The organism is Leptolyngbya sp. CCNP1308, assembly GCF_034932455.1.
Lineage (GTDB): Bacteria > Cyanobacteriota > Cyanobacteriia > Phormidesmidales > Phormidesmidaceae > Nodosilinea.
The window spans coordinates 115,344-165,519 of sequence record NZ_JAYGIH010000076.1 but is presented as its reverse complement, the minus strand read 5'-3'; the positions used below and the strand labels follow the sequence as shown (position 1 = coordinate 165,519).

Below are 50,176 nucleotides of genomic sequence, written 5' to 3'. Positions count from 1 at the left end.
TGAAAAGTGCTGGGGGTGGTTGAAAAGCCGGATTCGAAAAGCCCTTCCTCATGATGATGGTCTGCGGGCTGCCATTGAGGCCGTCCTCAAGCAAGCCGCGTCCTAACCTAAGTGGCTATAGCTATAAGGAGGTGACGCGTAGCACTAAGACCACGAGAAACCGGGGGATCCCCTTACCTAGGTGAGTAGTCTCTAAATCTAGCTGAGTAGTCTCTGAACCTAGTGCAAGCGCTCTGCGAGTCTAGTCGAGTAGTTTCTAAACCTAGCTGAGTAGTCTCCGAGCTTAGTCGAGCAAGTTCTGAGCTTGGTGCAAGCACCCTTTGGGCTTAGTCGAGCAGTCTCTGAACCTAGCTGAGTAGTCTCAGAGCTTAGTCGAGTAATTCCTAAGCCCAGTCGAGTAGCCTCTGGGCCTAGTCAAGTAATATTTGAGCCTACTGACCAACCACTAGCCGCTACTGCACCACCTGGCGCATGTAGTTGCCCCACACCGCCGCCGCCTGGCCGCTGCTGCCCGCCGTTGAGGTGTTGTCATCGTTGCCCAGCCAAACGCCCGTAGTCAGATCGCGACCAGGCACAAAGCCCACAAACCAGAGGTCGCGGTTGTCGTCAGTGGTGCCGGTCTTACCCGCTTCCCCCAGGCCCAAAAAGGCGCTGCGACCCGTGCCCCCCTGCACCACACCCTGCATCAGCCCCGTCAGGGTGCTGGCAATGCTAGGGTCAATAGCTTGGCGATCGGCGTCTCCGGCCTGGCCAAACTCGTAGATGACGCGGCAGGTGTTGATGTCGTTAGGGTCGGTACAGTCGCTGCTGTCGAGCACCCGCAAAATGCCGTGGGGCCGGTTCCACACGCCGTCGTTGCCCACGGCGGCAAAGGAGCCGGTGAGTTCTAGCGGGGTGACTACACTTTCGCCCAGGGTGAGGCCCGGCGAGGCCACCAGCTCAGACTCAATGCCCAAGCGCTGGGCGACGTTAATAACGTTGCGCAGCCCCGCCTCCTGGGCAATGCGTAGCGCCACCACATTCTCAGAGCGGGCCATACCGGCATACATATCCAGCGGGCCTGAGCCCGAGCGGCAGCCCGCAAACCGCTGGCCATTCCAGTTCATCGGTTCACAGGAGAACGATCGCCCCGGAGAAATGCCCTGCTCTAGGGCCGCCCCGTAGGCAAACAGCTTAAAGGTCGAACCCGGCTGGCGCAGCGCCTGGGAAGCCCGGTTAAACTGGCTCTGGGCATAGTCTACGCCCCCCACTAGAGCGCGAATCGCCCCAGTGCTGGTTTCAAGGGTAACCACCGCCCCTTGAGAATAGGCCAGGGCGGCTCCCTGGGTGGCGACATCCTGGCTGAGGGCCTCTTCTGCCGCCGTCTGGAGATCTAGGTCAACGCTGGTTTCCACATAAAAGTTGCCCTCCCGCGCCAGGGAGGTGCCCAGCACGTTGTCGAGTTCTTCAAAGACGTAGCTGTAGAAGTAGGGGGCGCGGGTGCTCTGGAGCTGGCGGGTGGCATCGGGGCTGATCTCAATGCGCGATCGCCGCGCCCGCCGTGCCTCTTCTTGGCTAACCATGCCCAGAGCCACCATGCGATCGAGGACGCGATCGCGGTAAGACACCGCCGCATCGTAGTTTTGCACCGGGTTAAAAGCGTTGGGGCCAGGCAAAATACCCACCAGCGTCGCCGCCTCCGACAGGGTGAGATCGCTGGCGGGCTTGTCAAAGTAAAACTGAGCCGCATCCTCAAAGCCGTAGAGGTTTTCGCCCAGATAAACCCGGTTGAGGTAGGTGAGCAGCAGATAGTTTTTGCTGTAAAACGTCTCCAGCTTGAGAGCCGTGATCGCCTCGCGAATCTTGCGCCCCGCCGAATCGTCGGTGCCGGTGTACTCGCGGTAGACGCTGCGGGCCAGCTGCTGGGTAATCGTGCTGCCCCCCTGGCGAATCGACCCATCCTGCACGTTGATCAGCACAGCCCGCGCAATGCCGAGGGGGTCTACCCCCAGGTGCCAGTAGTAGCGCGTGTCCTCAGACGCGATCAGTGCCTGGGGCAGGTAGGGCGAAAAGTCGCCCATGCGGCGCAGTTCTTGGTGGGTCTGGGTGTGCTGCTCGCGCAGGGGGACTGCGGTGCCATTTTCTTCGCCAAACACAACTACAGGCCCCTGCACTGAGTCGGGCAAAGGCCGCATGGGTATTTTGGGCCACTCTACACCGACAATCCAGGCACCCACGGCCAGCGAGAGGCCGGTGAAGCCATAGAGGGTGTAGCGGGCGGTTTTGACATACCAGGGGGGCGGCTCGCTAAACCGCAGCTTGACGGCATCCTCCAGCTCCGGCGGGCCGAGGGTGTAGACATCGCCGTGGTTCATCACCACCTGGGTGAGCCGCTTTTTGCCCCGGTAAATGCCGTTGGTGGAATTGCGATCCTTCATCACGAAGGGCTGGCTGGGGCGGTTGGTGTCGCGGGTGAGGGTGGCGTGCACCTGGCTGACGATGGGGCTGGGGGCCACAATGTCGCACTGGGAAGTGCTGCGCCCCATGATGTAGTGCTCACCCAGTAGGGGATAAGTGGTGGGTTTGCCGTTGACCGTGACCTCTAGCTCGGCAGCGCGAGCCCCCGGCTTGACCGCCAGCTTGCCAAAGTCAACCTTGGCTTGCACGGCCTGAAAGGCCTGGGTAACGGTTTTGAGCAGGGTGCGAGGGGGGGATGGAGGTGAGGGCGACATGGCAAGCGGCAATAAGCCCAACCGAAATACTGCCCTATTGTAGTCATAAGCTTCGCGATCGCTCTGGTAAGTAGACCACTTTTAGCAATGGCTACTCAAGTTCGACAGGAATCCACCAGCATTAAATGCCTCTGTCTTCCATGGAACGGCCTGTACGAGCTAAAGTCACCTAGCAACAACCCAATCACCTTTCTGGGAGAAGCTGAGCCTTCTAATCTCTTTTAAGTTTTTGCTGAAGTAATGATTCAAGACTTCAGTCATTCATGATTGAAATTGAACAGAACCCCAACACAGGATAAATGTAAATCATTGACAGCCAATCTTGATGTTGCCAGCATATCCTACAAATTTGCCTGCTGAAGAATTATTATGTTGCACACAGGCATTTCTGGCAATTGCAGATCGAACTTAAAGTCTATATAGAAGTCAAAACCTGGTGAATTACTGAAGCGGATAATCGTGCGCCTTCAACTGACGGATGGGAATATTCATCCCTGTAAAGCAAATCTCCGTTTGCAGCGTTATACGTGCAAATCTTCTTAGGACAGAAGGTATCAAATAAATCCACAACGTATATTTTGCTTTGTCTCTCTAAAGACATGAGAACATTATCCAGCGCCTGCCTGCGCAAAAGCGACTCGGCTTTGTTGGGCATGTCGCAGAGTCCGCCAAAAGGCTGAAACCATTGTTTTGTGGCTGTTGCTGGCTTACATTTAGCTTCGCGGGCGAAAGGATTCCCGTGCAGGACAGCTAAGTGTATTCCTTTTACTGAAAGCTGATTTGAAAATGTCTCAAGCCCTATTCCCAATAGCTCTAGATTTTTTTGTGAGTCAGGAGTCTCTTCTGGGGGAGAAAGCCATGCTAAATCATTAACTAAGAATACTATGTCATTGGGTTGCAATTGTTCAACGAGATCAGGCATGATGTTGTCCCAGTAGTAACTGCTCGCTTCACTTCGCGAGCCGTTGTTAGGCATTCCTCTTATCGGTGATGCATCCCAAGCAGATGTGATAGTGACTGAGTAGTTATCAAGTGCTACTAAGCTGTCAAAACCCTGTACAAATGCTGCAGAGAACGAATTTCCAAAAATCACCACCCTTCTCTTAGCTTCTGAGAAAGTACCAAGCGTACATTTTTCAATGATTATTTGTTTTCCTGCCTGGGCCTGAGAGTTATCGGATATGATGCAGTTCTCACCCTCCCATAAAGAGTCAGTATCTTGCAAGTGATACGTGTTAGCAAGAGAAGCAGCGCCTTTTTCAACAAGCGATGGGCGTTGGCCTGTGTAAAGAGAAAAATCAGGCATTCTGAGCAGACTGATAAACAAACTAGCAACACTTGCAGAAATGATTACACTGCATGCTATGAATTGCCATCTATTCAAAGGCCATTCTGCCCGACGAAAGGGTACTTCGATGTAGGTATAAGATAAAACTGATAATAATAATATTAAAATGATTTGAATTGGCAACGACCACCAATGCAAACCTATTGTCCAACGACTCAAAGAGAGAACGCCCCAATGCCAAAGGTAAAGAGAATAAGAAATTAGGCCAAGATAAACAATTCTATGATTTGAGAATAATCTGTAGGCCAATGTCCCTGGTCGCAGGCAGGCAAGTAGAATCAATGTGAGTTCGACTACGGCAATTTTAGCTTGAACGGCAAATTTGAGAGGAATCCATAGGGTAGCTATCATCGTCATAATAATCGCCATTGGCGGAATTTTATTCAATTCACAAATGAGCTGATTTCCATGTTTTATACCTAAAAATAAAAGGCACCCTGCCCCTAACTCCCACAGGCGAGTAATTGGCAGAAAATAGCTGGCAGCTTGGTTCGTAGGATATAGAGATATAAAAGCTATCAGAGATGCGACGGAAAGTGCGCTCAGCACCCAGAAAAAACTTCCCAGCTTTTTGCCCGCTAAATTATTAATCCCCGTAAAGCATGCTATGAGAGGGAGCAAAACATAAAATTGTGTTTCTATTCCTAAAGACCATGTATGCGTAAATACATTTAGTTCTGTAGAAGCGGCAAAGTAATCGGTTGACTGATTAACAAGAGAGAGATTCGAGACACCAAAGAGTGATGCTATTCCAGTACTTAGAGATGAGTCAGGATTAGGATCGAATAAGCAGATTGCAATACCAGCAATGAAAACAAAAACCATCAGAGCAGGGATCAGGCGCTTAATTCGCCTAACGTAAAACCCTAGCAAAAAATCACCTGCACTCTCGTTGGAATGTTTTGTTAAAGACGCGGTGGTGACAAATCCGGAAATCACAAAAAATATGTCCACTCCCAAATATCCACTGGGAAGTATATCTTTGTTGATATGGTTAATAATGACCGCAATTACCGCTAGCGCTCTCAGTCCATCGACTTCCGGTCTGTAGGACGGTTTGAAATGTTCATTGGCTACGCAGCTAGTCTTTCCCAGAGCCTTGGTCATCAAGTTATCCTTCCGCCAGTCAACTTTTTGAGATGCTGAGATATGCAGGCAAAGCATCCTTTCCGTTAAGACTACCCAAAATCTCAAACCAACTTTTGTTTGCCAATCGAATACTTGTTTCTGGCTTGAACTTTTAAGCTGATTTAGGCGACCCATGTAAAAATCTTGCCATGAGAAAATTGCGGAAGGTTTGATCCCGAAGAGAAAGGTGCTATTGGCCACCGCTCTTGTGCAGAACAACGCTTAAAGTTCCCTAATCTTTAAAGGATGCCTATTTTGCCGCCAAACGCCGAGTACAGCAGTACTTCACCAGGGCAATGAAGATCGCTGTTCCGGCAACATATTTAAACTCGTTAGGAATCCAGGTCTGGGGCGAGAAAAACCCTTCGATTAACCCCGCAACAACCAGCATGGGGATGATGCCGTAGAGCAGCTGAGCCGCCTGTAGACCATACAATTTCAGCGCATCGATGCGGCGGTAGGGGCCAGGCAGCAAAATGCCTCGGGCCAGCAGCAGCCCGCCCCCCCCGGCCATAAAAATAGCCGGTAGCTCCAGCGCCCCGTGGGGAAACACAAAGGCCCAGAGGTCGTAGGCCAGATTGGCCTGGGCCACCAGCACGCCGACGCAGCCAATCATCACCCCGTTAAACACCAGCAGAAACACCGTAAACGCCCCTGGTGGCGTAATCAGCGGCACCCCAGGCATAAACATCGTGACGCCCCCCACCAGCGCCCGCAGGGAAACGCCAATGTTGTTGATCATGATGCCGCTGGAGGCCACAGGCTCAATGCCCATGATGGAAACCGTCCACAGCTCCTGGCTGGTTTTCACCTCTTCGACAAACTCCTGGCCCAGTACCAGCGTCAAAAAAGCCGGATCTTGCCAGGCAAACCACCAGCCCACCAGCCCACCGATCGCAAACAGCCCCGTAGCCACCGCAATATAGGCCCAGCTCCGCTGCACCACCGCCGGAAACCCGTAGCGGCAAAAGTCCCACAGCGCCTGCCACTCTTGGCGGCGAGAGCCCTGGTAAATTTGGCTGTAGCTGCGGCTGGTGAGCCGCTGCAAATCTTTAATCACGGCTTGCCCCACGCCCTGACCCTTGGCCCGCGCCAAATCCGCCGATACCGACCGATAGAGGCTGGCCATCTGCCGCACCTGAATAGCCGAGAGCGACCTGAGCCCACTTTTCTCGGCCTGGGTGAGCAGGGTTTCGAGCTGTCGCCAACTGGCTTCTCTCCGGGCCATCCAACGCTGAATATTCATGAAGCAAAGCCAGAAAAACGGGCATTCTACAGAGAAGTGTAGGCTAACCTCGAAATGAACGCACACCGCTTTAGAACCTCTAGGAGACGGAGCCGATGACCCCATCTGCACAGCAGGGCAGCCAGCTCGGCCCCCTCAATCCCGGTGACGTAGTGAGCGCGGCGCTGCGGCTCTACAAAGACCGGTTCAAGACCTTCTTTCAGCTGGCGGCGCTGGCGACCCTATGGATCGTGGGTGGTCTAGTGGGCATGGGTCTGGCGATCGCCATTCTGGCCGGCATCGGCGCTGGCGTCGGCAATGAGGTGGGCGCTGTGATTGGTGGCCTGGTGGGGGCGCTAGTGGGGTTTGCGCCGCTGCTCTACGGCTCTGCCAAGTACTATGCCCTCTCTAGCGTGATCGGCAGGCTGTCGTTTCGAGAGTTGATTAGCCAGCCCGAAACCGCGTTGGATGCCCGCCGCCAGGTGGCCCCTCGCCTGGGGCAGTTCTTACTTTTGGGCTTTTTGCTGCTGCTGGCCTACATAGCCGCTTACCTGGCGGGGGCGCTGCTAGCGATGATTGCCGGAGGCAGCATTGGCTTCTTGACGGCGGGTATTTTATCGGCGCTGATCAACGAAGCGGTCGGCGGCGTCATGGGCATTTTGCTGGGGGTGCTGATTGGCCTCGGGATTTTGCTGATCGCGCTGATTTGGATCGCCTCCCGGCTGTTTATCTCTGAGGTGGTACTCGCTATCGAGCCCCAATCCGATGCGGGCGGCAGCATGAGCCGCAGCTGGGAGCTTACTAAGGATTCAATTCTGCGTATTCAGGTCGTGTTTCTGGCCACGTTTTTAATTCAGCTGCCCATTCTTTCGGTGACCAACTACCTCCCCAGCATTTTGCTAGAGCTGCTGCCCGCCGATGGCGTGGTCTACGGCATTACCGCTGTGCTCAGCCTGGTGCTGAGTCTGGTGGGCAGCATATTTGTGCTACCTCTATGGCAGGCGGTAAAAGGCGTGCTCTACTACGACCTGCGCAGCCGCCGCGAAGGCCTAGATCTCGCCCTGCGCCACGATGACGGGCCAAGTCTTGATGGGGGGATGTAAACGTGCATCGGCCTCCCGTAGGGTGGAGGTGGGGAATGGATGAATGCAAAATGTAAAATTGAGAATTCAAAATTTTGAACCTTGCATTTTGAACTTTACACTCCCCCCTCCGTCCTCCCCCATTCACCCCCAACCCCCTCACCCTTTCCCCAATGCCCCTCTTCAACACCGTCACCATTCGCACCCCCGAGAGCGTTGAACTGGAGTTTGTGCTGGCCGGGGTGGGCAGTCGTGCGGTGGCGCTCTCCCTCGACTACCTATGTTTAGGCACCGGGCTAGTGGGGTTGGCGGTGGTCTACAGCTTTTTGCTGGTGCGGCTGCTGGCGATGGATACGCTGCTGACGATTCCGAGCGAGACGGTGCAGCTGTGGATAACGGCGATCGCCGCCGTCCTCGCCTTCTTTATCTACATCGGCTACTTTGCCCTGTTTGAAACCTGGTGGTACGGCCAGACCCCCGGCAAGCGCTACGCCAAAATTCGCGTCATTCGCGACGATGGCCAGCCCGAGCGGCTGCCCCAGGCGACGCTGCGATCGCTGCTGCGCCCCATCGACGATATTCTTTTCATCGGCTTTTTTTGCGTGCTGCTGAGCAAAACCGAGAAGCGGGTGGGCGACTGGCTGGCGGGTACGCTGGTAGTGCAGACCGACCCGGTCACCCACGGCGAGATTCAGGTACCGGAGCGATCGCAGGCGATCGGCAAAGACCTGCTAGCCCTAGTGGATATCACCCGCCTCTCCCCCGACGACTTTGCTACCGTACGCGAGTTTTTGCAGCGGCGGCAGGCCATGAGCCCTAAAGCCAAAGCCCTAGTCAGCGACCAACTCGCCCGCCGCTTCAAAGATCAGCTCGCTTTGGAAGCACTGCCAACCGAGATGACCGCTGATACATTCCTAGAAGCGTTGTACTGGGCCTACCAGCAGAAGGGGTAGGCGAATTCAGAGGAGCACCCGATTGATAGCTATCCATACTAAGAGCGGGGCAATGTTTGGGTGGTAAGGCAGCATGGTTCAGGCTCTCTCCAATCCAGTCAGCTTCGATGATTTTTTGGAGTGGTACCCAGACCCAACCGACCGCCGGTATGAGCTGCATCGCGGGGCCATTGTTGAGACGCCAAAACCCAGGGGCAAACATTCAGAAGTTGCAGGGTTTGCCAACGGGCAATTGTTTCTAGAAATTACGCGCCTTGCTCTGCCCTACCTGGTTCCAAAGGAATGCATCATCAAAGCTCCGGATGGCTTGTCCGGCTACGAACCCGATGGAGTTGTGCTCGATCGAGCCTCTTTAGCAACGAGCCACTGTGGGAAAAATCTTCTGCAATTACCTTGGGCGCTTCGGCACGGTTAGTCATTGAGGTAGTGTCTACCAACTGGCAAGATGATTATTTGCTCAAGCTAGGCGACTATAAACGGCTCGGCATTCAAGAATATTGGGTGATTGACTATTTGGGCTTGGGGGGACGGCTCTATATTGGTTACCCCAAACGCCCCACTCTGTCGATTTATCGTCTGGTGGATGGGGAATACGATGTGGCGCGCTTTACAGATAACGAGCCCATCGTGTCTCCTGCCTTTCCAGAGCTGACGATGACCGCTGCCCAGGTGTTTAAGGCCAACTTAGCAGGTTAATGCCTGGGCGGCTCTGACCTCAAGAGTCTGCGATCATCTGGGTGTCCGGCTTTCACTTTTTTCCCTTCATCTCCTTCGTCGATCTCTCCCCACCTCGCCTTGTGGGAAGCCACTGCACGTCTACATCTTCCCAATCCTTAGGAGCACCTTAAAGCTTAGAGAATCCTTACAGCCCGGCTGCTATCATTCGCAAACTACGGTTTGTCAGTCACCCTTACCCCTGGGCCAGGCCATGTTCTTCGACCCCATTTATATTCTGCTGGTTGCTATCCCTACGGCCATCCTCACCTTTTGGGCGCAGAGCAAGGTCAAAGGCACCTATCGCAAGTACTCCAAAGTGCAGTCCACCATGGGGATGACGGGAGCCCAGGTGGCCCAGACCATTTTGGTCAAAAAGGGCGTGCGCGACGTCAAGGTTGAGCCTGTGACGGGTGAACTCACCGACCACTACGACCCCCGAGCCAAAGCTGTGCGCCTTTCTGAGGGAATCTACGGGTCGGGTTCGCTTTCGGCGGCAGCGGTGGCGGCCCACGAGTGCGGTCATGTGCTGCAAGATGTCGAGGGCTACAAGTTTATGAACCTGCGGGCAGCCCTGGTACCCGTGGTCAATCTGGGCTCTCGCATGGGGCCAATGCTGATCATGGCGGGCCTGATTTTCAACATTCTTAACCTGGCCTGGTTGGGGGTTATTTTCTTTGCCACGGTGCTGCTGTTTCACGTGGTCACGCTACCGGTGGAGTTCGATGCCTCTCGCCGGGCGCTGCGTTTGGTCGATGAATTGGGTATTCTCCAGGGAGAAGAGCACAAAGGGGCGAGAGCCGTGCTCGGTGCCGCTGCTCTGACCTATGTGGCCACAGCGTTTACCGCGTTTCTCAACCTGCTGTACTACATCATTTTGATTAACCGTCGCCGCTAGACCCGTGCTGCCATGACCCATCAGCATCCCACCGTTGAATTTTACGAGGGCATTGTCGAAACCATTAACAACATCAGCCTGAGGCGAGACCCAGCGACAGGCGATCGCATGATGCTGTTGACCTTTGATCAGCTGCGGGCGATCGAGAAGTTTCAGAGCTTCCGCAGCCGCTTTGCCAAGGCCCTCAAACTGGTGGATGAGGAAGGGGCGATCGCCATCGAGCCAGAAGGGATTCGATTTATTTTTGATGGCCCCGAGGGCGACGACTTACAGCGGGTAGAATGCACCCTGGTGATCGATCGCGACGATCACTGGGATCGCCTGATGCGCTTTATGGAGCGTTACGCTGAGGCCAACAGCATGGCCTATGGTGAATCGCCCCAGGCAGATGGTTTATCCTAGACCAAGCCCGCTTCTAGGGCAGGGGCATACAGTGACTGACCAGATGTTGCTGTCAGGCGCAGGCAATGGCAAGCCTGCTAGCTGTTCCAGTTTTGGGCGGCGATCGCCCGCTTTCGCCCCCAGCTAGCGAGCCAGACCTATCCTTACCCAGAATCAGGAGCCCATGAAAATTGCAATTACTGGAGCCACGGGTTTTGTTGGCAGCCGCCTAGTAGAACGGCTCCAGGCCGATGGCCACACCGTGGTGGTGCTCACCCGCAGCGTTGACCATGGCCGCCGGGTATTCCCTGAAACCGCTTTTCCTAAGGTGGCGGTAGTGGGCTACAGCCCCTTAGAGTCAGGCAATTGGCAAACAGGTGTGCTCTCTGGCTGCGATGGGGTGGTCAACCTGGCCGGGGCACCTATTTCAGAACGTTGGAGCGATGAGCACAAGCAGGCCATTATGGACAGCCGCAAGATCGGCACCGAAAAGCTAGTGGAAGCCCTGGCTAAAGCCGACCCTAAGCCTGCGGTGTGGGTCAACGCCTCGGCCATTGGCTACTACGGCACCAGCGAAAGCGCCACCTTTGACGAAACCAGCGCCCCCATCGAAGACGATTTTCTCTCCCAGGTGTGCCAGGCGTGGGAAGGGGCAGCCCAGTCGGTCAAAGACTACGGTACCCGCCTGGTAATTTTGCGCTTTGGCATTGTGCTGGGCATGGGGGGCGCAGTGGCCAAAATGCTGACCCCCTTTCGCATGTTCGCCGGGGGGCCAATCGGCAGCGGCCGTCAGTGGTTCTCGTGGATTCACCGCGACGACCTGGTGAGTCTGATTGTGCAGGCCCTCAACGATTCACAAATGGAAGGCGTTTACAACGCAACCGCCCCCAACCCGGTGCGCATGGAGGAATTTTGCAAAACCCTGGGGAAGGTACTCAACCGGCCCTCCTGGCTGCCGGTACCTGACTTTGTGCTAGAAACCATTTTGGGCGACGGGGCTCAGGTGGTGCTCGAAGGGCAGCAGGTCTTGCCCAAGCGCACTGAGGCCAGCGGGTTTACCTATCACTACGCCAAGGTCAAAGACGCCCTGGACGAAATTGTTTAAGTCTGAACCCTGGAATCTAAACGATTAAGCCCAACCACGCCATGGATATTGGTGAACTGCGCCGCGACTACACTCAGCGGGGATTAGACCTGGCTGATCTCGACCCCGACCCCTTTGCCCAGTTTGAGCTGTGGTTTCAGCAGGCCCGCGAGGCCGAGCTGCTAGAGCCCAACGCGCTCGTGCTGTCTACGGTATCTTCGGCGGGGGCACCCTACCAGCGCACGGTGCTGCTCAAGTACTTTGATCGCGACGGGTTTGTCTTCTTTACCAATTACGGCAGCCGCAAGGCCCAGCACATGGCCGAGAATGCTCAGGTTTCGATGCTGTTTCCGTGGTATCCCCTGGAGCGGCAGCTGGCGATCGCAGGTACCGCCAGCAAAATCTCGACGGCAGAGTCGTTGCGGTATTTTTCGTCGCGCCCCCGGGGCAGCCAGATCGGGGCCTGGGTGTCGCAGCAGAGCAGCGTTGTCTCCTCGCGGCAGCTGCTAGAGATGCAGTTTGAGAAAATGAAGGAAAAATTTCTCCACCAAGAAGTGCCCCTGCCCGACTTTTGGGGGGGCTACCGGGTTAGACCCACCAGCTTTGAGTTTTGGCAGGGGCGACCCAGCCGCCTCCACGATCGCTTTTTGTACAGCTGGCAGGAGGATGGGTGGGCGATCGCCCGCCTTTCTCCCTGAAGCAACAGGCCTCCTAGACCAGCAGGCTAAAATCCACCCGCTCGTAGATATCCATCATGGGCAGGCGGACATCGGTAATCGCCAGTTCTACCACCGAGTCGAGCCCGCTCTGGGCCGTCATACCCCACAGGTGTTCCTCCTCCGCCCGGTAAAACTGCTCTACCCGGGCTTCGGTTTGGTGCACAAACACGTAGGCCTGTAGGTACGGAATCGCCCGACAGTGGCGAAACATTCCGCCGCGTTGGCCTTTGGCCAGTCTTTGACTATCGTCCAGAGTAGCGGCCTCCGGTTTGTAGCTGGCGGTGGGGTCTGACAAAATTTCGAAGATGACGCAGGGGTTGAGCAATTTGTCTTCCTGACCGTCGTGGAGCAGGGGTTCACCAGCCACCACCACCAGGTCAGGGGAAATCCCCACACTCTGCTCTGGCAGCCAGACCTGCACCCGAGGCAACACTTCATAGAGGCTTTGACCGCAGGTAACATCCATCAGGCGCATCAGATTGCGTAGGATGCGCCCCTGGTTCACGGAACTATTACTCATAGCCGGTTTCGGCCTCACCTCCCACCACCACATTGCGAATCCGCAGGCTGGGGCCACCACAGCCTACGGGCAGCCCATTCTGCCCGCCCTTGCCGCAGCCCCCCGACTCATCCCAATAGAAGTCATCGCCGATCGCCTCAATATCGGCCAGGGTGCGAAACACATTGCCCGACAGAGTGACATCGCGCACGGGCTCCGCCAGCTTACCGTTGCGAATCATCCAGGCTTCCCCAGCGGTAAAGGTAAACATTTCGCCGTTGGTCATGCCCTCTAGCCAGTTGCGGGCATAGACCCCTTCTTTGATGTCAGCGAACATATCATCAACTGGGGTAGTACCGCGCTCAATCCAGGTGTTAGTCATGCGCACCAGGGGCGAGTAGTGATAGTTGAGGCAGCGGGCGTTGCCCGTGGGTTGCTCACTCAGCTTGCCCGCCGTTTCGCGAGAGTGCAGCCGCCCCACCAAGACGCCATTCTCAATCAGCTGAGTGGTCGTGGCCGGGGTGCCCTCGTCATCGTAGAAATAGCTGCCTCGGTGGCCCTGGGGAGCCGCCCCATCAAAGATCTGTAAGTTGTCGGGGCCGAACCGGCGGCCCAAGCTCATTGACTCTAGCAGGTCGGGGTTTTCGTAGGCCATATCGGCCTCCGACAGGTGGCCAAAGGCCTCATGCACAAACAGCCCGGTCAGAATCGGATCGATCACCACATCGTAGGATCCCCCCCGCACCGGGGACAAATCTAGCGCCGCCACGGCCCGCTGGGCTGCCCCCATCACCTGGTCATCCAGATTCTCTAGATCCTCGTAGGCTTTACGCGAGCCGGTGGTTTCGCGCCCGGTCTGCACGGTGTCGCCGTTGCGGGCGGTGGCGGCAAACCGCATTTCCATGTCCGACCAGGCCTGATCAATCAGAGTGCCTTCGGAGGTAGCCAGGAGCACCCGCTGAGCCACATCGTTGTAGCGCACCGAAGTGGTAGCAATCCGGTTATCTATACTCTGGAGCAGGTCAGCGTAGTGGCTGCACAGAGCCTTTTTGCGCGCCAGAGAAATTTGGCGGGGGTCGGTGCCCGTCAGGGGCAAGTGGCGGGTCATTTGCACCGGCTCCACGGGGGCCAGCAGGGTTTCGTCGTGGCCAACCAGACGAGCGGCGGCGACGGCAGCTTCCACAGAGGGCACCAGGCTCTCCAGGTCATTGAAGCTGGCAAAGCCCCAGCCGCCCCGATAGCAGGCCCGGATATGCCCCCCGATCGCGATCGCCTCACTGAGCGTCTCTGCCTGGCCGCCCCGCAAGAAAATATCGGTGCCTTCTGACTGCTCTAGGCGAATGGCCAGGTAGTCTACCTGCGGCCCCCAGCGATCGCATAGCTCCTGTACGCGGGCCCTTGATTGATCAATCACTGCTTGGTCAATCGCCTCTGCCATACCCATACCCCCAACCCTTTCCCCAAATGTATCATTCAGAAGACCTTGCCCTCAGGTTGAAATCACAGGCTAAAATCACAGGTATGACTACAGACTTTGACTACACCCTACCTCCCGCCGTACGGCGCATCTCAGGCTCCTTCCGCGTGGTGGGCTGGATCAGCTTTTGGGTACAGATCGTGCTAGCGGCTATCTCCAGCCTGGTGCTGATGTTTGCCCTGGTCAATCTAGGCGCGCGATCGGGTACAGGAAACGCAAATCCTGGCACGGGCGTGGGGCTGCTGTTTGCGGCCCTGGGGTTGGTGGCGGTCTACTTCAGCGCCTTTTGGGCCTTTCGCTACACTCGCTTGGGGCGACGGCTGCGCAGCCGCGACATCGCCAAGCGCCCGAGCCCCAAGGATGCGCTCCAGGCTTTGCGACTGGGCACCGTGGTCAGCATGGTCGGAATGTTGGTTACCCTGTTCGGCAGCCAGGCGCTAATTGGTTCGCTGTTGGGCAAGGCCCTGGCTCAGCCCCAGGGAGGCACAGTGTTTGTGCCCGGCAACGTGAGCCAGTACGTCGAAGCCTTCGATATTTTTGTGGTGCAGGCCAACACCAATACCTTGCTGGCCCACTTTGTCTCGCTGTCTGCCACCCTTTGGCTGCTCCGCACGGTCAACCGCGCCTAGGGAATCGGCTTTGAGGATTGAGTTTTGAATTGGCCACTCAGCTCAAAATTAAGCAATCCAGACGAAGTCTAACCTAGGCCATCACCATGCCGCCATCTACATTGAATACCTGGCCTGTAATATAGGATGCTGCCGGGTCTGCCGCTAAGAACCGCACCATGCCCGCGATATCTTCGGGCTGGCCGAACCGCCCCAGGGGAATGAATTTGCGGATATCGTCGGTGTTGGACAACTCGTCGGTCATGTCGGTTTCAATAAAGCCTGGGGCCACGGCGTTGACGGTAATGCCTCGGCTGGCCAGCTCTTTCGCCACGGTTTTGGTAAACCCGATTACGCCGGCCTTGGCAGCGCTGTAGTTGGCCTGTCCAGGGTTGCCCATCTGGCCCGCCACCGAAGCAATATTAATAATTCGCCCCGATCGCTGCTTCAGCATAATCTTCGCCACGGCCCGAGTGCACAAAAATACCCCGGTCAAATTGAGGTCGATAACGGCCTGCCAGTCTTCCAGCTTCATGCGTAGCAACAGGGTGTCGCGGGTAATGCCAGCGTTGTTGACCAAAATATCGACGCGGCCAAATTTCTCTAGAGTGCCGCTGATCAAAGCATCTACCTGATCTGGCTGGGAAACATCGGCTTGCATCGCGATCGCGCTCCCCCCGCCAGCAATGATCTCAGCCACCACCTCGTTGGCCGCCGCGCTAGAGCGGGCGTAATTGACGACAACTTGGGCCTTTGCTGCCCCTAGAGCGATCGCCACGGCCTTACCAATACCCCGTGATGCCCCCGTAACTACAGCAACCTGGCCTTCCAGAGATGGGGATGATGCACTCATGGGGTCACCTCGTTCAGGAAAATATGCTCAATGTTTGTATCACGAAATGGGGACGAGGTGAGGAGTGAAAATTTTGGATAGCACAGATACAGCCTGGCAGCACTACTAGAAGCCCCAGGTCACAGGATATAATGACGATTTGCAGACAGCACCACGGAGCTATTTATAAGGAGCAAGAGGTTAGTCAGTCGCTACGTTAGGATCTTCGCACTCAGCATTATTGGCGGTTTTAAGACTGCCCAATAGGTTAGCGACAATAACGCACTGCTGGGCACCACTATTGCCAGCACGAATACTTATAACAAAGGGCAGATCCTCGCTAGACGCATCTTCTGGATCAATCATCGTGCCATCTGATGGACTTGTACCGATCGCAGGCATGCCGCGATAGTCAAACACTATCGTGTCAAAGTCATCGTCTTGATCGCCGTCTGCTACAACGTAAGACCTAAGCTGAATATTACCGGGGTTATCAGCGCTATCTCCCAAATTTTGTTCGCGGCCATTAACAATTACAGTGGGAGAAGCGGCCCCATCATTGATTTGTACAGGAAAAGTTATGCGACGTTGAATAGCATCTTGCTGTGCGTTTTTTAATGTCTGAATCAAGTCGCTCTCAACGGCACTTACCCGCTGGCGGGTGAGAAAAGCTAACCAGCCCGGCGCAGCGATGGCGGCTAAAACACTGGCGATAATTACTACCACCAGCACCTCGATTAGAGTAAACCCAGCGGTTTGGTTAGTTCTGCGAAAGGTAAAGAGTTTCATGGCGAGCAACGCTGGTGAAAACTGCTGATAAACGATTCAGAGGCCAAAGGTCAGCTAAAAAGAGCACTGGCCTAACGGCTAGAGCTGCCTCTCGATTCTGCCACGCACCAAAACTTCGGTGCTGATGGTAGGTAGACTGCTGTTCCGGCTAGTGGGGCCAAAAATGACAGCGGTGCCTGTGCCAGGTTCAACGGTGCTGCCCCGCAAAAACACAGACATGCTCTGGTTGAGAGGGTTGGCTCCGGCACCCGTATCCCTCACGCAGACGAAAAAGCTGTTAGATTCTGCTGTTGTAGTCGGCAAAAAAGCTGTAGGACACACAACATCCCCTAGCGTGTCGTCATGGACATCAATAAAGTCGGCCAAGACGGGTTTGCTGCCTGTGGTGGTATCGCCCTCGCGCGTCCAGCTGGCAAATCCATCTCTGGTCAGAGACGGGTCGCGATACCCGTCGGTTGGAGTCTGGGCGGCGAAGTTGGAGTAGTTAGTCAACTCATAGCGAATAATGCGTCCTGGGCCAGACCAAAGGTCGCCAGGGTTGTTGGGTCGGTGGAAGTAAACCACCAGGTCGTAGACGTTTTGTCGCACCCTGAGAGTTGCACATGCATCGGTATTGCAACCAGCAATAGCGCCAATGTCAATGGGCTTCAACCGCCAAAAGGCCAGCACGGGGATGCTGTCTGCTGGAGCATCTGTTAGCTGATCAGCTACTGTTGCTGGGTCTGCATAGACGAAGACTGCTTCTCGGGCATCTCGGCTGATGTAGTCTAAGGCTCGCCTGGTATCTTGCTGGGCTTGGGTGAGGCGCTCTTCTCGCACGTTAGTACCCAATAGCTCAACGACTAGGTACAGCATGCTAGTTACAATGACGGAGCCAACGGCAATGGCCACCAAGAGCTCGGCAAGGGTAAACCCACGACGGTTGGTTTTGGCTCTCTGCAAGAGCCAGCGGGCTAAAGCTACTGAGGGGAGAGGAGATGACATGGGACTAAGCACCCATAAAAGAACAGAAATGCCAAAGATTTTTCATTGAGCGAGTTTATCAGGAGTGGCAGGCAGCTAACAACAAGGGTCTTAACTAAGGAATTGCCTCGCAGAGCGTAGGTAAAGCTTTGTCTGGACCAGTGGTGGTGCTATTGAAATAGGTGATCAGGTTGCACATCGAATCGCCCTCATCGCTAGCAGCGATCGTGGTGTAAAGGGAGACCATTGGGCGAGTGCTGCGACCCCGATCGCTAGCGGTCATCACTAAAGATGCGGGGTCGGTCGAGAGCGTGCCCGTGGCAGAACGATCATAAACCCGTACCCCCATAGCAAACGCGATCGGAATGCCGTTCGCGTTTGCTTGGCCTTCGGCTCGATAGCGCTGGACAAAAAAGTCTGTTTCTCCGTCGCCGTTGAGATCGATTGGTTCAGCACGGATAGCGCTAGCCGCACCAGCACCGAGGGCTGTTGGGGCCGGGGCGGTCGTAATATCGGCGTCGGCTGTGCCCGCTGCCAAGGGAGGCAGGGCGGCAGCGGCATAGCCACCGCGCTCGACTACGACCCGAGTATTTTCGATTTCGCTTTGGGCCAGGGCTAGGGCCTGCTCAGCCCTTTGGCTATGTACCCTGGTTGCTACCGAGATCACCAGAGCCGGGGCAATGGCGCTGGAGACCAAAGCCACCATAACAATCGCGACTAAGCACTCAATGAGCGTAAAGCCCTGCTGCTGTGCCTGCGCCCTTGGGCTGTTAACCGCCTTGCGACTCAGTTGAGGGGTAAAAACGTGATGTCTTAGCAGGTTGGTGATCATGGTAGACATTCCTTGACGATGGTGTGGCCTGTTGCCCCGAGGGGGGCAACAAAACTGCTTTTAACTAGGCGGGGCAGGTGCCTCGAATTTCTTCGTCGTAGACGAAGCCACCCCCATCTCTTTCAGCACAGCGCAGGTTGGTGATGTAGGGGTCGTCGGAGGGCAGCTCGCGGAAGTACTCGCTGCGGGGGGTACCCACCGAGACAAAGCGTCGAGCGGCAGCGGCGGGTGGGTAGTAGAGCAAGCCTGGGTCGTAGCCCCAGCGCCGGGCAGGGGCATTGTAGTAGCCAAGCTGCTCAGAGGCAATGGGGGCGGTGCCGGGCTGCCAGGCATCGTGCTCAAAGGGGCCGGTGGAGCCAGTGGAAAAGTTGAGCTGGAAGAAGGCTCCGGCAATCTGCAAAGCCCTGCCGTCCCAACTTTCGATCAACCGGGGGAAGTTGTGTAGACCACCATTGGATTGCTGAACCCGGTTGGGCACAACGCCCCCGATAAATACCGCATTGACAAAGGCATTTTCGGTAGCTGGAACAGCTCGGGTATTGCGTCGGATGTTATTAGAATCGCCACCTATCGTAGTCCAGTCGCCTGCGGCTATGTCGCGAATTGGGGCTCGTGTATTGGGTGCAGTCTCTCTAAATGAATCGCCGTTGCGGTCAACAAAGATCGGAGATGGAGAAGTTGCTAGAGAAGCGCTTCCATTTTCTCTGACCGCAGTAAGGGCAGCGGTGGGTCGGCTTTGGCTCATGTAAGAGGTGTTGCCTGCGGCGGCGCCACCTGGTCTAGCCTTGATGTAGGTATCTTCGGCAGCGCCATCGAGAAAGCCCGCCGACAAGATGGTGAGGGCGTCGGTCAAAATCTCTACGGGTCGCCAGGTGTCTTGGTCGGGCTGGGAGAACCTTTCGTCGACTTTGGCCTCTGTTCTAAGAGTGTAGAAATTGTTAAATGTCCAGTCTACACCGCCAATTTTGTCATCAAATTCCTCGATTAGGGTGGCGGCGGTGGCGGTGCCATTGGTGCTGTGCAGGTTGAAATTGCCCATGACGTAGGTGCTGTTGTCGGTGACAAAGGTCATGCCGACGGCCCGAGCCCTGCTTCTACTCATATCTGCCCCGTTGCGCAGTCTAAAGCCGTGGGGGCGACGGTCTGGGTCAGCAAAAAAGTCTACGGGCTTGAGGCTAATGCCTGCGGCAGTTAGGGGTGGGTCTGCCTCAGAGCCTGGGGTTGTCACCATGCGGCAGGTGGTAGAGACAACGTCAGCCACCGTAAGGCAGGAACCAGAATCTGCGGTGGCCGCAGGCCGCACAATTTCGTCTTCGCGCACAGCGTCTTCTCTAAAGGCGTAGATAATGCCCTCGGTAAAGACGTCGCAGTCTTGGGTGTCTGGGTCGCAGGCAATGTCTGAAAGCCAGGTATCGCCGCCAGTAACCACTGGAGTATCGGTGAGTCGTTTGAGGTCAATATCGAGAACCCGAACGCCCATTTGCTCTCGGCCATTGAACATGCCTTTGTCTAGGAAGGCTACTCCCCTAACATTGCCAACGCCACCAATGATGTGGTTGGCCTGAGGGTCAAAGGGGACACCGGGCGATGTGAGTGTCGGGGTCTGCCATGAACCACTTGACCGAGGGGCTAGGGCGATGTCAGCAGGGTTAACTATTCTGTAGTCGTAGCCGTTATTGACCCCAGTGCCTGCTGCATTGAAGGTGTAGCCGTTTCTGTTAGCAGCAGGGTCAATGTACTCTTCAGCGGATGGCTGAAGATTTCCATCAGCTACATCACCATCGTGATCATGATTAGCGATAGGGAAGAGGTAGAAAAGGGAGGGGTACTTGGGCCGTGAAGCGCAGACAAGAGCTACGCCAGCTTTTTGGTCGGTTGTACCCCCAGCACCAGCGGCGGAGTTAAACAATGGGCCAAGCGTTCCAGTCGTGTTGTTGGGGTGGCAGTTGTCTGGGAATCTGAATAGATAACGCTGGCTGCCTCGCTGAACTTCATAGGCTCCAAAGGTTGAGGTCTCTGGCGAACGCTCAAACCCATAGGTTCTATCGCGCACAATTTGAGTTAGATCGCCCAGCATATCTACATAGCGATTTTGATTGGCGTTTAAACCAGCCAGGGCAAGGAGCTGCTCTTTGGTCGGTCTAACATTTGTGCAGTCGTACTGGTTAGCGGCGATTAGAATGCACTGAGCAGCTAGGCTACCAGCGGCAGGGCCACTGTTGCCACCTCCAAAAGCATTCCAAATTGGCGTACCGATTTGGTTGAAAATCTGCCCCTGGTTGCTGATTCCGCCTACCGTATTGGCCCAAGTCAACAGCTGGGTTGTGTCTGAAGCAAACCGTAGGTTATTACCCAACATACCTAAGGTACAGGCTGCAGAGTGCAGAGTCGCCCGATCAGCCGAGCTCAAACTGGCGTAGGGGACTGCTCCCGTAGAGGCATCGATATATTCATCAAAGATTCTACGCAGGGGAGAAAAGTCTCCCCACATCGCCATGTAGGGGAAGGGGTGAACAAAATTATCTTGCACCGGGTTGAACGAGGGCGCACCGCCGTTGGGGTCGCCAGCAAAGTGGGCCAAATTCCTGAGGGCACTACCTAGAGGAGAGGTGTTGTCGTAAACTGCTGTACCAAAGTCGGCTTCTGAATAGAAGTTAAACTCCCAGCCATTGGTGCCGTTGCCGGTCAGGAAGTTGGGGTAGGGCAGGCTGGTGCCAGGAAAATTCGTGAAGTCGCGGCTGTTGCGAATAGTTTGCAGCGTACCCGGATGGGCGGTCAGCGCCATACAGGCGGCGGGGTAGTCACCCCCATTGGGGTGGTTGTAGTGGTAGACAACCATTGACTGCACGGCAGCCAGGTTGTCGCGCAGGGCAGTTTTTTGACGATATTCGTTTCCGAGAACTGCCGCAGCACCTGTACCTACTGATCGTGCTGCGTTGGGCGGGTAAAGGCGATCCTGCGTACTAGTAACCCCTGGGGGGGTAAAGTTCCAGCCATTGGGGTTGCCTAGCTCGAGGCGTTGACCCACCACTAGACGCAGCCCGTAGTTAACGGCCTGCCGTTCCCAATAGCCGTCTAAGCCTGTAATCGGGTTGGTCACCTGTTCGATGTCTACGATACGGTCACCCAGTCTGACGTTGTTGGCAGGGTTCGTCACATCTAGATCTGGGTTGGTGTCGCTGTAGCGAGGCTTTGGCCCCCAGCGGTTGTCGGCCCTAGAGAAGTCGTCAACAAAGGGCCTGTCCACCGCTCTGCCGATAATGCGCCCTTCGGTGAAAATGTCACTAGTTAGGTAGGCGGGAACGCTGGTCCAGGTGCTGGGGTCGTTGTGTTGCAACCGATCTTGGGCGTAGAGCACCAGAGGGTTTACTGCAATGTCGGCGGGGTTACCTCCGTCTACAGAGTCGTTGGCAGTGGTGAGCGTTCTAACGTTTGGAGGAGCGTTGTCTGCACTAAAGGTATGGATAGTGGCGTTGCCGCCACCATAGGCGTTATTGAAAATTGCACCTCTAACAACCTGCCCCTGGAAGGTGCCATCGTCTGCCCCCACGGTAATTTCTGACGCCTCTATGCTGTAGACGCAGGATTCGTGGGAGCTGATCATGTAAGAGGTTATTTGGCCATTGTTGTTTCTGAAGAAGAGGCTGCTGTCGGTGTGCATGGCCCCGTTGATATTAAACGGTGCCCCAGGGAAAATTTCCATGTCGTAGCGGAACCAGGCGGCCCATTTGTTGCCCCGGTTGGCAATGCGCGACTGCTGAAACTCAAACGACTCAACGGTGCGGTTGGCGTTGTTGGCGTTGGGCACAAACACGTTGACCTGAAAATTCTTTTGGAGGGCAGTACTGGTGCCATCGCTGACAATTTGCCAGCCTTTCTCAGCCCTAGCATTGGCGCAGCCAGTGGTGGCTTCGGTGGTGGCCAGGGGGCCAGTGCGGGTTACCAGCCCATTGGCCTTGGCTTCAAGGTCTGTAGATTGAACATTTATAGTTGCATCGGCTTGAGCTTCATCTTCGACCAAGATTGAGTAGGTGATGACTTCACCGTTGTTGTCGCTGACAAACGACCAGGCATTGTCGGGAGTGTCATCGCCGTTGATGTCTAGGCGGGTTTCGCCGGGCAGGGTAAATGGGTCGTTGGGCAGAGCGACCACTGTACCTGGGTAGGGCTCGGTCAACATCATGCTGGCTAAGAAGTCGCCCGTGGGCAGACCACTGGAGAGGCGATTGTCTCGGTTAAACAAAAACTCAATTTTGGCCCTAGCTCGGTCGAGGGCCGGGGTAGCCGCATTGGCAATCACCTGCTGCTCGCGCTGGGAGATCGCCATATCGCTACGGGTAAAGGAGCGATAGGTGAGGGCCGTGGCCGTGAGCACCAACATCAGCACCAGCAGCACTGTGGTCGGTAGCACAAAACCCGACCGGGCTAAGCGGGCCGGTCGGTTGGCTAAGAGGACGAGTTGTAGTAGCCCTGTAACCAATCGCTTGATTGCTGCTTGAGGAAGCCGCAAAGCCTTGCGCAGTAGATGACGACTCATGTTTCTAAGACCGATATGCCAAACAACAAAACCTGAAACTCGCGTGGGGTAAGACCTATTTAGGAGGCATGAGTCTTACGGCAGTGGTAGCGAACTCTAACAGACAACTACGCCCAGTAGCCTAGGCAACTACGCCTAAAACAGATAACTGGATGATTGGGGAGCAAATTTAAACGTCACGGGCATTAGGGCACTTCTGCGGGAGAGAGTGGTATTTATCCCTAAAATACCCAGTAATTATAATTAAGCGATCACCACCGTAACGTCGCTCGACCTACAGGGGCGAAAGCGGGCTATATCTTTTACCTTCTCCTAGGGTACCTAGAGGGGTTAGTCGAAGCTAGGGGTGTGCACCTCAGGCTTCTATCTTAGTAAGAACTTCATATTGTGTACTGAGTATTTTTTCGATACTTAATCGAATTTAGGTAACTTTTTTATGCCGAGCTCGGCAAGTTACTTAGATAACGGGTGGCTGCTGGCCTATGCCCGCGATATCGGCCAGAGCATGGGCATAGGCTTCGAGCCCGCTTCTCAGGTCGCTGAGCTCTTGGCGCAGGGTGGGTTCTAGCTCCCAACCCTTTTCGTGGGCGACGGCGCTAACCCCTTGGGGCTTTTGGGCTTCCCACTCTTGCAGAATGGGGTGCCACTTAGAGAGGAAGGGGCGCAGGCCGTTGTTGAGGACAGCGATCGCAATGCCACCCACGGACTCTTTTGAAGCGCCAACTTTAGGGCCAGCAGTTCGTAGTACTTCGCGGGTAGAGCCAAATAGGCTATAGAGCGAGTTGAGCGCTTCGCGCACCAGCCCCGCATTGGCATCGAGAGGCTGTACGGCGACGCGAGTGACTAATTCGATATAGAGTTCCCATGCAGCGGCTCGCTCGGTGTTATCGGGCTTCCATTTTGCTCCGCCAATGCCCCAGGGCAGGTTAACGGAGACCTCTGTAAGCTGAACCGCATCAAAGTTGGGCATGGGGGCTAGGGAAATGTTTGGCCATCATTATAGAGCGCTGGGTTAACGACTGAAAATTTTGCGAACTGGCTGGGGAGAGTACGGCCATCTTCAGAAAAAGGTCGTAAGCACCGTATAGCTGGCATTTCACCCTTCGGCAACCACGCCTGGATTGGGGCGTTTTCCCCTCTGGGGGAGCAGGGCTAGGTGCCACAGAATCGAGGAAGTGAGGGGTTGGCGGGGAGCTTTTCCCAGCGCCTCGCACCTTTGAGTTGGCCCCTATAAGGATTTACCCCATGAAAACGGAAGCCCCCATGCCAGCGGTCTACAGCACCTTTGTAGAGCAGGTCAACAATGCCCAGGTGCAGCGGGTGACGATCGGGCGCGATTCTCGTCGAGACGGCAAAGCCGAACGCATCGACTATACCCTCAAGCCCGAGTTTGGCCACCGCCGTTACACTACGCAGCCGGTTGGATCTACGGACGAGGTGGTGAGTAAGCTTAAAAGCCAGGGGGTGCAGGTGACATTTGCGCCTGAGCCTCTGCCACCCGCGAGCATTGCCGGGCTGATTATTTCGTCGGGGATGTTGGTCGGAGCCCTGGCCTTGGCGGCCAAATTTAGCAGCGCGGGTGGCGGGGTAGGCACTGCCGTGGGCATGGGCAAAAGCAAGGCCCGCAGCTACGACAAAAGCAAAACTGGCGTTACCTTCGCCGATGTGGCCGGGGTTGATGAAGCCAAGCAAGAACTGCAAGAGGTGGTCGACTTTTTGGCCAACGGCGAGAAGTACCGCAAACTAGGGGCCAAAATTCCTAAGGGGGTGCTGTTGGTGGGGCCGCCCGGAACGGGGAAGACGCTGCTGGCTAAGGCGATCGCCGGAGAAGCCGGGGTGCCCTTCTTGAGCATGGCCGGTTCAGAGTTTGTCGAGATGTTTGTGGGGGTGGGAGCCTCGCGGGTGCGCGATCTGTTCAACAAGGCCAAGCGTCAGGCTCCCTGCATTGTGTTTATTGATGAGCTGGATGCGGTGGGGAAAACTCGCGGCGGCAACCCTACCGGCGGCAATGACGAGCGTGAGCAGACCCTCAACCAGCTGCTGACCGAGATGGATGGCTTTGACGGCACCGATGGGGTGATCGTGATTGCGGCCACTAACCGCCCCGAAACCCTCGACCCCGCCCTGCGTCGTCCGGGCCGCTTCGATCGCCAGGTGTTGGTCGATCGCCCCGACAAGAGCGGCAGGCTAGAAATTCTACAGGTGCATGGCCGGGGTGTGGCTCTAGGCGAAGATGTGAACCTGGGGGAAATTGCTGCACAGACCGCTGGGTTCGCTGGGGCAGATCTGGCCAATCTGGTCAACGAAGCCGCGCTGATGGCCGCCCGTCACAACCGTCAGGCGGTGCTGATGGCTGACTTTATGGAGGCGATCGAGCGAGTCATTGCTGGGCTAGAGAAGCGCTCTAGGGTGCTTACCCCCATGGAGCGGCAGACGGTGGCCTACCACGAAGTGGGCCACGCCCTGGTGGGGGCGCTGATGCCCGGCGGCAACCGAGTGACCAAAATTTCCATCGTGCCGCGCGGGCTGGGAGCGTTGGGCTACACCCTGCAAATGCCGGAGAATGACCGATACCTGATGCTCGAAGACGAGCTGCGCGGTCAGTTGGCGACCCTGCTGGGGGGCCGCGCCGCCGAAGAAATTGTCTTTGGCAAGGTTTCCACTGGAGCCAGCGACGATATTCAGAAGGCGACCGACCTAGCCGAGAAGGCGATAACCCAGTACGGCATGAGCGCCAGCCTCGGCCCGGTCGCCTTTGCCAAAGCCTCGGCCCAGTTTCTGGATGGGGGCAATGAGCGGCGGGCGACCAGCCCTGAGGTGGCAACTGAGATCGATCGCCAGGTAAAGCTGCTGCTCAACAACGCCCGCTCTATGGCGATCGAAATTCTGCGGCTAAACCAAGAGCTGCTAGAGTCGGCCACCCAGACCTTACTTGAGACCGAGGTGCTGGATGGAGACCAGCTCAAAACTATGCTGGCTGAGGCTCAAGCTCCTGCTGAGCTACAGATCTGGTTGGCCGGGGGCTACAGCCTGGTATAACCCTGCCTTGATAGGCTTGGTTTGAATTTGGGAGGACGCTGCGATCGCAGCGTCCTTATTTTTGCCTGGGCTAGTCGGGCAGCTTGTACTGGCTGACGATGCGCTTGGCAAACTCGGGCACGTGGGCGGCCAGCTTTTGCGGATAGTTGCGCTTGACGTACAGATAGTTGCGGGTGAAGTGGGAATCGATGGAAAAGCGGGCGTACTCTAGCCCTTTGGGGCCGATGCGCTCGATCACCACGCCCATGAGCTTGGCGGCCCACATAGGTAGGGTAACGGCCTTGTCGTAGGCGGGGATGCTCTGCTGGACGGCAGCCTTGCGATCGCCCTGGGACGCTACCGGCTGGGTATCGAGCTGATCCATGACGGTGTCGAGCATGGTTTGGCCACGATCGTTGCGCACTACAATCCACTGCCAGCCAAAGGGGGCACCCATGTAACCCACAACTAGGTCGGCCAGACCATTCACATAGTCAAAACAGCTCATGCAGGAGGGGGCAAACACATCCTTGAGCTGGTTAGTCTTAAGACCAAAGAAAGGCACCGTTTCGGTGGAGCCATCTTCGTGCTTGAAATGGACGCGGAAGTCTTGCATGAACTCGTAGTGGACTACGGTATCCGGCGATCGGCTGGTGGTTTCGAGAAACTTCTGTAACCCGGCGCGGCTGACGTTATCGACGCAGGGGGTGCCCAGCACGTAGAGCTGCTCTAGACCCAGCTGCTTTTCGACCGCCCGCAGTGCTTGAATCTGGCAGCCAACACCGATCACTAGCAAGCGCTTCATGCCCGATCGCTCCACCTGCTCCAAAACAGATAGGTTGGGCGACAGCGTAGGCTTGTTGACCCGCGCCGCCAGGATTTCTTCGGGAGTGGTAGCGAGGACGGGCTGGGGCTGGAAGCGATCGCTCTCCGTATTCTGAACACACACCACTCCTTCCACCAGCCCCTGAGTCAGCATTGCGATCGCAATCGAGCTGACGATGCCCGTCCACTGCGCCCCCTCAATGGGCTGCTGCTTGCGGGCGGCCATCATGTCCTGGTGAACGCCGAAGTAAATGTCGTTTTCAGCCTCTAGATCGCGGCTGCGCCCGTGGGTCTGCTGCTCCAGTTTCGGGAACTGCTGATTGAGAAAGGCGCAGGCCTCTTTAACGTAGTGAATATAGTAAGTATCGCAAAAGCCGCACTCACTACAGAGTTCTTTGGCGGGGCGGGTGGCCCCAGGGCGCAGGGCTTTGGCTTTGTTGTGGGGAGGCTGGGCCAGGGTCATAGGGACGGGGGTGGGTTGCTCAGTAACAGCTGTTCTTCACCATACCGCACGGGTTTGGGCGCTTTGGCGCGATCCCTCCAATTGTTACGAAATATAGCGCTGACTGCACGGCTCAGCGGCGGCAAAAATGCTACAGCATCGGAGTAAACAGGGAGTTTAAGACGGCGATCGCAGTACAGTCTCCCTACAGTCTTTTGTTTAAGCTGGAGATTACCCAGCGTCTTTTCCGGTCTATAGTCTTCCCGGCCCAAATTGCCGTGGCTTTTTACCTATCCGCTGGCTGGCTGGGCAAAATCCCCCCTCCCCGACCGATTACAGGTTAAATGGAAGTAAGCATAAGCAAAAGCTATGCCTCCGCTCCCTGGGTTTACCGTTGTGATGATCTGCTGCCTCAACCCCCACTGCACCCAGCCCAATCACGCCACCCAGGCCGCGGATTGCCCTACCTGTGGCAATCCCTTTGAGCCCCGTCTGCGGGGCCGCTATCGCCCGCTGAAGCTAATTGGTCGGGGCGGCTTTGGCCGCACTTACTTTGCCCTCGACGCCGATCGCCTCAATAGCCGCTGCGTGATCAAGCAGTTTGCCCCCCAAACCCAGGGAACCAAGTCTTTCTTAAAGGCAGTGCAGCTGTTTGAACAGGAAGCCGTGCGGCTGCACGAACTGGGGGAGCACCCGCAAATTCCGACCCTGCTGGCCTATTTTGAGCAAAACAAGTATCTCTACCTGGTGCAGCAGATGATTCAGGGGCGCACCCTGTATCAAGAAATTGCGGCCCAGGCGGCCTATAGCGAGGGCAGCCTGCGCCAGCTGCTAGAGGATCTGCTGCCGGTGCTGCACTTTATCCACGAGCACGGCGTCATTCACCGAGACATCACTCCGTCTAACATCATTCGCCGCAAGATTGACCAAAAGCCCGTGCTGATTGACTTTGGCGTCGCCAAACAGTTTAGTGAAGCCATTCGCTACGAGCCAGGCACCCGCATTGGCACCGAGGGCTATGCTCCCATCGAACAACTGCGCAGCGGCCAGGCCTACCCCTCCAGCGATCTGTATAGTCTGGGAGCCACCTGCCTACACCTGCTCACTGGCTGCAAGCCAGAAGACCTATACAGCCCCCAGGAAGGCCGCTGGCTGTGGCAAGAGCACCTGCAAAAGCAGGGACGCACCATTCATCCCGATTTGGCAGAAGTGCTGAACTACATGACCAAAGATCTGGTCAGTGAACGCTACCAGACCGCCCAGAATGTCCTAGATGACGTGCAGCGACTGCCCAAACTCGAAGGCGCGGTGCCAGGCTGGGTTTCCAATCAGTCTGACCAAAGTCTCTTCACCGGCATCGATCGCCCCCCCCTGAGCGGGCCGGGCCAGTCGGCTGGCCTGGTCATGCCCACCACCTCGCTGCCCTCAATGGCTGAGCCCCAAACACCTCTAGCGAACCCTACCCTTGGGCCTAAGTCGGGGCCAGTTTCGAGGCCAGCGTCGGGGCCAATTTCGGGCAGACCTGCCTCCGGCCCGCCCAAACCTGCAAGCCTCCAGCCGGTCAGTCCAGGCTCCAGTTCCAGTCCGCCTAGCTCACGACCGCCTAGTTCCGGCTTGGGCTGGCAGCCCATGACTACCTTGAAGGGGCACCAGTCGTGGGTGACTGCCCTGGCTTTTAACGCCCAACAGCCCATGCTAGTCAGTGGTAGCCTAGACGACAGCGTCCGCATTTGGAACTGGCAGACGGGAGATTTGCTCCACACCCTCAAGGGCCACGCTCGGGGCGTTAATGCTGTAGCCGTTGACCGGCGCGGGCAGTTGCTGGTCAGCTGTGGCGACGATGCGACCGTAAAAATCTGGCAGCTGGGCGATGGATCGCTGCGCCACACTCTTAAAGGCCATCTGCGGGATGTGAATGCGATCGCCCTAAGCCACGGCAACAACTTGGTCGCCAGCGCCAGCGAAGACGGCACCCTAAAACTGTGGCACCTGAACCAGGGCACCCTGCTCAAAACCCTCCCTGGCTCGGCGGGCATGCTCAAAACCGTCGCCTTTGCCGCCGCTGACCAGCGGCTGATCAGCGGCGGTCTCGATAACACCGTACGCATTTGGGATGTACAAACCGCCACCACGCTCAACGTGCTCACCGGCCATACCAATACCGTGAACCAGGTAGCAGTTAGCCCAGACGGTCGCTTAATCGCCAGCGCCAGCAAAGACCGCACCGTGCGCCTATGGGATTTAGCAGCAGGTACCCTGCTGCACACTCTCCAGGGCCATAACCAGGAGGTCAATACCGTGGCCTTTTTCCCCGACGGGCAGCGCCTGGTCAGCGGCAGCACCGACGGCACTCTGCGGTTTTGGCGCAGCAAAGACGGCTCACTCAAAGAGACCCTGTCGGCCCACATCAACCCTGTGCATCAGGTGACGGTGCAGGCGGGCGGCAAAGTATTGGCCAGCGCCAGCGCAGATAAGACCATTAAGCTATGGCAATGGCAAGGGTAGGGGAGGTGGTTGGGTTGATGGGTAGGTGGTAACCTAAATCGGTTTGGAAGTCAGCACTAGACGCAGCTTGGCTTGGATGAGGTTGAGCTGCGCCATGCCCAGGTCAATATCGCCTTCGACGACGACACCGGTATCGAGAAGGCGATCGAGCAGCTCCAAAATAGTCGGGTTCTGATTTTTTTGACCGGGGTAGTAGTTGCCTTCTTTGGGCAGCAGGGTACCAATTTCCCCCAGGTCTATGTTGAGGTCGGCGGGGTCTACATCAAAGATTTCGCACATCGACACCACCTGCTCTTCCAGCTTGCGCAGGCTGTCGGCGGCCCGTTCTAGGTCGTCATCGTTGAGATCGCCCGACTCCATGCGGCGAATTACCTGGGCTTCCATCAGCTGGCGTACCAGCTCAATCACGGTGAGCAGCAGGGGCGCTAGGCCCGCATCGGTTTTGGCGGGGGGCTGTAGCGCCAGGCTGGGCAACAGGTCTGGCTCGGCGTTTTCGGAGGTCATAGCCACAGTCTAGTGCATCTCAAGGAGGGCAATTCTGCCGCCATAGCCCCTACCACGTGGAACTATGGCCGATTTTGCCACTGCTGTTGGAGCCACTGACGGCGGGCTTCTTCAGCTTGGGCTCGGCTTTGGTGGTGGCCAATACGGCCCTGGTCGGGGGTGCGCAGTCGGTTGCCCTGACTGCGGCTAGGGGCTGAACGAAAGCTAGGAATCGTGCGGCTGGTCGCAAGTTGTCGGAGGGTACGGAGCGTCAACATGAGGGTATTCAAAAACAACAGTGAATGGGAAACCCCTGGATTCCAAGAACCCAGGGGTTTTCTGAACCAAATCGACCGGGCTTCTGGTCTAGCTCCCGGCTTCGGCGGGCCGCAGAGCCTTGAGTTCGGCCTCTAGGGTTTCTAAACGAGTCTGGAGCTGTTGATTGGCCTCTAGCAACTCGTTGGTGCGGCTGCTGAGGTAGGGGTCGCTTTCCCACCAGTTAATGCCAATTTCGCGGGCCTTATCGACCGAGGAAATGATCAGGCGAATGCGAATGCTCAGCAGTTCTGTAGAACCAACGGAGACCGAAATATCTCCGGCAATCACAATGCCTTTGTCGAGCACCCGCTCAATCACATCCACCAGGGAAGACCCCTGGGTGGCAGTAGCCATGCTGCGACCGGGTTGGGGGCGGGTCGTGGGGGTAGAGGGGGTCACGGCAGATTACCTTCAGTTAGAACTCAACTGGTAGCCGGTGGGCTGTCCATCGGTTTCCTGTTTTTCGATCAGCGACTGATCGAGCATCGATCTAAGGGCGTTGACCATTTGAAAGCGGTTTAGCCCTAGGTCTGCCTCGATGGTAGCGAGAGATGCGGTACCGGTCGCATCGAGATAGTCAAAAATGCGGGTTTCAATATCATCGTTAAAGCTGGCATCGTTGACGCTGGCTTCGGCCTGAGGAACCTCCTCAGCTAGAGCCTCGGGCTCAGCCGGTGATTCCACTACGGTTTTGTCCTGAACCTCAGAGATGATGGCCACAGCGGGTTCTTCAACTTGAAGGACTTGGGTCTCAGGCTCGTCATCAGCCACAGCCTCTTCAGAGACAGCCTCGACCAAATCCTCAAGGGGTAGGGCCAGGGCGTCATCCTCTTCTTCCCCGTGGAAGCGGGCCGCAAGCGGAACCTCGGGCTTAAGGGTGAGATCGTTGACCAGTGCGGATTGGGACACCACAAAGCGGTTAAATAAGTTCCACAGGTGGCGAGTGGCCTCGGGAGCGGGCTCTTTAGAGCGGGCTAGCAAAATGTCGCTGCACACATCGCGGAAGTCGGCGTTTTCGGCCAGGGGCAGAATGCCGTGGTCGTGGCAGATGGTGGCGATCATCAGGCTGGGGCGCAGGCTCGAGACCATGTCTGGCGCAACCGCCGACTGGAATGCCTTAACCAACTGCACAATTTGCAGTGCCGCTGAACCATCAATGCCGACCTTTTGAACTAAGATTTGCTGCTGAGCCAGCTCGTCGGGCTCGGGCATGTTGATGGTGATCAGACGATCTTGCAGGGCGTCTTGGGTGCCGTGGACGCCGCAGTACTCCTCAGGGTTAGAAGTGAGAATGGCGCGGAAGTGGGGGCTAACACGAATGTACTCGGCCCGGTTATTGCTGGGGGGCAGCACTAGGAGTTTTTCTTCCAGGGCCGACAGCAGTACGTTATTAACTTCGGGGCGGGAGCGGTTGAACTCGTCGTACACCATGGTGAAGCCTTCGCGGCAGGCCAGGGTGAGGCGCGAGTCAGTCCAGTTGTGGCGCAGCTCGTCTTCCACCTTCATGACGCTGTGGATGTAGTTATCCACAACTTTTTTGCGGGTGTAGCCCGACTGGTTGCCGATCAGGTCTGAGGTTTTGAATTCGTCGTCGCCAAACAGCAGCATGATGGGGCGGTCCAGCAGGTCAGCCAGGTGCAGGGCCAGGGTGGTTTTGCCGGTACCAGCGGGGCCTTTGAGGTGGATTGAGTACCCCGATTGCAGGTACCGCAGGGCTCTGAGACTGGTGCGCTCCAGGGTAGGGGTGGAGACAAAGTTGCGGGGGCGGGCTTGGAGAACGGTGTTCACAGAACGGCTTCCTCTTGCACGAGATAGGTACGGTCTTGCTTGACGACGAGGTCTTTTTGGATGAGCGATCGCAACGCGTCTACGGCCTGAAATCGGTTGATGCCCAGCTCGGTCTCAATTTCGCTGAGGCGGGCACCCTGGGCCAGGTGCAGGTAGTTGTACACCACCTCTTCGAGGGACGGGGGCTCAGGGGCAGGGGGCGATGCCACCGCCACCGCTGCCGGGGCCACTGGTGCCACGGCGGTGGCAACTGGAGCCGGGCGGGTTGCGGCAGCAGCAGGAGCTACCTTGGCTGGGGTAGATCGGGCGGGTACGACTTTTGCGGCTGGTGCTGCCTTGGCAGGAACTACCCTAGTGGATACAGCTTTTGCCGCCACAGGTTTGGGCGCAGCTTTAGGGGCCGTTTTGGCTGGCGCTGCCGCTCGAGTCGGTACCGAAGTGACAGCGGGCCGAGTTGCTACCGGGCGAGGGGCTGGAGCAGTCTGAGCCACGGCCGCGCCACCCCAGACAACGTGGGAGAGCTGAGCCCGCTGAGCCTGGAGTTGGTGGCGAAAGTCGGCCAGTTCGGTGAACATGGCATCGACGGAATCGGTGAGGGCGGCGCGATCGCTCTGCCGCTGCTCCTGGTTTACCACGGCGGCCTGCTGGCGCACAGCGGTCAGGTCTTTGAGGGTGGCCTGCACCTGCACCTGGAGGTCTTCGACGTAGGCGGTGAGCTGGGGCAGTAGTTCGGCCCGTACCATGGCCTGCTCTTGGCGGTAGCCCGCCAGATCGACAGCCGTTTGGGCCTGGATGTTGGCGACCTGCTGCTGTACCTGGCGCAGCTCTTGGGCAATCTCTAGGCGCAGTTCACTAACGGTAGCCTGGAGCATCTGGCAGTCGTACTCCAGCTGCTGGCGCACTTCACTGGCACTAATTTCGCGATCGCCCTGGTAGTTGGCGAGCAATACTTCAGTGTCGGCCTGGAGCTGCTGAATATAGTCTTGGCGGGCCTGCTGCCGAGGTAGGATTTGGGCAGCGCGATCGGCGGTGGTTTGGGCCAGCCATAGGGTGGTGTTGGCGCGCAGATCAGCCATCAGCTGGTCGAGGTCTTGGCGCAACTGCACGGCATGGGCCAGCCGGTCAGCCTGCCAGCGCTCCAGGTCTGTCGAGACCTGATCGCGCCGGTCAACCACCTCGCTCTGGCGCAGCTGTCGTGCGGCTTGCCACTGGTCATAAAGTGCTGTCACAGGACGGCTCTCCCTTTAGTAAAAATGAAACGGGGTGAATAATTTGGAGAATCTTTTAGGGCGGCAAGGAGAGAAAATAGCGCGGGGATAAGAACGTTTACGAGACTCTAAAATCTAGCTGCGCTTGAGCGTCTTGATTCGATAATTAGGCGCTGTTTTAGAGCTTGCCGACGACAGACTTGCGGTTAATAATCGCCATGAAAAATATTCGTTTTACCCAGCTTATGGGGCAGTTAAACAGTGGTTTAACCAGCGTTCTGCTGCCCCATTAGTGTAAAGAGCAGAGGCGCTCTTAGGCAGCGGGTACAGCAGCTTGGGCGGTCAGGCCAACGGCTTCAGCGTACTTGAGGTAAGTGTCAACGGAAGCAATCACAACGCGGGCTTCGATAGCCAGCAGTTCAATACCTACGAGAGAAACACGAACCCAAGCATCAATGACGATGCCTTTGTCCAGAATGCGGTCAACAACTTCAGCCAAGCTAGAGGAAGAGTTTACTTTTTCAACAGCCATGATTTTGAACCCCTAAACAATGAATATGTTCAATGAAATTGCAAGGATAATCTCCTCAAATACACCTAGCTGCTACTGCAAAGAAGCGGTAGAAACAGACTCAGTGCGTAGGGCTTATTCCTTGCACATTTGTATTCTGCCCATCCGCCTAGAACAGCTCACAACTTTAGAAAAATCAGTTCACTAATTGTTACCTGAAGGGCAGCAAGTCCCAGCTCTCAAAAGCCAAAACGCCTTTGGGCAGCCAATCTTAGCCGAATGCTTGATAATAAAAGGCGCAAGCTACGGTTAGGCTACGGCATGATGGATGACTCGACGCTGGAAGTGCTGCTGCAAAGCCTAAAGCAGGAGGATGAGTACCAGCGGGAGTTGGCAACCGCCGCCCTGTGGCAGCGCTGGTTTTACCAGAAGGGAGAGTTGGGCAACCAGCAACTGCAAGAGGCCCAGGCGTTGATGGATAGCGATCGCATGGATGGGGCAGAGCTGCTGCTCTCAACCCTAGTGAGTGAACTGCCAGATTTTGCCGAGGCCTGGAACCGGCGGGCCGTGCTCTATTACGTTCAGCACCGGTATCGAGAGGCGATGGCCGACTGTGAGCAGGTGATTGAGTTAGTGCCCTACCACTTTGGGGCTTTGCACGGCCTGGGACTGTGCCATGCGGCCCTGGGACAGTATGCGGCGGCGATTCAGTCGTTTCGGCGGGCGCTGGTGGTGCAGCCCTACGGTCTGGTCAACCAGCGGCTGATTTTAGAATGTACGGCGCAGTTGAGCTAGCGACAATTTTATGACAGAGAGGAGACCAGACCGGTCTATGCCAGAGAATGCCTCGACGATTTTGACCCGGCTGCGGGAAGGCAAGGCTCGTTTTGTGCGGGTGGTGTGGTGCGACAACGGCAACGTCATTCGCGGCAAGGCCATCCACATCGACGCGCTGACGCGGCAGCTAGAAGGGGGAGAAGCGGTTGCTGTGGGACTCTCGGCCGCCCAGCAGGCGATTCCGGTGGTGGCCGATGCTGTGGCCCCGGGCAGCGGGCTAGGGCCGGTGGGGGAAGTCTGGCTGGTACCTGCCTGGGAGACCTTGCAGATGCTTCCCTACGCGCCAGGCCAGGCGCGGGTAATGGGGGAGATGGTAAAAGACGAGCAGCCTTGGCCCTGGTGTGCACGGCAGTTTCTCAAGCGCATGGTGCAGCGGGCATCTGACCAGGGAATTGCTATCAAAGCGGCCTTTGAGCCGGAGTTTTACTTACTTAGGCGAGGCGACCACGATAGTCTCCCTGCCGACAATACGCCCTTTGCCGCTACGCTGGCGATGGATCGGCACCAGGAGGTGGTGATGGCGATCGCCGCTGCCCTCAGCGCCCAGGACATTGCTATAGAGCAGTACTATCCCGAGTCGGGGCCAGGCCAGCAAGAAATTTCGGTGCGCTACACCGATGCCCTAGCCGCTGCCGATCAGCATGTGGTGTATCGCGAGACGGTGAAGGCGATCGCCCACCAGCAGGGCCTCATAGCCTCCTTTGTGCCTAAAGTGTTTGAGTCCCACGCAGGCAGCGGGTGTCACCTGCACCTGAGTCTGTGGGAGGGAGAGCAAAATCTCATGTCCGATGGGGCAGGCGGTCTATCCGATGTGGCCAGCTCCTTCACGGCGGGGCTATTGCACCATCTGCCAGCGCTGATGGCGATCACCGCCCCCAGCCCCAACTCTTACCGACGGCTGCAACCCCACTGCTGGAGCGGAGCCTACGCAGTTTGGGGTATGGATAACCGGGAAGCGGCGCTGCGGGTGCCGAGCAATTTCTCGTCGCCCAGCCCGACCCATATCGAGCTGAAGACGGTAGACGGCGCGGCAAACCCCTATTTGGCGCTAGGGGGGGCGATCGCCGCGGGTCTCGACGGCATGGCTCAGGGCTATTCGCTGCCGGAGCCGGTGCAGTGCGATCCAGGAGTATTGTCGGAGGCGGAGAGGGGCGATCGCGGCATTGCCCTACTGCCCCAGTCCCTAGCGGAATCCCTGGCGGCTCTCGATCGCGATGCCGTGCTGTTAGACGCGCTCGGTGAACCTCTTGCCAAAACCTATCGGGCAGTGCGTCAGGCTGAATTGGCGGCCATGGACGGTATGACGCTGGCCGCAGAGGTTGACCTGCTGTTAGAGCGCTATTAGCGCCCCGCTAGTCTTCCACCGATAGCTCATGGACGTTCCAGAGCGCACCGCCGAGGGCGGTAAATTTCACCCCCTGCACCCGGTTGCGCACGGCGGTGAGCGATAGGTTGTTAATCAAGTACATAAACGGCAGGTATTCCTGGGTGAGCTGCTGGGTTTCTTTGTACAGCTCAAAGCGCTCGTCTTCGTCAATTACCTGGGCGGCTTGAATGTAAAGATCGGCGATGCGGCGCTCCCAGTCGGCAGCCTGCCAACCCTCTAACGGATCTTGGCCGGGGCCTGCATTTTGGTTAAAGGCGTGGAGGGCACCGTCGAGCAGCCAAACGTTTGCGCCGCCGTTGGGCTCTGGGCCACCGGTTAGGCCTAGCACCATGGCTTCCCAATCCAAACTGTCGGTGAGGCGATCGACCAGGGAATTAAAGGCCAGGGGTTGAAAATCGACCTGAATGCCTAGCTTGGCCAGGTCGTTCTTAATCTGCGCCCCAATCGATTCCCGAATCTTGTTGCCCGAATTGGTAATCAGGGTAAACCGCACCCGATTGCCCTCGGCATCGAGCAGCTCGTTGGCCGCATTGTACTGAAACCCGTCAGCCAGCAGCAGTTGTTTCGCGTTTTCGGGGTCGTAGTCGTAGGTGCGAATGCCCATTTCGGGCGGGGCATAGAAGGGGCTGGGCACCGAGATAGGCGAGGTCTGGGGTTGCCCTAGGCCCTGAAAGATATTGTTCACCATGGTCTGGCGATCGATGCCGTAGGAGACCGCCTGGCGAAACGCTACGCTGTTGAACCAGGCCGACTTGACGGGGTTGACCAAGGGCTTACCGTTGCGGCTGGCCCGGTTGAGGTTGAAGGCAAAAAAGTTGGTGCCCAGCCCAGGACCGCCATTATAAATGGTGAAATCGCCACGATCTTCTTCGCGCTTCAGCAGTGAGAAAAAGTCGGGCTGCACGCTCTCTAGGTCTAACCCGCCGGAGCGAAACTGGAAGAAGGCGGTATCGGTAGAGCCAACAATTTGCCAGACAATTTGCTCAATGTAGGGCTGGGGGTTGCCCTGATCGTCCTGCTGCCAGTAGTAGGGATTACGCTCAAACACCATCCGCTCGCCGGGGACGTACTGGGCGAGGCGATAGGGACCATTGCCCACAATTTGGCGCGGCGGCGTGTCGGTGCCCCAAGTGGAAAGGAACTGGGGGTTGCCCTGGGCGTCGGTGCCGTCCACAGCGGGTTGAAGAATGTGGGCTGGAATGATGTTGAGGGCGGTGTTTTCGAGCATGGGGGCGAAGGGCTCGGGCAGCGTAAACTGCACCCGACGGTCATCTACCTTGCTGACCTGGGGAAAGCGTCCTTCGGTGCCAATGCGAAACCCGTCGCGGCTATTGGTGGGAATGGCGGGGTTGAACAGCACGTCGTAGGTAAAGATCACATCGTCTACGGTGAGGGGTTCGCCATCTGCCCAGCGCAACTCGTCGCGCAGGGTAAAGACCAAGATGGTGCCATCGTCAGAGATCTCCCAGCTTTCGGCCAGGGCGGGCACGGTTTCGCCACTAATGCCGTCGGTAGTGGTCAGCCCCTCAAAGGTAAAACCAAAAATATTCGGCGATTCCTGGCTGAGAATGGGGTTAAAAGTTTTTGGGTCACTCAGGGCACTGAGCACCAGGCGGGGCACATCGGCACTGGCCTGAGCAAACCGGGCGGGGTTGCAGCCCGCACTGGCTAGGCCCACTGCGATCGCCAGCAGTAGAGCCACAAACCGCCTACCCTGGCTATGCCAAAAACCCAGCCGTTGCCAGACCCTGGCTATTCCCGATGCCGTTGCCATGGTTGTAACCCTCCTGCCGCCAAGACAATGCCTCAAACACTATAGCGAGTTACCCCTGGGGATTTGCATTCTCGACACCGGAGGATGGCAATGTCCCCAGACGCAGGCTCGACTCAGGGCATGGATCGACAGGGGGCGATCGCAACTTCTGTCGAAGACAACCAGGGTTTGGGGCACCCTAGGGTGCATCCCCCAAGAGACTGTCCTATGGCTGATCGCTACTATCTATATGGTATTTTTCCGGCCCCTGGCCCCGCTGAGCTACCCCTGATGGGATTAGATGATCAGGTGGTGCAGGCTCAACAGCTGGGCGACTTTACCTTTCTCTATTCTTTAGCCTGCCAAAAGCGCTACTTGTCGAGCCGCAAAAATTTGCTGGGCCACGAGAAGGTGCTAGAAGCCGCCATGGAGCAGGGCCACCGCACGCTGCTGCCGCTACAGTTTGGCCTGATTGTCGAAAGCTGGGAGCAGGTGCAAAACGATCTGGTAACGCCCTATGCCGAAGATTTAACGCACCTGTTTAAGAGGCTCGACGGCAGCCGTGAGGTGAGCGTGAAGGTGCAGTGGGAGCCCTCCACCGAACTAGAGATGATGATGGCCGAAAATACCGATCTGCGGGCTCAGCGCGACCAGCTAGAGGGCACCCAGCTGGGTATGGAGCAGGTGATCTTCATCGGTCAGCAGATTGAGGCGGCCTTGGAGGAACGCAAGCAGGGGATTGTTGAGCAGTTTCGCCAGGCGCTGTCGCCCCTCGCCAAAGACGTGCTCGAAAATGCCCCCCAAACCGATGTGATGATTTATAACGCTGCCTTCCTGATTCCCTGGGAAAGCGAGGCCGAGTTTGGCCAGGCGGTAGATGCCATCGACGGCACCTTTGGCGATCGCCTGCGCATTCGCTACAACAATTTCACCGCCCCCTACAACTTCGCCCAGCTCAATTAGGGGGTTGAGGACTAGGGGTTAAGGATTGCCTTACCCCTTCAAGCCTAGAACCTTGCACTTTAGAGATTCCTGCTTCCCATGCTATTTAAACTTCTCTTTGCCCCCGTGCTCGGCCCCATTGAAGGCGTTAGCTGGGTTGCCAACAAGCTGTTAGAACAGGCCGACGTGGCCACCAACGACCTCGAAAGCCTGCAAAAGCAGCTGCTGGCCCTCCAGCTCGCCTTTGATATGGGGGAGGTGGCAGAATCAGACTTCGAAATTCAAGAAGAAGAGATTCTTCTAGCCATCCAGGCAATTGAGGATGAGGAAGACGAAGATGAGTGACCTTAAAACTGGGGTGCTAGGATTCGAACCTAGGAATGCCGGGACCAAAACCCGGTGCCTTACCACTTGGCGACACCCCATCGATATCGCTTTCGTAATATAGCAGGTTAAACCGCATCTCTGTCAAGATGGCGCAATAACTTGAGTCTGGGTATTGCCACGGAGAGGCGCAGTAGATACCTAGGAACTGAACCAAAGGTCTGAAGACCGTTTGACCCTGGCATGGACTGCGCCTGAAACCGAGGCCAGATTTGAGTCTAGGTGGTGTATTCAGCGTTGATTTTGACGTAGTCGTAGCTCAGATCGCAGCCCCAGGCCTGGCCGCTGCCAGGGCCGTCGCCAATGCTGACCTGGATGGCGACGGTGTCGGTCTTGAGATATTCGCCCTGGGTGGCTGCTGTCAGGTAGGCGCTGGCGGCGGGGCGATCGAAGGTCAGGGGTTGACCGTGCTCCATCAGCAAAATATCGCCTAGCTGAATCCGCAGGTCGCTCTGGTCAAAGGTGACTCCGGCCCGCCCGGCGGCGGCGGCAATGCGGCCCCAGTTGGGGTCGTGGCCAAAGATGGCCGACTTCACCAAGGATGATCCGGCGATCGCCTTGGCCACCTGCCCCGCAGCGGCAGCGGTAACGGCCCCGGTGACGGTAACTTCGATTAAACAGGTGGCCCCTTCGCCATCGCGGGCGACGCACTTGGCCAGGTACTGGCAGACGGCGGTGAGCATGGCTTCGAGCTGGTCGGCCTCAGCCCCTTCGTCGGTGATGGCGGGGGTGCGCGACTCGCCGTTGGCCAGGGCAATGAGGGTGTCGTTGGTGCTGCTGTCGCCATCGACGGTGATCTGGTTAAAGCTGCGGTCGGCGGCACGGCGCAGCATATCTTGCCACAGGGTGGGCGAAACGGTGGCGTCGCAGGTGACAAAGGCCAGCATGGTGGCCATGTTGGGGTGAATCATGCCCGAGCCCTTGGCGATGCCGCCGATGCGCACAGGGCGATCGCCGATGGTGGTTTCCATCGCGACGGATTTGGGCACCAGGTCGGTGGTAATAATCGCCCCAGCGGCGGCATCAGAACCTTCTGGTGACAGGCTCTCGACCAGCTTGGGAATGCCCGCCTTCAGCTGCTCCATTTTGATCCGCTGGCCAATCACCCCAGTGGAGGCAATCAGCACGGCCTCGGAGGGCAGGCTGAGGGCAGACCCGAGGGATGCGGCGCTTTCGACCGTATCGACCCAGCCCTGGTTGCCGGTGCAGGCGTTGGCCTGGCCCGCATTGATGAGAACGGCGCGGGCGCTGGGGCGAGCTTCGAGGCGCTGGCGGCAGTAGTCAACGCAGGCGGCGCGCACGTGGCTGGTGGTGAACACTCCGGCGGCGATCGCCTCACAGTCTGAATAGATCAGGGCCAAATCAGGCGCACCGGAGGGTTTTAGCCCTGCGGTAACGCCCGCCGCCTGGAAGCCTTTGGGTGCTGTAATGCCCCCCTCAATCACCCGCCAGTCTGCCATGCTGTTGTTACCCCATAGGTCTGCCGGGGATTATACCAAGCTTCTGCGGGGATGCTGCTGGCCGTTCAAACACCAAATCATGCAATCACCCGTCATCACCGTCTGTACAGAGAGTCAGCTGCCATTTATCCAGCATCTCGTTGAAGAAAGCCAATCTGAAGGCTTTCGGTTTGTGCGGCGGCTGATGGATGAGTATCGCAGTGGCTTGAATCGATTTGATCAGCCGAAGGAGGTGTTGCTTATTGCCTCTGTAGAGGGTGCAATTGTCGGCATTGGCGGACTTAATCGTGACCCGTATTTCGACAATCCAAACGTGGGGCGATTGCGACATGTGTACGTCGAGGCGGCTTGGCGCAGGCACGGTGTCGGGCGTGTTCTGGTTACCGCACTCATAGATGCCGCCAAGCCGCACTACCAGCTTTTGACCCTGCGCACAGATACGGCTGCCGCTGAGGCGTTTTATCAAACCCTAGGTTTCAAAACTAAGCCGCACTGGACTCATACGACCCACCACCTACAGCTTAAAGATGTTGATACTTACCCGTCGGTGCTGTCATCTCAATAGATCTTGCCTTCAAGGCTCGATTGCAGGAGTTAAAGGATGCTCCAAAAACGCAAATTCTTCGACGACCTGGCCGCCGATCAGGTGTTCTTGAATGATGCGCTCGATCACCGCTGGAGTGGCGCTGTGGTACCAGACGCCATCGGGATAGACAAGCAAGATCGGGCCTTTGTGGCAAACCCGCAGACAGTTAGCCTTAGTGCGAAAGATCGAGGTTGGGTGATCTGCCGTGGGCCGATCCAGCCCCAATTCCTTCAGCCGATTCTTTAAGTAGTCCCAGGCGACGATGCTCTCGGCTTTGTCGCAGCACTTGGGCTTGGTCTGGTCGGCACAGATCAACACGTGGCGCTCAACGCTACTTAGCGCCAGGGCATCCACACAGGCAGCTAGAGAAGTGCAGGCGTCGGGGGCGTTACTCATCGGGGGTGGCGGCGGTTTTTGTGGGGTCAGTGGCTTCCTGGGATTCGGTGGGTGCTGTGGTTTCAATGGCAGCTGCGGGTTCCCTAGGGCTGGCTGGCGCAGCTCCAGGGGTGGCAGGATCGGGGGCAGTGGCCTCGGGCGCTGGCGCGGGTTCGGCGGCAGATTCGGGGGCAGCGGCAGGGGGAACTAATTCTTCGAGGGGGGGTAGCTCAGGGCGCACCCGGCGAATGGGCAGGTTGGCGATTAGCGCTGTCATGCGCTGGTCGCTTTCTAGGGTAAATTCCAGATGCTCTTGGTCGAGTTCGACATAGCGCGAGACAACTTCGAGAATTTCCTTACGCATTTTTTCGACCATCTCAGGGGTGAGGTCGGCGCGATCGTGGGCCAGCACGAACTGTAGCCGCTGCTTGACCTCAGCCCGGGGGGTGAGGTTGCGGCTGCGGTTAAACAGCTTATCGAGAAGTTCGCTTAGCATCGGCACTGGCGGCTAGGTAGAGGAAACATCAAACACCGTGGCAATAGACGGCCCTAGCCCCGAAAGAAGCGGCGCAGGCGGCTGAACAAGTCGTCGTGGGTAGCATTGAGGTCAATCAAGGGTACCTCTTCACCCAGCAGACGGCGGGCCACGTTGTTAAAGGCGACCCCAGCCAGGGAGAGCTGCTTGTCGAGCACTAGGGGTTCGCCCCGGTTCGAGGAGACAATCACCCGTTCGTCATCCGGCACCACTCCCAGCAGGGGCACGGCGAGAATATCGAGCACGTCACGCACCGACATCATCTGGTCTTCTTGCACCATCTTGGGCTTGATGCGGTTGATCAGCAGCTTGGTGAACTTGACATCGTTGGCTTCGAGCAGGCCGATGACGCGATCGGCGTCGCGCACGGCAGAAATTTCGGGGGTGGTGACGACGATCGCCTCTTTGGCCGGGGCGATCGCATTCTGAAACCCCATCTCAATCCCCGCCGGGCAGTCGATCAAAATAAAGTCGTTGCTGGGGGCCAGGCCCGCCACCAGCTCTTTCATTTGTTCAGGGGTAATAGCCTCTTTGTTGCGGTTTTGGGCCGCCGCCAGCAGGCCGAGGGTAGGCTGGCGCTTGTCTTTGACCAGGGCTTTTTCGACCGTGCAGTCGCCCGCCAGTACGTCGAGGGCGGTGTAGACGATACGATTCTCTAGGCCCAGCAGCAGGTCGAGGTTGCGCAGACCAAAGTCGGCATCGACGACGGCGACCCGCTGGTTACGCTGGGCCAGGGCCATGCCCAGGTTGGCGGTGCAGGTGCTCTTGCCGACGCCCCCTTTGCCCGAGGTCATTACGATAATGCGAGTCATGGACGAACCCAACTTTCCTTAAAGAACCAACTGCCCAACGAAAACAACCGTTAATAATACGCCATGGGTGCAAGCTGAGGACTGCGAATTAGCCTTTAAACGCATCGGTGAGCTGCGCCCCCTGCCCGAGAGTGGCGTCAAAGTGCTGGCGGGCAAAGGCCTGGGCCTGGGCAATGCGAATACCGTTGTCGCCGACGTAGGCCACCTCGGGCAGGTAGTTCCCGGTGGGGCCATCGGGGGCGCGAGCCACCAGATCGGCCAGGCGCAGCTGGGTAGGGTGCATTTGCAGGGCCATAATGCAGCGACTGCGATCGCCCCCCGACCCCGCGTGAGCCGTCCCCCGCAGCCTGCCCCACACCAAAATGTCACCCTCCGCCACCAGCGAGCTGCCGGGGTTGACATCCCCCATCACCACAATCGTGCCGGGATGGCGAATTTCGACGCCGCCCCGCAGGGTGGTTTGCAGGTACAGCGGTTCGGCCAGAGGCTTGCCGGGGGTGGGAGGCGACTTCACCAGGGTATCTTCGGCTTCGAGCTGATCTACGGAGTAGCCTGCGGCCACGGCGGCGATCGCGGTCTGACGGCGGCTGGTGGCGACCCGCTTGAGGGTAAGGTGGGCAGCGGTGAGAATTTCTTCTAAAGCCTGGAGCTGGCGGGCATCGAGCAGGCGATCGCGGGCGGCCAGGTGCACCACCGTATTGGGCTGCCAAAAGGGTTCGCCGCCATTCAGCCGCTGCTTAAAGTGCTGCAACAGCTCTCCCCACGCCAGGGCACCGCCCTCGGCCTCGCCCTGGGGGCCGTTGGGCATCAGCAGCACGAGGCGATCGCCGTCGTTGCGCAACCGCAGCTGAGTGCGAGGGTCGATGGGAGGGGCAGGCACTGGGGGAGCGTCCGCCGCAACCTCAGGGTCGTCCGAGACACCTGAATTGGTTTGAGCAGCGGGCTCTGGCATATCCGAAGGCGCTGGAGTAGAGGCATTGACCGAGGGCATCTCTGGGTCTGTAGCAGCCTCAGTTATAGCCAGGGAAGCAGAGTCGTCAGGGACCATAGGGGGTTGGGGAGGTTGAAAACACTGGGCCAAGCCCGGTGCTGCCTATAGTAGATCACGGTGGTTGGAGATAGCCGGTCGGTTAAGGTCGGTTTTCCCCTTGCGGTTTGCCCCAGGCTGTTGGTTATAGTAGAGGAGGTCTCACTACGGCGTTGGTGACTACCAACAATGTTTGTCGATCTATGTTTGTTCCGAACGGGAGCCAAGTTGCACCGGCGGCAGTAAACCGAGCTTGTACTCGGAAACTTTAAGCCAAATGCCACGGCACCCCCCTGGTTTTCCCAGGTCGGAAACTGAGGTAAGACGGCGTTGCGGTGAGGCCTTTAAGATTTTCGACATTCCCCTGTCTTTCGCAGACGGGGGAATTGTTTTTGGAAATGTGATTTAGCTTACTTGAGCGCTAGTATTGACAACATAGCTAGCCTCAAATCCCGATGCTGCGATAGTTTGGCAGGTCAGTTTCAAGGTGGCTTGGTGGTTTCTTGTAGGGCCTGCGCCGTTGAATTCGGTTGATTTTCCCGCCAGTGTAATTCGTTTGGAGAATGGGCTGACCCTGATCCACCAGGAGATTGCGGCAACGCCCGTGGTGGTGGCCGATGTGTGGGTGAGGGCCGGTGCCATTGCCGAACCGGCGGAGTGGGCGGGTATGGCCCACTTCTTAGAGCATATGATTTTTAAGGGCACCGATCAGCTGCCGCCGGGGGTGTTTGACTATGCGATCGAAACTCAGGGGGGCATGACCAACGCGGCCACCAGCCACGACTACGCCCACTTTTATATCACCATTGCCGCCGACATGCTGCCCCAGACGCTGCCCTACCTGGCCGATCTGCTGCTGCACGCGGCGATCCCCGCCGATGAGTTTGGCCGGGAGCGGCAGGTGGTGCTCGAAGAAATTCGCCAGGCCCAGGATGACCCCGACTGGCTGGGCTACCAGGCGATGTCGGAGCTGGTGTACCAAGACCATCCCTACGGTCGCCCGGTGCTGGGCACGGCAGAAATCTTGCAGCAGCGATCGCCCGAAGAGATGCGCTGCTTTCACCAGGCCCACTACCAGCCCGACAAGATGACGGTGGTGATCACGGGCGGCATTCCCCTAGAGCCGACGGTGGCGATGGTAAAGCATGCCTTTCGGGGCTTTGCGTCGCCGCCGCCCTGCCCAGTCGCGGCGATCGCCCCCGTGCCGACCCTGCCGGGGGTGCGCCGCGAAACCCTGCACCTGCCGCGCCTAGAGCAGTCGCGCCTGACTATGGCCTGGCTGGCCCCCGGCATCGACCAGCTCGAAACCGCCTACGGCCTAGATCTGCTGGCGGCTATTCTGGCGGAGGGGCGCAGCTCGCGCCTGGTACGCGAGCTGCGGGAAGACCGCCAGCTAGTGCAGGACATTAGCGCCGGGTTCTCGCTCCAGCGCGATTGCAGCCTGTTTACCATTCAGGCCTGGCTCGACGGTAAGGATGTGGATCGGGTGGAGGCGATTGTGTGCGATCGCATCAGCGAACTGGTGGCCAACCCCATCACCGATGCCGAACTGGCTCGGGCTAAGCGCCTGCTGTGCAACGACTACGCCTTTTCCACCGAAGCTCCGGGGCAACTGGCAGGGCTCTACGGCTACTACGGCACCATCGCCAACGCCGATCGCTGCCTGAGCTACGTCCCCACCCTCCAGCGCTACACGAGCGCCCAACTGCAATCGCTGGCCCATCAGTACCTCACGCCCCTGCGCTATGTGTCCACCATTTTGCGCCCGGCCTGATGCCGCCTGGGCAGACTATAGTTAAACTGGCGATCGCCCCAATGATTAAGGCCACCCCTGCCGGTGCCATCCACTGTTCTCTTCGTTAACAACCTCTTGCCCTGTGACAGCCTCCCTCCTTCAAGCGCCGCGCCTGCACCGCACTGTTTTAGCCAATGGCCTGACGGTTCTGGTTTTAGAAAACCCCGTGGCCGACATTGTGTCTGCCCGGATGTTTATTCGCGCTGGCGGTGCCTTTGAAGCTCCCCATCAGGCCGGGCTGGTGAGCTTTTTGATGGGACTGTTGACCAAGGGCACTGAGACGCTGTCGTCGATGGCGATCGCCGAAACCGTTGAGTCGGTGGGGGCCAGTCTGGGCACCGATGCCGCCGCCGATTACAGCGTCATCAGCCTCAAAACCGTCTCCGCCGACTTTCCCGAAATTTTTGCCCTGGCCGCTACCCTGCTGCGGCAGCCCAGCTTTCCCCTCGACGAAATTGATCTGGAGCGGCGGCTCACCCTCCAGCAAATTCGCTCGATGCAGGAGCAGCCCTTCACCATCGCCTTCAACCGCCTCCGCCAGGATATGTACGGCGACCATCCCTACGCCCTGCCCGGCATTGGCACCGAGGCCTCGGTGTCCGCCATTACTCAGCAGGCCCTGGTAGACTTTCATCGCCAACACATGCGGCCCGACAACGTTGTCGTCACCATTGTGGGCCGCATTGGCCCCGAAGCCGCCCTGGCCCAGGTCGAGAAAGCCCTGGGTGATTGGCAGGTTCCGACAACACCGCCCCCGGCACTGACTCTGCCCTCGGTGACGACCACCGCCACCTGCTCAATGGTGGCTCAAGACACCAACCAGGCGATCGTGATGGTGGGCTACCCAGCAGCCCCGGTTAAGCACCCCGCCTACGCCGCCCTCAAGCTGATTAACACCTACCTAGGCAACGGCCTCTCTAGTCGCCTATTTGTAGAGCTGCGCGAAAAGCGGGGTCTGGCCTACGATGTGTCGGCCTTTTACCCCACCCGCCTAGGGCTGTCGCAGTTTGTCGCCTACATTGGCACCGCCCCAGAGAATACCGCCACGGCCCTAGAGGGCCTGCGCTTTGAGGTGGAACGGCTGCAAGAGACGGTGCTTTCCGACGATGAGCTACAGGCGGCTAAAAACAAGCTGCTGGGCCAGTATGCCCTGGGCAAACAGACCAACGCCCAGATCGCCCAACTGCTGGGCTGGTACGAAATTTTGGGGCTGGGGGTCGAGTATGACCAGCAGTTTCAAGACATGGTGGCAGCGGTGACGGTGCTCGACGCCGAAGCCGTCGCCCAAGAATTTTTCCACACCCCCTGCATTTCGCTCTTAGGACCAGAGGAATTTGTTGCTCCTGTGGCGGCTGCCCAGGCATAGTAGGTCAGTTTAGATAAGTGTTGGCAGACCTGGACTAAAGGGCAACGGGAGGGTGCGGTGGGGAGTGGATTGGTATTGGCTCTGGCGGGACTGCTGGCCGGGGTGCTGGCGGGATTTTTGGGCATTGGCGGTGGCACGGTGATGGTGCCGGTGATGGTGGCCCTGGGGCTGTCGGGGGTACAGGCAGTGGGGACGAGTACCCTGGCGATCGCTCTCATTGCCCTAGTCGGCAGCGTACAAAACTGGCGCATGGGCTTTCTCAACCTCAGCAATGTCGCTATGCTGGGCCTGCCCGCCCTGGTCACTGCCTATCTGGGCAAAGAGCTAGCCACTGCCCTGCCCGAGTATGCGCTGCTAGGAATTTTTGGCCTGTTTCTGCTGCTCAACATCTACCTGATTGGCATCAAAAAACAGGTCATCCGTCAGGCCCAAAAGGCTGAAACCGGTGAGGCGGCTGCGGTGCCCAAGGTGCGATCGCCGCAAATCTCGCCCACGGTGTATCGCCTGGGTATTGGCGGGCTGGCGGGGTTCTTGGCCGGGCTGTTTGGTGTCGGCGGCGGCGTGGTGATGGTGCCGCTGCAAATTTTGCTGTTGCAAGAGCCGATTAAGTTAGCGGTGCAGACCAGCCTGGGAGCGATCGTGATTACCGGGCTGTGGGCCTGTCTGTGGCACGCCCAGGCGGGCAACGTGCTGTTGGTTAGCGGCCTGATATTAGGGGCGGCAGGGGCGATCGGGGTGCAGGTCAGCACCCGCTACTTGCCTCGCCTGCCCGACCAGACGGTAAATGTCATGTTTCGCCTGCTGCTAGCCCTGCTGTCTGGCTACTTCTTCTTCAAAGCTTGGGCCAGCTACACCGCCCTCTCCACCTAACTTAAGCAAAGCGCGAAGCTAATGGTTGGGTGGTTGGCGAATTTAATAAAGCTCGCTGAAGAATATCTCAGGCCCATGGCAACTGGCAGATAAACGGGCTAGCGTGCGGATGATGCGTCTTCACTGCCATGCGCCCTCTGCTGACCGGCTCCCTGACCGTTGAAACCGTGACCGTATCCATCTGCGACCTGCCCCAGCGGCTAGAGGGGTGCCGCATTGTGCAGCTCTCTGACTTTCACTACGATGGGCAGCGGCTCTCGCCCCGGCTGTTGCAGCAGGTGGTCGATCGCGTCAATGAACTAGCCCCCGACCTGATTGCCCTCACGGGCGACTATGTCACCCGCGACCCCACCCCTATTTTTGACCTGGTGACTTACCTCAGCCAGATGAAAAGCCGCTTTGGCACGGTGGCGGTGCTCGGCAACCACGACAACATTACTCTAGAGGGGCGCAAGATTATTCTGCGATCGCTCCAGCAGGCCGGCATTTGCGCTCTGTGGAACGAAATCGCCTACCCGCTGGGCGACGATTTGCCGGTGGTGGGCCTGGCCGATTTTTGGTCGCGGGAGTTTCACCCAGCGCCGCTGCTCAACTCCCTGTCGTCCACCCAGCCCCGGCTGGTGCTCTCCCACAACCCCGATACAGCGGAATTTTTGGCTCCCTGGCGAGTCGATCTCCAGCTTTCGGGTCATACCCACGGTGGGCAGATTGTGCTGCCAATAATTGGGCCTGCGGCTGCCCTCATCCAGTCGTTACGACTCTCTGTGCTGGCGAAACTGCCCTATTTCAAACGCAACCGCTTCAAAGTTGTGCGCCATTGGGAATGGGTTTCAGGACTGCACCGTGTGGGGCAAAATCAGCTGTACGTAAACCGGGGCTTGGGCAGCTATGCGCCGGGGCGATTGGGGTGTCCGCCAGAGGTGACGCTCGTGGAGTTAGTGAGAGGGAAGTGAGGAAGGTGAGGGAGGTGAAAGCTTCGTGGTTTCATGTACTGAAATTCACCCTTTCCCTTGGTGGAGAGGCTACGCAAAGGATCCGCCAAGAGCCTCACCTGCCTACCCACTCACCCTCTAGGACGCAACTGGCGCAGGCCGAACCTCTTCGACTAACGGTTCCGCAGCCATCGGTTCTTTAGGCAAAAACCCCACCGCTCCCATAATGGCCCCTAGGTTGACGCCATCTTCGAGCAGGCTGACGTGACCGCTGTGGGGCAGAGGATAAATGCGCGGATTGGGTAGCAGGGTAGCAAGGCGCTGGGCTTCTTCGAGGGACGGCAGCAGGCGATCGCCCAGGGATGCCACCAGCAGAGTCGAGGCGGTAACTCGGTGCAGGCGCAGCGGCTCTAGCCGAAACTGGGACAGCAACCCTAGCCGCCAGGCGGTGCTGGACTGGGTGACTGCGCCCATAGCGCGCACCAGCGCTTGGCGGTTGACCTCCCCAATGCGGCTAAGGTTGGCCAGCACCGGCAGGCTAGTCCATGTGGAGTTTTGATAGAGGGGAGGGGCTACCCAGGGGGTGAGTTGGGCCACCCATTGCAGCCACGGAAAGCGGTGAAACGATGAGGCCGAGTTAATCAAAATCAGGTGGCTGGCCAGGGCCGGAGCCAGGGCCACGGTTCGCAGGGCCAGGCAGGCCCCAAACGATTCGCCACAGAGATAGACAGGCGCAGTGCCGGCCTCCTGGCGAATGAGTTGGACAATCTGGTGAGCCAGGCTTTCCCAAGACGACATGTCATCTCCCGGAATCACCAAGCAGCGAATATCAAAATAGGACTTGAGACTGGCGCTTTGTAGGCCAAAGAGTTCGCCACTGCCATCCATGCCGGGTAGGTAAATAAAGAGCGGCCGCTGGGGGTTTTTGCCAGCGGGGGCGCAGAGCTTGAGGGTAGCAGGTTCAGGCATGGAAAGTGATGGTGACGGCAGACCCGTAGACGGGCCAGAAAACACGGTTGACCTTAAATAGAACCCTAGTAGAACCCCTGCTTAAGCAATGTAGCGATTTCATCTTGGCAGCACTGGGCGATCTCAGCAGCCAGGGTGTTGGTGCCTTTGCTGCGGTAGTGCGATCGCAGTCGGTCATCTACCCGCACCGGGCGACCAATCATCACATTCACCTCTTGGTAAAACACCGCCGGATGCCACCCCGGCTGCTGAAACAGCGGCTCTGAGG

At 57.6% G+C, this 50,176-nt stretch carries 46 protein-coding genes, 1 tRNA gene and 1 other RNA gene (1 of these 48 running past the window's edge); 21 read left to right on the top strand and 27 right to left on the bottom strand.

Annotated features, from left to right (window positions below; translation table 11 throughout):
• Positions 1-452 precede the first annotated feature (452 nt).
• The 3 genes from VB780_RS22570 to VB780_RS22560 form a co-directional block, all read right to left on the bottom strand.
• The gene (locus tag VB780_RS22570) at positions 453-2,711 is read right to left on the bottom strand and encodes a transglycosylase domain-containing protein (protein WP_323353440.1); all 2,259 of its coding nucleotides are present in this window, start codon (positions 2,709-2,711) and stop codon (positions 453-455) included.
• 415 nt (positions 2,712-3,126) lie between these two features.
• Complete coding sequence (locus VB780_RS22565) at positions 3,127-5,388, bottom strand: acyltransferase family protein (RefSeq protein ID WP_323353439.1); 2,262 nt, start codon at positions 5,386-5,388, stop codon at positions 3,127-3,129.
• A gap of 49 nt (positions 5,389-5,437) precedes the next feature.
• Positions 5,438-6,433 carry a stage II sporulation protein M gene (locus VB780_RS22560; RefSeq protein WP_323353438.1) on the bottom strand — a complete coding sequence of 332 codons (996 nt, stop codon included), beginning with the start codon at positions 6,431-6,433 and terminating at the stop codon, positions 5,438-5,440.
• A gap of 95 nt (positions 6,434-6,528) precedes the next feature.
• On the opposite strand from VB780_RS22560, the gene VB780_RS22555 reads away from it, so the two are divergent.
• From VB780_RS22555 to pdxH, 8 genes are all read left to right on the top strand, one after another.
• On the top strand, positions 6,529-7,515 hold the full coding sequence (locus VB780_RS22555) for a hypothetical protein (RefSeq protein ID WP_323353437.1): 987 nt from the start codon (positions 6,529-6,531) through the stop codon (positions 7,513-7,515).
• A gap of 152 nt (positions 7,516-7,667) precedes the next feature.
• Entirely contained in the window at positions 7,668-8,447 is a 780-nt protein-coding gene (locus tag VB780_RS22550; RefSeq protein ID WP_323353436.1) for an RDD family protein, read from the top strand.
• A gap of 73 nt (positions 8,448-8,520) precedes the next feature.
• Entirely contained in the window at positions 8,521-8,862 is a 342-nt protein-coding gene (locus VB780_RS22545; protein ID WP_323353435.1) for a Uma2 family endonuclease, read from the top strand.
• A complete protein-coding gene (locus tag VB780_RS22540; protein ID WP_323353434.1) occupies positions 8,841-9,143 on the top strand; it encodes a Uma2 family endonuclease in 303 nt (100 codons plus the stop codon). The genes VB780_RS22545 and VB780_RS22540 overlap by 22 nt, the downstream gene beginning before the upstream one ends.
• A gap of 232 nt (positions 9,144-9,375) precedes the next feature.
• Positions 9,376-10,059: a zinc metallopeptidase gene (locus tag VB780_RS22535; protein WP_323353433.1), complete on the top strand. Its 684-nt coding sequence runs from the start codon at positions 9,376-9,378 to the stop codon at positions 10,057-10,059.
• 12 nt (positions 10,060-10,071) lie between these two features.
• On the top strand, positions 10,072-10,461 hold the full coding sequence (psb28, locus tag VB780_RS22530; RefSeq protein ID WP_323353432.1) for a photosystem II reaction center protein Psb28: 390 nt from the start codon (positions 10,072-10,074) through the stop codon (positions 10,459-10,461).
• 163 nt (positions 10,462-10,624) lie between these two features.
• The gene (locus tag VB780_RS22525) at positions 10,625-11,545 is read left to right on the top strand and encodes a TIGR01777 family oxidoreductase (protein ID WP_323353431.1); all 921 of its coding nucleotides are present in this window, start codon (positions 10,625-10,627) and stop codon (positions 11,543-11,545) included.
• Between the two features lie 41 nt (positions 11,546-11,586).
• A complete protein-coding gene (gene pdxH, locus VB780_RS22520; RefSeq protein WP_323353430.1) occupies positions 11,587-12,222 on the top strand; it encodes a pyridoxamine 5'-phosphate oxidase in 636 nt (211 codons plus the stop codon).
• A gap of 13 nt (positions 12,223-12,235) precedes the next feature.
• Here pdxH and VB780_RS22515 read toward each other — a convergent pair whose 3' ends face one another.
• On the bottom strand, positions 12,236-12,763 hold the full coding sequence (locus VB780_RS22515; RefSeq protein ID WP_323353429.1) for a Uma2 family endonuclease: 528 nt from the start codon (positions 12,761-12,763) through the stop codon (positions 12,236-12,238).
• The gene (locus tag VB780_RS22510) at positions 12,756-14,180 is read right to left on the bottom strand and encodes a TldD/PmbA family protein (protein WP_323353428.1); all 1,425 of its coding nucleotides are present in this window, start codon (positions 14,178-14,180) and stop codon (positions 12,756-12,758) included. Before VB780_RS22510 ends, VB780_RS22515 begins: the two co-directional genes overlap by 8 nt.
• Positions 14,181-14,263: 83 nt before the next feature.
• Here VB780_RS22510 and VB780_RS22505 point away from each other — a divergent pair, with 83 nt between their 5' ends.
• Positions 14,264-14,848 (top strand): DUF3611 family protein, encoded by a 585-nt coding sequence (locus VB780_RS22505; RefSeq protein WP_323353427.1) that lies wholly within the window; start codon positions 14,264-14,266, stop codon positions 14,846-14,848.
• A 73-nt stretch (positions 14,849-14,921) separates the two neighbouring features.
• On the opposite strand, the gene fabG is transcribed toward VB780_RS22505, so the two are convergent.
• From fabG to VB780_RS22475, 6 genes are all read right to left on the bottom strand, one after another.
• Entirely contained in the window at positions 14,922-15,680 is a 759-nt protein-coding gene (gene fabG / locus VB780_RS22500) for a 3-oxoacyl-[acyl-carrier-protein] reductase (RefSeq protein ID WP_323353426.1), read from the bottom strand.
• 180 nt (positions 15,681-15,860) lie between these two features.
• Entirely contained in the window at positions 15,861-16,448 is a 588-nt protein-coding gene (locus tag VB780_RS22495) for a type II secretion system protein (RefSeq protein WP_323353425.1), read from the bottom strand.
• A 78-nt stretch (positions 16,449-16,526) separates the two neighbouring features.
• Positions 16,527-17,432, bottom strand: a complete 906-nt coding sequence (locus tag VB780_RS22490) for a PilW family protein (RefSeq protein WP_323353424.1) — start codon at positions 17,430-17,432, stop codon at positions 16,527-16,529.
• A gap of 94 nt (positions 17,433-17,526) precedes the next feature.
• On the bottom strand, positions 17,527-18,243 hold the full coding sequence (locus VB780_RS22485; RefSeq protein WP_323353423.1) for a prepilin-type N-terminal cleavage/methylation domain-containing protein: 717 nt from the start codon (positions 18,241-18,243) through the stop codon (positions 17,527-17,529).
• Between the two features lie 64 nt (positions 18,244-18,307).
• On the bottom strand, positions 18,308-22,780 hold the full coding sequence (gene hpsA, locus VB780_RS22480; RefSeq protein WP_323353422.1) for a hormogonium polysaccharide biosynthesis protein HpsA: 4,473 nt from the start codon (positions 22,778-22,780) through the stop codon (positions 18,308-18,310).
• Between the two features lie 457 nt (positions 22,781-23,237).
• The gene (locus VB780_RS22475; RefSeq protein WP_323353421.1) at positions 23,238-23,750 is read right to left on the bottom strand and encodes a hypothetical protein; all 513 of its coding nucleotides are present in this window, start codon (positions 23,748-23,750) and stop codon (positions 23,238-23,240) included.
• A gap of 275 nt (positions 23,751-24,025) precedes the next feature.
• On the opposite strand from VB780_RS22475, the gene ftsH reads away from it, so the two are divergent.
• Complete coding sequence (gene ftsH, locus VB780_RS22470; protein WP_323353420.1) at positions 24,026-25,819, top strand: ATP-dependent zinc metalloprotease FtsH; 1,794 nt, start codon at positions 24,026-24,028, stop codon at positions 25,817-25,819.
• Between the two features lie 70 nt (positions 25,820-25,889).
• On the opposite strand, the gene VB780_RS22465 is transcribed toward ftsH, so the two are convergent.
• Complete coding sequence (locus VB780_RS22465; protein WP_323353419.1) at positions 25,890-27,086, bottom strand: Coenzyme F420 hydrogenase/dehydrogenase, beta subunit C-terminal domain; 1,197 nt, start codon at positions 27,084-27,086, stop codon at positions 25,890-25,892.
• 348 nt (positions 27,087-27,434) lie between these two features.
• Between VB780_RS22465 and VB780_RS22460 the strand changes: the two genes are divergently transcribed.
• Complete coding sequence (locus tag VB780_RS22460) at positions 27,435-29,570, top strand: serine/threonine-protein kinase (protein WP_323353418.1); 2,136 nt, start codon at positions 27,435-27,437, stop codon at positions 29,568-29,570.
• 33 nt (positions 29,571-29,603) lie between these two features.
• Here the strand turns inward: VB780_RS22460 and VB780_RS22455 are convergent, their stop codons facing one another.
• The 6 genes from VB780_RS22455 to gvpA form a co-directional block, all read right to left on the bottom strand.
• Positions 29,604-30,074, bottom strand: coding sequence for a gas vesicle protein K (locus tag VB780_RS22455; RefSeq protein WP_323353417.1), 471 nt, complete (start codon positions 30,072-30,074; stop codon positions 29,604-29,606).
• Positions 30,075-30,136: 62 nt separating this feature from the next.
• Positions 30,137-30,331: a hypothetical protein gene (locus VB780_RS22450; protein WP_323353416.1), complete on the bottom strand. Its 195-nt coding sequence runs from the start codon at positions 30,329-30,331 to the stop codon at positions 30,137-30,139.
• A gap of 88 nt (positions 30,332-30,419) precedes the next feature.
• Positions 30,420-30,770, bottom strand: coding sequence for a gas vesicle protein (locus VB780_RS22445; protein WP_323353415.1), 351 nt, complete (start codon positions 30,768-30,770; stop codon positions 30,420-30,422).
• A gap of 12 nt (positions 30,771-30,782) precedes the next feature.
• Positions 30,783-32,159 carry a gas vesicle protein GvpN gene (gene gvpN / locus VB780_RS22440; protein WP_323353414.1) on the bottom strand — a complete coding sequence of 459 codons (1,377 nt, stop codon included), beginning with the start codon at positions 32,157-32,159 and terminating at the stop codon, positions 30,783-30,785.
• A complete protein-coding gene (locus tag VB780_RS22435; RefSeq protein ID WP_323353413.1) occupies positions 32,156-33,388 on the bottom strand; it encodes a hypothetical protein in 1,233 nt (410 codons plus the stop codon). Before VB780_RS22435 ends, gvpN begins: the two co-directional genes overlap by 4 nt.
• Before the next feature lie 292 nt (positions 33,389-33,680).
• Positions 33,681-33,899, bottom strand: coding sequence for a gas vesicle structural protein GvpA (gvpA, locus tag VB780_RS22430; RefSeq protein ID WP_073608715.1), 219 nt, complete (start codon positions 33,897-33,899; stop codon positions 33,681-33,683).
• Positions 33,900-34,157: 258 nt separating this feature from the next.
• Between gvpA and VB780_RS22425 the strand changes: the two genes are divergently transcribed.
• Together VB780_RS22425 and VB780_RS22420 are read left to right on the top strand one after the other, a co-directional pair.
• Positions 34,158-34,673 (top strand): tetratricopeptide repeat protein, encoded by a 516-nt coding sequence (locus tag VB780_RS22425; RefSeq protein ID WP_323353412.1) that lies wholly within the window; start codon positions 34,158-34,160, stop codon positions 34,671-34,673.
• A gap of 37 nt (positions 34,674-34,710) precedes the next feature.
• Positions 34,711-36,060: a glutamine synthetase family protein gene (locus VB780_RS22420; RefSeq protein ID WP_323353411.1), complete on the top strand. Its 1,350-nt coding sequence runs from the start codon at positions 34,711-34,713 to the stop codon at positions 36,058-36,060.
• A gap of 7 nt (positions 36,061-36,067) precedes the next feature.
• Here the strand turns inward: VB780_RS22420 and VB780_RS22415 are convergent, their stop codons facing one another.
• Positions 36,068-37,876, bottom strand: a complete 1,809-nt coding sequence (locus VB780_RS22415) for an ABC transporter substrate-binding protein (RefSeq protein WP_323353410.1) — start codon at positions 37,874-37,876, stop codon at positions 36,068-36,070.
• Positions 37,877-37,966: 90 nt separating this feature from the next.
• Between VB780_RS22415 and VB780_RS22410 the strand changes: the two genes are divergently transcribed.
• Both VB780_RS22410 and VB780_RS22405 read left to right on the top strand, forming a co-directional pair.
• Entirely contained in the window at positions 37,967-38,818 is an 852-nt protein-coding gene (locus tag VB780_RS22410) for a GvpL/GvpF family gas vesicle protein (protein ID WP_323353409.1), read from the top strand.
• 78 nt (positions 38,819-38,896) lie between these two features.
• On the top strand, positions 38,897-39,142 hold the full coding sequence (locus VB780_RS22405) for a gas vesicle protein GvpG (RefSeq protein ID WP_323353408.1): 246 nt from the start codon (positions 38,897-38,899) through the stop codon (positions 39,140-39,142).
• 8 nt (positions 39,143-39,150) lie between these two features.
• Here VB780_RS22405 and VB780_RS22400 read toward each other — a convergent pair.
• Together VB780_RS22400 and argJ are read right to left on the bottom strand one after the other, a co-directional pair.
• Positions 39,151-39,222 (bottom strand) — tRNA-Gln (locus tag VB780_RS22400).
• Between the two features lie 177 nt (positions 39,223-39,399).
• Positions 39,400-40,641, bottom strand: a complete 1,242-nt coding sequence (gene argJ / locus VB780_RS22395; RefSeq protein WP_323353407.1) for a bifunctional ornithine acetyltransferase/N-acetylglutamate synthase — start codon at positions 40,639-40,641, stop codon at positions 39,400-39,402.
• A gap of 79 nt (positions 40,642-40,720) precedes the next feature.
• Here argJ and VB780_RS22390 point away from each other — a divergent pair, with 79 nt between their 5' ends.
• Entirely contained in the window at positions 40,721-41,206 is a 486-nt protein-coding gene (locus VB780_RS22390; RefSeq protein WP_323353406.1) for a GNAT family N-acetyltransferase, read from the top strand.
• A 9-nt stretch (positions 41,207-41,215) separates the two neighbouring features.
• Here the strand turns inward: VB780_RS22390 and VB780_RS22385 are convergent, their stop codons facing one another.
• The 4 genes from VB780_RS22385 to minC form a co-directional block, all read right to left on the bottom strand.
• Complete coding sequence (locus tag VB780_RS22385; RefSeq protein ID WP_323353405.1) at positions 41,216-41,623, bottom strand: ferredoxin; 408 nt, start codon at positions 41,621-41,623, stop codon at positions 41,216-41,218.
• Complete coding sequence (gene minE, locus VB780_RS22380) at positions 41,616-42,098, bottom strand: cell division topological specificity factor MinE (protein ID WP_323353404.1); 483 nt, start codon at positions 42,096-42,098, stop codon at positions 41,616-41,618. The genes VB780_RS22385 and minE overlap by 8 nt, the downstream gene beginning before the upstream one ends.
• Before the next feature lie 53 nt (positions 42,099-42,151).
• Positions 42,152-42,949, bottom strand: a complete 798-nt coding sequence (gene minD, locus VB780_RS22375; protein WP_323353403.1) for a septum site-determining protein MinD — start codon at positions 42,947-42,949, stop codon at positions 42,152-42,154.
• Positions 42,950-43,037: 88 nt separating this feature from the next.
• Positions 43,038-43,997: a septum site-determining protein MinC gene (gene minC, locus VB780_RS22370; protein ID WP_323353402.1), complete on the bottom strand. Its 960-nt coding sequence runs from the start codon at positions 43,995-43,997 to the stop codon at positions 43,038-43,040.
• Between the two features lie 138 nt (positions 43,998-44,135).
• Here minC and ssrS point away from each other — a divergent pair.
• From ssrS to VB780_RS22345, 5 genes are all read left to right on the top strand, one after another.
• A non-coding RNA gene (gene ssrS, locus VB780_RS22365) (6S RNA) lies at positions 44,136-44,319 on the top strand.
• 177 nt (positions 44,320-44,496) lie between these two features.
• The gene (locus VB780_RS22360; RefSeq protein WP_323353401.1) at positions 44,497-45,750 is read left to right on the top strand and encodes a pitrilysin family protein; all 1,254 of its coding nucleotides are present in this window, start codon (positions 44,497-44,499) and stop codon (positions 45,748-45,750) included.
• A 103-nt stretch (positions 45,751-45,853) separates the two neighbouring features.
• A complete protein-coding gene (locus VB780_RS22355; RefSeq protein ID WP_323353400.1) occupies positions 45,854-47,137 on the top strand; it encodes a pitrilysin family protein in 1,284 nt (427 codons plus the stop codon).
• Positions 47,138-47,194: 57 nt separating this feature from the next.
• The gene (locus VB780_RS22350) at positions 47,195-48,007 is read left to right on the top strand and encodes a sulfite exporter TauE/SafE family protein (protein ID WP_323353399.1); all 813 of its coding nucleotides are present in this window, start codon (positions 47,195-47,197) and stop codon (positions 48,005-48,007) included.
• 128 nt (positions 48,008-48,135) lie between these two features.
• Positions 48,136-48,960, top strand: coding sequence for a metallophosphoesterase (locus VB780_RS22345; protein ID WP_323353398.1), 825 nt, complete (start codon positions 48,136-48,138; stop codon positions 48,958-48,960).
• 117 nt (positions 48,961-49,077) lie between these two features.
• Here the strand turns inward: VB780_RS22345 and VB780_RS22340 are convergent, their stop codons facing one another.
• Together VB780_RS22340 and VB780_RS22335 are read right to left on the bottom strand one after the other, a co-directional pair.
• Positions 49,078-49,908 (bottom strand): alpha/beta fold hydrolase, encoded by an 831-nt coding sequence (locus tag VB780_RS22340; protein ID WP_323353397.1) that lies wholly within the window; start codon positions 49,906-49,908, stop codon positions 49,078-49,080.
• A 65-nt stretch (positions 49,909-49,973) separates the two neighbouring features.
• Positions 49,974-50,176, bottom strand: the 3' portion of a protein-coding gene (locus VB780_RS22335) for a lysophospholipid acyltransferase family protein (protein ID WP_323353396.1). Its footprint extends 550 nt past the window's final position; 203 of the gene's 753 nt are visible here — the last part of the coding sequence; the start codon falls outside the window, past its right edge — the gene reads right to left on this strand; it ends in the stop codon at positions 49,974-49,976.

Coding starts and splice junctions, on each gene's coding strand:
- VB780_RS22570 (WP_323353440.1), bottom strand. CDS start 2,711: ATGTCGCCCTCACCTCCATCCCCCCCTCGCACCCTGCTCAAAACCGTT.
- VB780_RS22560 (WP_323353438.1), bottom strand. CDS start 6,433: ATGAATATTCAGCGTTGGATGGCCCGGAGAGAAGCCAGTTGGCGACAG.
- VB780_RS22555 (WP_323353437.1), top strand. CDS start 6,529: ATGACCCCATCTGCACAGCAGGGCAGCCAGCTCGGCCCCCTCAATCCC.
- VB780_RS22550 (WP_323353436.1), top strand. CDS start 7,668: ATGCCCCTCTTCAACACCGTCACCATTCGCACCCCCGAGAGCGTTGAA.
- VB780_RS22545 (WP_323353435.1), top strand. CDS start 8,521: ATGGTTCAGGCTCTCTCCAATCCAGTCAGCTTCGATGATTTTTTGGAG.
- VB780_RS22535 (WP_323353433.1), top strand. CDS start 9,376: ATGTTCTTCGACCCCATTTATATTCTGCTGGTTGCTATCCCTACGGCC.
- psb28 (WP_323353432.1), top strand. CDS start 10,072: ATGACCCATCAGCATCCCACCGTTGAATTTTACGAGGGCATTGTCGAA.
- VB780_RS22525 (WP_323353431.1), top strand. CDS start 10,625: ATGAAAATTGCAATTACTGGAGCCACGGGTTTTGTTGGCAGCCGCCTA.
- pdxH (WP_323353430.1), top strand. CDS start 11,587: ATGGATATTGGTGAACTGCGCCGCGACTACACTCAGCGGGGATTAGAC.
- VB780_RS22515 (WP_323353429.1), bottom strand. CDS start 12,763: ATGAGTAATAGTTCCGTGAACCAGGGGCGCATCCTACGCAATCTGATG.
- VB780_RS22510 (WP_323353428.1), bottom strand. CDS start 14,180: ATGGCAGAGGCGATTGACCAAGCAGTGATTGATCAATCAAGGGCCCGC.
- VB780_RS22505 (WP_323353427.1), top strand. CDS start 14,264: ATGACTACAGACTTTGACTACACCCTACCTCCCGCCGTACGGCGCATC.
- fabG (WP_323353426.1), bottom strand. CDS start 15,680: ATGAGTGCATCATCCCCATCTCTGGAAGGCCAGGTTGCTGTAGTTACG.
- VB780_RS22495 (WP_323353425.1), bottom strand. CDS start 16,448: ATGAAACTCTTTACCTTTCGCAGAACTAACCAAACCGCTGGGTTTACT.
- VB780_RS22490 (WP_323353424.1), bottom strand. CDS start 17,432: ATGTCATCTCCTCTCCCCTCAGTAGCTTTAGCCCGCTGGCTCTTGCAG.
- VB780_RS22485 (WP_323353423.1), bottom strand. CDS start 18,243: ATGATCACCAACCTGCTAAGACATCACGTTTTTACCCCTCAACTGAGT.
- hpsA (WP_323353422.1), bottom strand. CDS start 22,780: ATGAGTCGTCATCTACTGCGCAAGGCTTTGCGGCTTCCTCAAGCAGCA.
- VB780_RS22475 (WP_323353421.1), bottom strand. CDS start 23,750: ATGCCCAACTTTGATGCGGTTCAGCTTACAGAGGTCTCCGTTAACCTG.
- ftsH (WP_323353420.1), top strand. CDS start 24,026: ATGAAAACGGAAGCCCCCATGCCAGCGGTCTACAGCACCTTTGTAGAG.
- VB780_RS22465 (WP_323353419.1), bottom strand. CDS start 27,086: ATGACCCTGGCCCAGCCTCCCCACAACAAAGCCAAAGCCCTGCGCCCT.
- VB780_RS22460 (WP_323353418.1), top strand. CDS start 27,435: ATGCCTCCGCTCCCTGGGTTTACCGTTGTGATGATCTGCTGCCTCAAC.
- VB780_RS22455 (WP_323353417.1), bottom strand. CDS start 30,074: ATGACCTCCGAAAACGCCGAGCCAGACCTGTTGCCCAGCCTGGCGCTA.
- VB780_RS22450 (WP_323353416.1), bottom strand. CDS start 30,331: ATGTTGACGCTCCGTACCCTCCGACAACTTGCGACCAGCCGCACGATT.
- gvpA (WP_073608715.1), bottom strand. CDS start 33,899: ATGGCTGTTGAAAAAGTAAACTCTTCCTCTAGCTTGGCTGAAGTTGTT.
- VB780_RS22425 (WP_323353412.1), top strand. CDS start 34,158: ATGCTTGATAATAAAAGGCGCAAGCTACGGTTAGGCTACGGCATGATG.
- VB780_RS22420 (WP_323353411.1), top strand. CDS start 34,711: ATGCCAGAGAATGCCTCGACGATTTTGACCCGGCTGCGGGAAGGCAAG.
- VB780_RS22415 (WP_323353410.1), bottom strand. CDS start 37,876: ATGGCAACGGCATCGGGAATAGCCAGGGTCTGGCAACGGCTGGGTTTT.
- VB780_RS22410 (WP_323353409.1), top strand. CDS start 37,967: ATGTCCCCAGACGCAGGCTCGACTCAGGGCATGGATCGACAGGGGGCG.
- VB780_RS22405 (WP_323353408.1), top strand. CDS start 38,897: ATGCTATTTAAACTTCTCTTTGCCCCCGTGCTCGGCCCCATTGAAGGC.
- argJ (WP_323353407.1), bottom strand. CDS start 40,641: ATGGCAGACTGGCGGGTGATTGAGGGGGGCATTACAGCACCCAAAGGC.
- VB780_RS22390 (WP_323353406.1), top strand. CDS start 40,721: ATGCAATCACCCGTCATCACCGTCTGTACAGAGAGTCAGCTGCCATTT.
- VB780_RS22385 (WP_323353405.1), bottom strand. CDS start 41,623: ATGAGTAACGCCCCCGACGCCTGCACTTCTCTAGCTGCCTGTGTGGAT.
- minE (WP_323353404.1), bottom strand. CDS start 42,098: ATGCTAAGCGAACTTCTCGATAAGCTGTTTAACCGCAGCCGCAACCTC.
- minD (WP_323353403.1), bottom strand. CDS start 42,949: ATGACTCGCATTATCGTAATGACCTCGGGCAAAGGGGGCGTCGGCAAG.
- minC (WP_323353402.1), bottom strand. CDS start 43,997: ATGGTCCCTGACGACTCTGCTTCCCTGGCTATAACTGAGGCTGCTACA.
- VB780_RS22345 (WP_323353398.1), top strand. CDS start 48,136: ATGCGCCCTCTGCTGACCGGCTCCCTGACCGTTGAAACCGTGACCGTA.
- VB780_RS22340 (WP_323353397.1), bottom strand. CDS start 49,908: ATGCCTGAACCTGCTACCCTCAAGCTCTGCGCCCCCGCTGGCAAAAAC.